The organism is Pseudomonas sp. PNPG3, from assembly GCF_023093815.1.
GTDB lineage: Bacteria > Pseudomonadota > Gammaproteobacteria > Pseudomonadales > Pseudomonadaceae > Aquipseudomonas > Aquipseudomonas asiatica.
In genome coordinates, this window is record NZ_JALLKV010000016.1 from 5,830 (window position 1) to 62,613 (window position 56,784).

General features: G+C 63.4%; 49 protein-coding genes and 1 tRNA gene. 28 read left to right on the forward strand and 22 right to left on the reverse strand.

The annotated features are described in order from the left end of the window. Positions 1-176 precede the first annotated feature (176 nt). A complete protein-coding gene (gene mqo / locus MJ643_RS12915) occupies positions 177-1,751 on the forward strand; it encodes a malate dehydrogenase (quinone) (protein WP_047595278.1) in 1,575 nt (524 codons plus the stop codon). Positions 1,752-1,891: 140 nt separating this feature from the next. Here mqo and MJ643_RS12920 read toward each other — a convergent pair. After that, positions 1,892-1,968, reverse strand: a tRNA-Pro gene (locus MJ643_RS12920). A gap of 80 nt (positions 1,969-2,048) precedes the next feature. Next, positions 2,049-2,270 carry a YgdI/YgdR family lipoprotein gene (locus MJ643_RS12925; RefSeq protein WP_013971697.1) on the reverse strand — a complete coding sequence of 74 codons (222 nt, stop codon included), beginning with the start codon at positions 2,268-2,270 and terminating at the stop codon, positions 2,049-2,051. 188 nt (positions 2,271-2,458) lie between these two features. On the opposite strand from MJ643_RS12925, the gene moaB reads away from it, so the two are divergent. Together moaB and glp are read left to right on the forward strand one after the other, a co-directional pair. Continuing rightward, positions 2,459-2,998, forward strand: a complete 540-nt coding sequence (moaB, locus tag MJ643_RS12930) for a molybdenum cofactor biosynthesis protein B (RefSeq protein WP_013971698.1) — start codon at positions 2,459-2,461, stop codon at positions 2,996-2,998. Between the two features lie 22 nt (positions 2,999-3,020). Beyond that, positions 3,021-4,208: a gephyrin-like molybdotransferase Glp gene (gene glp / locus MJ643_RS12935; protein WP_208209314.1), complete on the forward strand. Its 1,188-nt coding sequence runs from the start codon at positions 3,021-3,023 to the stop codon at positions 4,206-4,208. Here the strand turns inward: glp and MJ643_RS12940 are convergent. Beyond that, positions 4,197-5,444, reverse strand: a complete 1,248-nt coding sequence (locus MJ643_RS12940; RefSeq protein WP_013971700.1) for a glycosyltransferase family 4 protein — start codon at positions 5,442-5,444, stop codon at positions 4,197-4,199. The genes glp and MJ643_RS12940 overlap by 12 nt on opposite strands. 255 nt (positions 5,445-5,699) lie before the next feature. Between MJ643_RS12940 and yegS the strand changes: the two genes are divergently transcribed. After that, positions 5,700-6,587, forward strand: a complete 888-nt coding sequence (gene yegS, locus MJ643_RS12945) for a lipid kinase YegS (protein WP_208209291.1) — start codon at positions 5,700-5,702, stop codon at positions 6,585-6,587. On the opposite strand, the gene MJ643_RS12950 is transcribed toward yegS, so the two are convergent. From MJ643_RS12950 to MJ643_RS12960, 3 genes are all read right to left on the reverse strand, one after another. Next, entirely contained in the window at positions 6,571-7,230 is a 660-nt protein-coding gene (locus tag MJ643_RS12950; RefSeq protein ID WP_208209292.1) for a response regulator transcription factor, read from the reverse strand. The two genes, yegS and MJ643_RS12950, sit on opposite strands and share 17 nt — an antisense overlap. After that, positions 7,220-8,116 carry a sensor histidine kinase gene (locus tag MJ643_RS12955; protein WP_013971703.1) on the reverse strand — a complete coding sequence of 299 codons (897 nt, stop codon included), beginning with the start codon at positions 8,114-8,116 and terminating at the stop codon, positions 7,220-7,222. The genes MJ643_RS12950 and MJ643_RS12955 overlap by 11 nt, the downstream gene beginning before the upstream one ends. A gap of 371 nt (positions 8,117-8,487) precedes the next feature. After that, a complete protein-coding gene (locus MJ643_RS12960; protein WP_031324484.1) occupies positions 8,488-8,997 on the reverse strand; it encodes a histidine kinase in 510 nt (169 codons plus the stop codon). A gap of 350 nt (positions 8,998-9,347) precedes the next feature. On the opposite strand from MJ643_RS12960, the gene MJ643_RS12965 reads away from it, so the two are divergent. Together MJ643_RS12965 and MJ643_RS12970 are read left to right on the forward strand one after the other, a co-directional pair. Further along, positions 9,348-10,283: a chemotaxis protein CheV gene (locus MJ643_RS12965; protein ID WP_013971705.1), complete on the forward strand. Its 936-nt coding sequence runs from the start codon at positions 9,348-9,350 to the stop codon at positions 10,281-10,283. A 56-nt stretch (positions 10,284-10,339) separates the two neighbouring features. After that, positions 10,340-11,143, forward strand: coding sequence for an MOSC domain-containing protein (locus tag MJ643_RS12970; protein WP_013971706.1), 804 nt, complete (start codon positions 10,340-10,342; stop codon positions 11,141-11,143). A gap of 129 nt (positions 11,144-11,272) precedes the next feature. Here the strand turns inward: MJ643_RS12970 and MJ643_RS12975 are convergent, their stop codons facing one another. Then, positions 11,273-13,198 (reverse strand): transglycosylase SLT domain-containing protein, encoded by a 1,926-nt coding sequence (locus MJ643_RS12975; protein ID WP_013971707.1) that lies wholly within the window; start codon positions 13,196-13,198, stop codon positions 11,273-11,275. Between the two features lie 221 nt (positions 13,199-13,419). Here MJ643_RS12975 and MJ643_RS12980 point away from each other — a divergent pair, with 221 nt between their 5' ends. Beyond that, positions 13,420-15,348, forward strand: a complete 1,929-nt coding sequence (locus MJ643_RS12980; RefSeq protein ID WP_247726838.1) for an ATP-binding cassette domain-containing protein — start codon at positions 13,420-13,422, stop codon at positions 15,346-15,348. A 125-nt stretch (positions 15,349-15,473) separates the two neighbouring features. Here MJ643_RS12980 and MJ643_RS12985 read toward each other — a convergent pair whose 3' ends face one another. Beyond that, positions 15,474-15,914, reverse strand: coding sequence for a universal stress protein (locus MJ643_RS12985; RefSeq protein WP_208209294.1), 441 nt, complete (start codon positions 15,912-15,914; stop codon positions 15,474-15,476). A 110-nt stretch (positions 15,915-16,024) separates the two neighbouring features. Here MJ643_RS12985 and MJ643_RS12990 point away from each other — a divergent pair, with 110 nt between their 5' ends. From MJ643_RS12990 to MJ643_RS13020, 7 genes are all read left to right on the forward strand, one after another. After that, a complete protein-coding gene (locus tag MJ643_RS12990) occupies positions 16,025-16,462 on the forward strand; it encodes a hypothetical protein (protein ID WP_013971710.1) in 438 nt (145 codons plus the stop codon). A 635-nt stretch (positions 16,463-17,097) separates the two neighbouring features. Further along, positions 17,098-19,245 carry a fatty acid oxidation complex subunit alpha FadB gene (gene fadB, locus MJ643_RS12995; RefSeq protein ID WP_013971711.1) on the forward strand — a complete coding sequence of 716 codons (2,148 nt, stop codon included), beginning with the start codon at positions 17,098-17,100 and terminating at the stop codon, positions 19,243-19,245. A 31-nt stretch (positions 19,246-19,276) separates the two neighbouring features. Then, positions 19,277-20,452 (forward strand): acetyl-CoA C-acyltransferase FadA, encoded by a 1,176-nt coding sequence (fadA, locus tag MJ643_RS13000; RefSeq protein ID WP_013971712.1) that lies wholly within the window; start codon positions 19,277-19,279, stop codon positions 20,450-20,452. A gap of 77 nt (positions 20,453-20,529) precedes the next feature. Further along, entirely contained in the window at positions 20,530-20,781 is a 252-nt protein-coding gene (locus MJ643_RS13005) for a DUF1653 domain-containing protein (RefSeq protein WP_023661154.1), read from the forward strand. A 100-nt stretch (positions 20,782-20,881) separates the two neighbouring features. Further along, on the forward strand, positions 20,882-23,491 hold the full coding sequence (topA, locus tag MJ643_RS13010; protein ID WP_013971714.1) for a type I DNA topoisomerase: 2,610 nt from the start codon (positions 20,882-20,884) through the stop codon (positions 23,489-23,491). Positions 23,492-23,678: 187 nt separating this feature from the next. Beyond that, positions 23,679-24,194, forward strand: coding sequence for a DUF6586 family protein (locus tag MJ643_RS13015; protein ID WP_013971715.1), 516 nt, complete (start codon positions 23,679-23,681; stop codon positions 24,192-24,194). 50 nt (positions 24,195-24,244) lie between these two features. Beyond that, entirely contained in the window at positions 24,245-24,478 is a 234-nt protein-coding gene (locus tag MJ643_RS13020; protein WP_004376430.1) for a hypothetical protein, read from the forward strand. 49 nt (positions 24,479-24,527) lie between these two features. Here the strand turns inward: MJ643_RS13020 and sulA are convergent, their stop codons facing one another. Both sulA and lexA read right to left on the reverse strand, forming a co-directional pair. After that, complete coding sequence (sulA, locus tag MJ643_RS13025; RefSeq protein ID WP_208209295.1) at positions 24,528-25,004, reverse strand: SOS-induced cell division inhibitor SulA; 477 nt, start codon at positions 25,002-25,004, stop codon at positions 24,528-24,530. Between the two features lie 13 nt (positions 25,005-25,017). Next, entirely contained in the window at positions 25,018-25,626 is a 609-nt protein-coding gene (gene lexA, locus MJ643_RS13030) for a transcriptional repressor LexA (RefSeq protein ID WP_004376420.1), read from the reverse strand. Between the two features lie 215 nt (positions 25,627-25,841). Between lexA and MJ643_RS13035 the strand changes: the two genes are divergently transcribed. The 4 genes from MJ643_RS13035 to nagZ (MJ643_RS13050) all read left to right on the forward strand — a co-directional run bounded on the left by MJ643_RS13035 (position 25,842) and on the right by nagZ (MJ643_RS13050) (position 29,334). Further along, entirely contained in the window at positions 25,842-26,555 is a 714-nt protein-coding gene (locus tag MJ643_RS13035; protein WP_013971718.1) for a TetR/AcrR family transcriptional regulator, read from the forward strand. 40 nt (positions 26,556-26,595) lie between these two features. Beyond that, on the forward strand, positions 26,596-27,120 hold the full coding sequence (locus MJ643_RS13040; RefSeq protein ID WP_013971719.1) for a L,D-transpeptidase: 525 nt from the start codon (positions 26,596-26,598) through the stop codon (positions 27,118-27,120). A gap of 22 nt (positions 27,121-27,142) precedes the next feature. Continuing rightward, positions 27,143-28,141 carry a beta-N-acetylhexosaminidase gene (gene nagZ / locus MJ643_RS13045; RefSeq protein WP_169774649.1) on the forward strand — a complete coding sequence of 333 codons (999 nt, stop codon included), beginning with the start codon at positions 27,143-27,145 and terminating at the stop codon, positions 28,139-28,141. A gap of 194 nt (positions 28,142-28,335) precedes the next feature. After that, positions 28,336-29,334 (forward strand): beta-N-acetylhexosaminidase, encoded by a 999-nt coding sequence (nagZ, locus tag MJ643_RS13050; protein ID WP_013971721.1) that lies wholly within the window; start codon positions 28,336-28,338, stop codon positions 29,332-29,334. A 126-nt stretch (positions 29,335-29,460) separates the two neighbouring features. Here nagZ (MJ643_RS13050) and MJ643_RS13055 read toward each other — a convergent pair whose 3' ends face one another. Genes MJ643_RS13055 through mfd form a run of 3 tightly spaced genes read right to left on the reverse strand, consistent with a single transcriptional unit; the run spans position 29,461 to position 36,805 of the window. Then, entirely contained in the window at positions 29,461-32,769 is a 3,309-nt protein-coding gene (locus MJ643_RS13055; protein WP_013971722.1) for a DEAD/DEAH box helicase, read from the reverse strand. A gap of 4 nt (positions 32,770-32,773) precedes the next feature. Then, on the reverse strand, positions 32,774-33,346 hold the full coding sequence (locus tag MJ643_RS13060; RefSeq protein ID WP_013971723.1) for a CsiV family protein: 573 nt from the start codon (positions 33,344-33,346) through the stop codon (positions 32,774-32,776). Between the two features lie 9 nt (positions 33,347-33,355). Continuing rightward, positions 33,356-36,805, reverse strand: coding sequence for a transcription-repair coupling factor (gene mfd, locus MJ643_RS13065; RefSeq protein WP_208209296.1), 3,450 nt, complete (start codon positions 36,803-36,805; stop codon positions 33,356-33,358). A gap of 167 nt (positions 36,806-36,972) precedes the next feature. Between mfd and MJ643_RS13070 the strand changes: the two genes are divergently transcribed. The 3 genes from MJ643_RS13070 (at position 36,973) to sthA (ending at position 41,227) form a co-directional block, all read left to right on the forward strand. Further along, positions 36,973-38,436, forward strand: a complete 1,464-nt coding sequence (locus tag MJ643_RS13070) for a glyceraldehyde-3-phosphate dehydrogenase (RefSeq protein WP_031324543.1) — start codon at positions 36,973-36,975, stop codon at positions 38,434-38,436. Positions 38,437-38,631: 195 nt separating this feature from the next. Beyond that, a complete protein-coding gene (locus MJ643_RS13075) occupies positions 38,632-39,630 on the forward strand; it encodes an FAD:protein FMN transferase (protein WP_044046931.1) in 999 nt (332 codons plus the stop codon). A gap of 202 nt (positions 39,631-39,832) precedes the next feature. Beyond that, positions 39,833-41,227, forward strand: coding sequence for a Si-specific NAD(P)(+) transhydrogenase (gene sthA, locus MJ643_RS13080; protein ID WP_013971726.1), 1,395 nt, complete (start codon positions 39,833-39,835; stop codon positions 41,225-41,227). A 42-nt stretch (positions 41,228-41,269) separates the two neighbouring features. On the opposite strand, the gene MJ643_RS13085 is transcribed toward sthA, so the two are convergent. Together MJ643_RS13085 and MJ643_RS13090 are read right to left on the reverse strand one after the other, a co-directional pair. Then, positions 41,270-41,992, reverse strand: a complete 723-nt coding sequence (locus MJ643_RS13085; RefSeq protein ID WP_013971727.1) for a glycerophosphodiester phosphodiesterase — start codon at positions 41,990-41,992, stop codon at positions 41,270-41,272. Between the two features lie 31 nt (positions 41,993-42,023). After that, entirely contained in the window at positions 42,024-42,608 is a 585-nt protein-coding gene (locus MJ643_RS13090) for a PilZ domain-containing protein (protein WP_013971728.1), read from the reverse strand. 93 nt (positions 42,609-42,701) lie between these two features. On the opposite strand from MJ643_RS13090, the gene MJ643_RS13095 reads away from it, so the two are divergent. From MJ643_RS13095 to MJ643_RS13105, 3 genes are all read left to right on the forward strand, one after another. After that, positions 42,702-43,952 (forward strand): lipoprotein-releasing ABC transporter permease subunit, encoded by a 1,251-nt coding sequence (locus MJ643_RS13095; RefSeq protein ID WP_208209297.1) that lies wholly within the window; start codon positions 42,702-42,704, stop codon positions 43,950-43,952. A 7-nt stretch (positions 43,953-43,959) separates the two neighbouring features. Then, the gene (lolD, locus tag MJ643_RS13100) at positions 43,960-44,643 is read left to right on the forward strand and encodes a lipoprotein-releasing ABC transporter ATP-binding protein LolD (RefSeq protein ID WP_169774647.1); all 684 of its coding nucleotides are present in this window, start codon (positions 43,960-43,962) and stop codon (positions 44,641-44,643) included. A 61-nt stretch (positions 44,644-44,704) separates the two neighbouring features. Further along, positions 44,705-45,946 carry a lipoprotein-releasing ABC transporter permease subunit gene (locus MJ643_RS13105; RefSeq protein ID WP_208209298.1) on the forward strand — a complete coding sequence of 414 codons (1,242 nt, stop codon included), beginning with the start codon at positions 44,705-44,707 and terminating at the stop codon, positions 45,944-45,946. A gap of 134 nt (positions 45,947-46,080) precedes the next feature. Here the strand turns inward: MJ643_RS13105 and MJ643_RS13110 are convergent, their stop codons facing one another. Both MJ643_RS13110 and cinR read right to left on the reverse strand, forming a co-directional pair. Further along, complete coding sequence (locus MJ643_RS13110; RefSeq protein WP_044046933.1) at positions 46,081-47,433, reverse strand: heavy metal sensor histidine kinase; 1,353 nt, start codon at positions 47,431-47,433, stop codon at positions 46,081-46,083. Then, positions 47,430-48,110, reverse strand: a complete 681-nt coding sequence (cinR, locus tag MJ643_RS13115; RefSeq protein ID WP_013971734.1) for a two-component system response regulator CinR — start codon at positions 48,108-48,110, stop codon at positions 47,430-47,432. The genes MJ643_RS13110 and cinR overlap by 4 nt, the downstream gene beginning before the upstream one ends. Positions 48,111-48,317: 207 nt before the next feature. Here cinR and queF point away from each other — a divergent pair, with 207 nt between their 5' ends. Further along, positions 48,318-49,148: an NADPH-dependent 7-cyano-7-deazaguanine reductase QueF gene (gene queF, locus MJ643_RS13120; RefSeq protein WP_047933756.1), complete on the forward strand. Its 831-nt coding sequence runs from the start codon at positions 48,318-48,320 to the stop codon at positions 49,146-49,148. A 146-nt stretch (positions 49,149-49,294) separates the two neighbouring features. Here queF and MJ643_RS13125 read toward each other — a convergent pair whose 3' ends face one another. Together MJ643_RS13125 and MJ643_RS13130 are read right to left on the reverse strand one after the other, a co-directional pair. Continuing rightward, entirely contained in the window at positions 49,295-49,558 is a 264-nt protein-coding gene (locus MJ643_RS13125; protein ID WP_004376395.1) for a DUF4404 family protein, read from the reverse strand. A 122-nt stretch (positions 49,559-49,680) separates the two neighbouring features. Further along, entirely contained in the window at positions 49,681-50,244 is a 564-nt protein-coding gene (locus tag MJ643_RS13130; RefSeq protein WP_024086585.1) for a hypothetical protein, read from the reverse strand. A gap of 199 nt (positions 50,245-50,443) precedes the next feature. On the opposite strand from MJ643_RS13130, the gene MJ643_RS13135 reads away from it, so the two are divergent. Beyond that, positions 50,444-51,151 (forward strand): VacJ family lipoprotein, encoded by a 708-nt coding sequence (locus MJ643_RS13135; RefSeq protein WP_208209299.1) that lies wholly within the window; start codon positions 50,444-50,446, stop codon positions 51,149-51,151. Between the two features lie 139 nt (positions 51,152-51,290). On the opposite strand, the gene MJ643_RS13140 is transcribed toward MJ643_RS13135, so the two are convergent. Beyond that, positions 51,291-51,590, reverse strand: a complete 300-nt coding sequence (locus MJ643_RS13140) for a PilZ domain-containing protein (RefSeq protein ID WP_013971739.1) — start codon at positions 51,588-51,590, stop codon at positions 51,291-51,293. 281 nt (positions 51,591-51,871) lie between these two features. Here MJ643_RS13140 and rssB point away from each other — a divergent pair, with 281 nt between their 5' ends. Next, on the forward strand, positions 51,872-53,056 hold the full coding sequence (gene rssB, locus MJ643_RS13145; protein WP_015269551.1) for a two-component system response regulator RssB: 1,185 nt from the start codon (positions 51,872-51,874) through the stop codon (positions 53,054-53,056). Continuing rightward, on the forward strand, positions 53,053-53,535 hold the full coding sequence (rssC, locus tag MJ643_RS13150) for an anti-sigma factor antagonist RssC (protein ID WP_013971741.1): 483 nt from the start codon (positions 53,053-53,055) through the stop codon (positions 53,533-53,535). The genes rssB and rssC overlap by 4 nt, the downstream gene beginning before the upstream one ends. 140 nt (positions 53,536-53,675) lie before the next feature. Here rssC and MJ643_RS13155 read toward each other — a convergent pair whose 3' ends face one another. Beyond that, positions 53,676-55,526 (reverse strand): alkaline phosphatase D family protein, encoded by a 1,851-nt coding sequence (locus tag MJ643_RS13155; RefSeq protein WP_039614143.1) that lies wholly within the window; start codon positions 55,524-55,526, stop codon positions 53,676-53,678. Positions 55,527-55,732: 206 nt separating this feature from the next. Next, entirely contained in the window at positions 55,733-56,659 is a 927-nt protein-coding gene (gene tal, locus MJ643_RS13160; RefSeq protein WP_208209300.1) for a transaldolase, read from the reverse strand. Positions 56,660-56,784 lie beyond the last annotated feature (125 nt).

Consider the following 56,784-nt stretch of genomic DNA (forward strand, 5'->3'; position numbering starts at 1 on the left):
GCGGCGCCAGGTTGGCTACTGGGGAAACCCGCCACTTCCACTGCTTCATTCCATGCCCTCTGGCGGATTGCCGCCATCTACCCCGTCGCCTGCCCCCTGTATCCACTGCTCCAGACCCAGTTGGCACGTTCCCTGCTCAAGGCGGCGCGCGTGTACACAACAACTGGATAACATCAATGAAGAAATTCCTGCTGACGTTCCTCTGCCTGGGCGTCATCGGCTGCTCCAAACCCGCGGAACCGGAAAAGACCGTCGACGTGCTGCTGATCGGCGGTGGCATCATGAGTGCCAGCCTGGGTACCTACCTCACCGAGCTGGAGCCCTCCTGGAAGATCGACGTCTATGAGCGCCTGGACCAGGTGGCCGAAGAAAGCTCCAATGCCTGGAACAACGCCGGCACCGGTCACTCCGCGTTCTGCGAGTTGAACTACACCAGTGTGGGCAAGGACGGCAATATCGATATCAGCAAGGCCGTTGGGGTCAACGAGCAGTTCGAGGTGTCCAAGCAGTTCTGGGCCTACCAGGTCGAGCAGGGCGTGCTGAGCAACCCGAAGTCGTTCATCAACAACGTGCCGCACATGAGTTTTGTCTGGGGTGACGACAACGTCGCCTTCCTGCACAAGCGCGTCGACGCCCTGCAGCACAGCTCGCTGTTCCGCGGCATGGAAATCTCGGAAGACCACGAGCAGATCCGCAAGTGGGCGCCGCTGGTGATGGAGGGCCGTGACCCGGGGCAGAAGGTCGCCGCCACGCGCATGGCCATCGGTACCGACGTGAACTTTGGCGAAATCACCCGCCAGTTGTTCGCCGCGATGACCCGCAACCCCAATGTGTCGCTGAACCTGCGTCATGAGGTGCGTGACATCGTGCGCAACGACGACGGCACCTGGCATGTGCGGGGGCTCGATCTGGCCAACGGCGGCGAGGAAAAGGCCGTCAACGCCCGCTTCGTGTTCATCGGTGCCGGTGGTGGCGCGCTGAAGCTGCTGCAGAAGTCGGGCATTCCTGAAGCCGAAGGCTACGCCGGCTTCCCGGTCGGTGGTCAGTTCCTGATGACCGACAACCCCGACCTGGTCGCCCGCCACCAGGCCAAGCTGTACGGCAAGGCCTCGGTTGGCGCGCCGCCGATGTCGGTACCGCACCTGGACACGCGGATGATCGATGGCAAGCAGGTGCTGCTGTTCGGCCCGTTCGCCACCTTCTCCACCAAGTACCTCAAGCACGGCTCGCTGCTGGACATGTTCGCCTCGCTGAACAGCCACAACGTGCTGCCGATGGTCAATGCTGGTATCGACAACATCGACCTCAGCACCTACCTGATGGGGCAGCTGATGCTCAGTTTCGATGACCGCATGAACGCGCTGCGCGAGTACTTCCCCAACGCCAAGAACGAAGACTGGAAGTTGCTGCAGGCCGGCCAGCGGGTGCAGGTGATCAAGAAGGACCCGGTCCTGGGCGGTGTGCTGCAGTTCGGTACTGAAGTGGTGGCGGCGCAGGACGGCAGCATCGCTGCGTTGCTGGGAGCTTCGCCGGGTGCCTCGACAGCGGCGCCGATCATGCTGACCGTGCTGGAAAAGACCTTCAAGGACCGTATCCAGTCGCCAGCCTGGCAGGCCAGGCTCAAGGAAATCGTGCCGAGCTATGGGCAAAAGCTGAACAACAACCTGGCGCTGACCAACCAGACCCGGGCATGGAGCAGTGAACGCCTGCAGTTGCTGTATGTGCCGGTGGAGGCCGAGGTGTCGCACTGACCTGCACAAGTTGTTGGGGGCTGCCTTGCAGCCCTTTCGCGACACAAGGCCGCTCCCACAAGGGGGCGCGCGCGCTGGGGCAGGGCACTTTTCAACGCACAACAAAAAGCCCGCACAAGGCGGGCTTTTTGACGAGGATTTGGTCGGAGAGACAGGATTCGAACCTGCGGCCTTCTCGTCCCGAACGAGACGCGCTACCTGGCTGCGCTACACTCCGATGTAGGAAATCCTACTGCATACTTTTTTTGCACGCAAGCCCTTGTTGTTAAAAGGGCCTTTGCAAAAAACAGGCTGCGATCAGAGCTCTTTGACGGTGCGGATCTGGTCCTTGTTCAGGCGCGTGCGCTTGCCGTCCAACTGCTCGAATTCGTAGAAACCGGAGTCTTCATCATACTTCGGTGTGTCGGTGGCCTGGATTTCGCGACCGTCGTTCAGGGTAATGACGGTTGGCGATGCGCAGCCAGCGAGGGCGCCCAGGCCCAAGGCGAGCAGGAAGGCGGGTAGGGTCCGTTGAATCATCGTGTTTCTCCAGTGCGATGGTGCTAGATGACATTAAGACGCAGGGTGTCCACGCAAGTTCCGTCTACAGTGCAGCATAGCGGCAAACCTATGGCATTGATCGAGGGCAAGGGCCATGGGCGTCAAGCTGTGATGGGCGCGTGCTGTGTTATAACTGCGGCCATCCCCTCTTCTTGTGACGGACCCCCATGAAAGCCAAGGCAGATACCCCCTTCGTGCCGCTGAACATCGCCGTGCTCACAGTCAGCGACACCCGCACCTTCGACACCGATACCTCCGGCCAGATGTTCGTCGACCGCCTGAGCGCGGCTGGCCATCGCCTGGCCGAGCGCGTGCTGCTCAAAGACGACTTGTACAAGATTCGCGCCCAGGTCGCCACCTGGATTGCCGATGACAGCGTGCAGGTGGTGCTGATCACCGGCGGCACCGGCTTTACCGGCCGCGACAGCACGCCCGAGGCCGTGGCCTGCCTGCTGGACAAGCAGGTAGAAGGTTTTGGTGAGCTGTTCCGGCAGATTTCCGTGGCCGACATCGGCACCTCCACCGTGCAGTCCCGCGCCCTGGCCGGGCTGGCCAACGGCACCCTGGTGTGCTGCCTGCCGGGTTCGACCAACGCGGTGCGCACCGGTTGGGACGGTATCCTCGCCGAGCAGCTGGATGCCCGCCATCGCCCGTGCAACTTCGTGCCGCACCTGAAGCAGGCAGCGGCCTGCGACAGCCGTGGCTGAGGTTACCCAGGCCCGGCCGTTGATGCCGGTAGAGCAAGCCTTGGAGCAGCTGCTGGCATTGGCTGAAGTGGCACCGATCCGTGATACCGAGAACCTGCCACTGGCCGAGGCCGAAGGCCGTGTGCTGGCCACCCACCTGGTGGCCTCGCTCGACCTGCCGCCTTGGCCGAACAGCGCCATGGACGGTTACGCCCTGCGCCTGGCCGACTGGCAGGGCGAACCACTGCCGGTCAGCCAGCGGATTTTCGCCGGCCATGCGCCGCAGCCGCTGCAGCCGGGTACCTGCGCACGCATCTTCACCGGGGCACCGCTGCCCGAAGGTGCCGACTGCGTCGAAATGCAGGAAAACACCGAAGTGGCGGAGGATGGGCGGGTACGCTTTCTCGAAGCGCTGAAGACCGGGCAGAACATTCGTCCCCAGGGCCAGGAAACCCGCAAGGGCGAACAGGTGATGAGCGCCGGCACCCGGCTTGGGCCGATCGAGCTGGGCCTGGCCGCGACCTTGGGCCACGGCCGGCTGGATGTGGTGCGCAAGGTGCGGGTGGCGGTGTTGTCCACTGGTGACGAACTGGTCGAACCTGGCCTGCCGCTGGGGCCGGGGCAGATCTACAACAGTAACCGCCGACTGCTGGTCAGCTGGTTGCAGCGGCTGGGCTGTGAGGTGGTTGATGCGGGCATCCTGCCGGATGACCTGGCACGTACCCGCACCTGCCTGGCTGAACTGGGCGATGTCGACCTGATCCTGTCCACCGGCGGTGTCTCGGTGGGTGAGGCCGACTACCTCGGTGCCGCCCTGCGCGAAGCCGGCGAGCTGGCCTTGTGGAAGCTGGCGATCAAGCCGGGCAAGCCGCTGACCTTCGGCCACTTCCAGGGCGTGCCGGTAATCGGCCTGCCGGGTAACCCGGCCTCGACCCTGGTCACCTTCGGCCTGCTCACCCGGCCCTACTTGTTGCGGCGTCAGGGCGTGACCGATGTTACGCCGTTGCGCTTTGACATGCCGGCCGGCTTTGACTGGCCCAGGGCTGGCACGCGCCGCGAGTACCTGCGCGCCCGCATCGAGCAAGGCCAAGTGCGCATCTACAAGAACCAGAGTTCGGGCGTACTGCGCAGTGCGGCCTGGGCCGAGGGGCTTGTAGAAGTGCGTGAAGGCAGTACACCGAAGCAGGGTGACAGCGTGCCCTTCATTCCCTTCAGCGAACTACTTGGCTGAGCGGCCCAGCCAGGCACTGGCCAGCGGCGCGGCCTCGACCGGTGCCGCCAGGGCCAGGCGCATGTGCACGTTCTCCAGTTGCTGGGCGGCCACGCTCCAGTCGTGGCGCTGGCGGGCAAACTGGCGCCCGGCGTCGCTCAACTGGCTCATGCGCCAGGGCTGGTTGAGCAACTGGGTGATCAGCAGCGCCAACTGGTCGCCATCCTCACTGCCCAGGTAGTGCTCACCGTTGTTCGCGGCCAGGCCTGAAACGCCCTTGCCGGTGGTGATTACCGGCAAGCCGGCGGCCATCGCTTCGAGGATTTTTACCTTGGAGCCACCGGCATAGCGCAGTGGTGCGAAGAACAGTGCCGAGCGCCGCTGCAGTTCACGCAGGTCGGGGCGGTAGCCGAACCATTCGATGCGCGGGTCGTTCCAGTGCAGTTTCCAGCTGGCCGGCATGGCATGCCCGGCAATCGCCAGGCGCACCGCCGGGTTGCTCATCCAGACCTGCGGCATGATGTCTTCCAGCGCCCATTCGATGGCCTCCAGGTTGGCGCCATACTCGAAGTTGCCAACGAACAGCAGGCGCTGGCTGTGCAGCGCGGGTTGCACGTGCTGGTAGAAATCACAGTCCACGCCATTGACCACCACGTTCACCGGGCGCCCGCTGATCTGCGCGATCAATTCGGCATCGTGGGCGCTGACTGCCACCAGTTCGGTGGGTTGGCGCAATACCCGCTGTTCCCAGCGTCGATAGCGCCAGCGGTCGAAGGCGTTGAGCGGGCGCAGCCATAGCGGCAGGCGATCGTGGCTGGCGCCACCCATCACCGATTCCAGGGTGTGCTCGCTGAGCATGTACGGCAGTCCGCGTGCCTGCAGGGCCTTTTCGAAGGGCTGGAAACTGTAGCTGTGCTCGATCTGGATCACGTCCCAGGGCTCGTCCAGCAATTGCTCGAAGCGGTGCCGCAGGCAAGGGGCCAGACCATTGATAATTGCCCGCATGGGGTAAACGATAATCGGCGAGGCCAGCAGGTTGAGCGGGCTGTGCAGGGGCCGTCGGGGCAGCACGATCAGGCGCTCGAGCAGCGGCTCCAGGGCCTCGCGGGCAGCATCGTCGAGGGGGATCTTCGATTGCACCAGCAGGGTAATCCGGTGGCCCCGCTGTGCCAGTGCGCGTATCAGGTGGTATTGCCGGGTCTTGCTGCCGCTGGTGGTTGGCCAGGGCAGGTACGGCAGTGTCCAGAGAATGCGCATGACCCGGAATCCTCGCTAAAGGCTGCGGATAGCAAGACGCGCCCGTGGGCAGCAGTGGTAGAACCACTGCCGGGGGCGCGTCCGTGGCAATAAAGTGTATTTGCTGAGCATAGCCGTGCATTGCCAGGCGTGTGGGAAAAGACCGGCCTACGCAATTAAATACTGGGAGCGGCCTGCTATTTTTTCGGGCGCATGCAACGATCCGCGACTGCAAAGGGTCGAGATCTGGGTTGATCACTTCACGGAGGCGCGCACATGCAAGGGCGCAAGGCAATGCTGATCCTGCACGGCAAGCAGGCCATGAACGAAGACGTGCGCAGCGCCGTGCATGGCCTGCGCGACAGCGGCTGGGTGCTGGATGTGCGGGTCACCTGGGAGGCCGGTGACGCCCAGCGCCTGGTCACCGAGGCGCTGGCCGCCGGCTACGACCACATCGTCGCCGGAGGCGGGGATGGCACGCTGCGTGATGTCGCCGAGGCCATGGGGCTGGCAGGTACCCAGGCCAGCCTGGCGTTGTTGCCGCTGGGCACAGCCAACGATTTTGCCAAGGCCGCCGGCATACCCCTGGAGCCTGCCACGGCCCTGGCCTTGCTAAACATATCCGCACGGCCAATAGACCTGGGCCAGGCCGGCGACCAGTTGTTCCTCAACATGGCCACGGGCGGTTTTGGCAGCCAGGTCACGGCCAGTACCTCCGAAGACCTGAAGAAAGTACTGGGCGCGGCCGCCTACCTGTTCACCGGGTTGTCACGCTTCAGCGAACTGCAGGCCGCCTCGGTAGAGCTGCAAGGGCCAGGCTTCGACTGGCAGGGTGACCTGCTGGCGCTGGGGATCGGCAATGGCCGCCAGGCCGGGGGTGGGCAAATGCTATGCCCCGAGGCCCTGGTGAACGACGGCTTGCTCGATATCGCCATCCTGCCGGCACCTCAGGAGATGGTCGGGACGTTGCGTGAGCTGTTGGCCGGTAACGGTCTGTTCGTCAGGGCCAGGTTGCCCTGGGTGGAGATCAAGTGCTCGCAGGGGCTGGACATCAACCTCGATGGCGAGCCAGTGCAGGCCGAAAAGTTACGCTTCCAGGCCAAGCCCGCTGCATTGCGGCTACACCTGCCAGAGGGGTCTCCGTTGCTCAGTCGTCCAGGCTGATGATTTTCTCGCGCACGGCGAACAGCACCAGGCCGGCCACGTCATGGATTTGCAGGCGTTTCATTACTTGCGAGCGGTGGGTTTCCACTGTCTTGATCGACAGGCCCAGGCCGGTGGCGATTTCCCGGGTGGACTTGCCACGCACGATCAGGCGCAGGATCTCCAGCTGTCGCGCCGTGAGATTATGCCGCTCGCCAGCTGGTTGCTTGCCCTGCCTGGTGTGCAGCAGCGCCTGGTTGATGGCCGTATGAGCGACGGCTGGGCTGAGATAGCGCTCGCCGTTGCGCACCGCGGCCAGGGCCTGTTCCAGCTCGGTGGCGCTGGTGTCCTTGAGCAGGTAGCCGTGGGCGCCACTTTCCAGTGCCCGCATGATCAGGTCCGGGTCGGTGTGCATCGACAGGATCAACACTTTGCAGGTGCTGCCGCTGGCGCGTAGTTGGGTGAGGGCGTCCAGGCCGCTGGTCGAGCGCATGGAGATGTCCAGCAAGACTATGTCCGGCGCCAGCGTGCGCACCTGTTCGAGCAACTGGCTGCCGTCGTCGGCTTCACCGATCACGTCATAGCCGGGAATATCGCACACCAGTGCGCGCACACCGGCGCGAATCAGCGAGTGGTCGTCTACCAGCAGCAGTCTACAGGTCATGGGTTGCAGTGCTCCTGGCGCGTTGCTGAGTGCGCGGTGGCCATGGGAACATCGCCTCGATGTGCGTGCCCAGGCCGAGCTGGCTGGTGATGTCCAGGCTGCCCTGCAACGCGGTTACCCGCTCCTGCATACCGGCCAAGCCCCGCTGGCCTGCTTCGGCCGGTTGCCTGGCGGGCACGAAGCCGCGGCCATCGTCTTGGATTGACAGCGCCAACCCCTCGGGGGTGCGCTGCAGGCGGATGACCAGATTGCGTGCCTGGGCGTGGCGCAGCATGTTGGTCACGGCTTCCTGGGTAATGCGGAACACCGCCATGGCCACGGCCTCGTCGATGCCCCCCAGGCGCTGGTTGCATGCCAGGCTCCAGTGAACGCCGCTGTTGCCCAGGGTGCGCACCAGGTGTGCGCGCAGGCTGGCCTCCAGGCCCAGACTGGCCAACTGCCGCGGGTTGAGCAGGGCGGAGACATCGCGCACGTTGCCCAAGGTGTCATCCAGCGTGCTGCGCAGCGCGTCGCAGTGGCCTTGCAGCTCGTCGGGCATGCGCTTCTGCAGCCACTGCAGCTGCAGCTTGGCGGCGGTGAGCAACTGGCCGATGTCGTCGTGCAGTTCCCGGCTCAGGTGCTGGCGCTCGCCTTCCTGGACTTTGAGCATGCGCTCGGCCAGTTCCGCCGGGCGCAGGCTGATCGACCTGGCACCCAGGGCCAGGTGCACGGTAGCGCCCAGTGTGGCGACCAGTTGCAGCACCAGCAGGCTGGCCGGGATCACCTGATCGGCCAGGTACAGCAACAGGTTGGCGACCAGCGAGGCCATGCACAGCCCGACAGTTGCCCAGCGCAGCAGGGTAGTGCGGGAGCAGCACCGCGAAGAAGTGTTCAAGCGTGGAAACATAGGTAGGGAAGCCACTGAAGTATTGCTGATGGAGGCCTTGCACAATCCATGTCAGAGGCTTTGGAGCAGTACTTGCCTTTTTCTTTCAAACACATGATCTTGCGACCTTGCTGCTCGCAAGCGTTTTGGGGCTGCATATTACCACTTCGCAGTGCATTGGTCGCGATCGGGTAACGCCATGAAACGCCGGCGGGGCGGGCGCTGGAGGGTGGCAAAGTGCCGCTTTGCTTGATCGCGCAACAGGCACTTGCCATGGAACTTGTGTGCTGTTGATTCAACTTGGCCCCCCTCAACCTGAAAAGCCTCGAGAATTTTCCAGGTTCGGCCAGGGTGGGCCTGAATAAACGTGCCCGGCTGCATTTTGCGCCAGTTCAATAGGTGGCAGATGAGCGGCCGGAGTGCGTGCTGCCTGCCGTCTCGGAATGCGGGTGGATGCATACGCTGCCTTGCTCGTCGCAGGGTGTGCAAGGTTGTGCAAACGTTTGCTGCACGGCCTTGGCCAGTTCACCCAGCAGCACCAGCTGCTCGCCGATGTCCATGTTAAGCCGCCCGGTGCAAGGGTCGACCAGTTCCAGCTGCCAGGCTAGCAGGGTCAGGCAAGCCCCTACCGCGGGCAGGGCTTCGCGCTGCAGGCAACCGACCTGACAGGCCGGTGCCAGCAACTGCTGCAGGGCGGTGGTGTAATGGGCGATTTCGCGCAGGCCCAGATGTGCGGCCTGTCGAGCGAGGTTGTCGAGGGCATTTTCCAGGTAGTGGCAAGCATCCGGGTCGTTGTCGATCAGTTCCAGATGCTGCAGGCATTCCTGGGCCTGGGTCAGCAGTACCTGGGCATCCAGCAGGAAACCCTGCAGGGCGTTATCGAACGACAAGGCGCTGTCCATCATGATGCCCCCGCGCGTGGGGCTGGCACAGGGGACGGGCACGCCAAAACGATAGCTAGCAAAAGCCTGACTCCATTCATGCAATGAGAATGGCGTCACATTAATGGCTAAAGGATATCGCGAACATCAGGTTTCACCCGATTGTGGCTAAGGGTTTCCCTGATAAGGGCCTCAGGTGGGGAACTTTTGCTGTCCCGCTGAATCACCCGCGCTTCCCGCAGTAAAGCATGATGGTAAAGTGATATCAATTGCCTTCACGGCATTTTCCCGCAAGGGTCAAGGTGTGCGTGAAGCCGCCGATACAGGGTGGCTGATTTCACATTTTCCGACTTAAGCCTGGGGGCTTTCCAATGGCTGGCATTCTCGACACGGTAGACCAACGCACGCAACTGGTGGGTGAGAACCGACTGGAAATCCTGATGTTTCGCCTGGCCGGCCGCCAGTTGTTCGCGATCAACGTGTTCAAAGTGCAGGAAGTGCTGCAGCTGCCCAAATTGACCCTGATGCCCCAGCGCCACGCTTTCGTCTGCGGCGTAGTCAACCTGCGCGGCCAGACCCTGCCGGTGATCGACCTGTCCCAGGCGATCGGCATGCGCCCGCTGCAGCCGGGGCCGGACAGCACCATCATCGTCACCGAATACAACCGCTCGGTGCAGGCTTTCCTGGTGGGCGGTGTCGACCGCATCGTCAACATGAACTGGGAGGCGATCATGCCGCCGCCGTCCAGCGCCGGACGCCAGCATTACCTGACGGCCATCACCAAGGTCGATGACAAGCTGGTGGAAGTGATCGACGTGGAGAAGGTGCTGGCCGAGATCGTGCCCTACAACGCCCGGGTTTCCGGCGACAAACTCGCCGATCCGGTGCTGGCCCGGGCCCGCGGCCGCGAAGTGCTGCTGGTGGACGATTCCAGCGTGGCCCTGGCGCAATTGCGCGACACCCTGTCCCAGCTGGGCGTGAAGCTGCACGTGGCCAGTGATGGCCTGAAGGCGCTGCGCATGCTCAAGGGCTGGGCCGACGCTGGAGAGGATGTGTGCGAGAAGCTGCTGATGGTGTTCACCGACGCCGAGATGCCGGAAATGGACGGCTACCGGTTGACCACCGAGATCCGTGGCGATGCCCGTTTGCGCCGGCTGTACGTGGTGTTGCACACCTCGCTGTCGGGCAGTTTCAACGAATCCATGGTGAAGAAGGTTGGCTGCGACAACTTCCTGTCCAAGTTCCAGCCCGATCGCCTGGTCGACGTGGTCAAGCAACGCCTGTTGCTGGATGCCGCTACTGCGTGATCCCGGCCCCTGCCGGGTATAAGCTTGGCGTTTTGGCATGACGCGAGGCGGCAGGGATGTTTCTCAGTGAGCTGTATCGGTACCCGGTGAAGTCCGGGCAGGCGCAACGCCTGCAGGCTTCACCGGTGGGGTTGCTGGGGTTGCAGGGCGACCGGCGCTGGATGGTGGTGGAGGAAGAAAACGGACGCTTCCTTACCCAGCGCGCCTGGCCTCATCTAGGCCAGATCAAGGCAAGTGATGATGACAGCGGCCAGTTGCTGCTGGAATCACCTGGGCAAATTCCCTTGCGGGTACCTGTGCCACCTACCGATGACGCCCTGCGCGGCGTGACCATCTGGCGCGATACCTTGCGTGTGCCGGATGCGGGCGATGCGGCGGCGGCCTGGCTCAGCCAGTTGCTGGGCAAGGCCGTGCGCCTGGTGTATTGCCCGGAGCAGCGCGCGCGTTATCTGCCCAATGGCTATGGCTTCAACAGTGACCGGGCGGCGTTCCCCGACGGTTTCCCGTTGTTGCTGATCAACCAGGGATCGCTGGAAGAACTCGACCGCCGTATCGGCCGGCCCATGGAGGTGCTTCGCTTTCGGCCCAACCTGGTGGTGCAGGGGGCCGAACCGTTTGCCGAAGATGGGTGGAAGCGGATCCGTATCGGCAGCCTGGAATTTCGCGTGCTCAAGCCCAGTGTGCGCTGCATCTTTACCACCATCGACCCGGCTACCGGCGAGCGTACCGAGGACCGCGAGCCGATGGCCACGCTCAGGACCTTCCGTGAGAAGGAGGGGGATGTGCTGTTCGGGCAGAACCTAGCAGTGGATGGCAGTGGGCGGTTGGAGGTAGGGATGAAGGTCGAAATCCTGGAGTAGCTGTGTTGCCTGTGCCGGCCTCTTCGCGGGTAAACCCGCTCCCACAGATACTGCATCGCATTCAGGACCGGTGAAATATCTGTGGGAGCGGGTTTACCCGCGAAGAGGCCGGCGCAGGCTCAGTAGCAATCACATGTCATCGAAATACCGCTCATGCCAATCCACCAGTGGCTGCGGCGAGTTCAGCTTCTGCCCATAGATCACCGAATACGACAGTACGTTCTGCACATACTGGCGCGTTTCGTCGAACGGGATCGACTCCACCCACACATCGAAGCTCAGGTGCTTGGCGCCTTTGAGCCACTGTCGCACGCGTCCCGGCCCGGCATTGTAGGCTGCCGAAGCGAGCACCCGGTTACCGTTGAACTGGCTGTGCACCTGGCTCAGGTAGGCCGCGCCCAGCTGGATGTTCTTGTCCGGGTTGAGCACCTGCGCCGGTGATGCCAGAGGGATACTGAACTTGCGCGCGGTTTCCTTGGCCGTGGCCGGCATCAACTGCATCAGGCCGCTGGCACCCACCGGGGAACGGGCATCCTCCATGAACGCACTTTCCTGGCGGGTAATGGCGAAGACCCAGCTCGAATGCAGGCCGCGGACCTTGGCCTCGCGCACCAGGGTGTCGCGGTGGGCCATCGGGAAGCGGATGTCCAGGTCGTCCCAGTACTGCGCCTGGCTGATGGTTCGAATGGCCGGGAAGTACCAGCGCAGGTCGTAGCCCAGGCGCGCCTGGGCGACCATTTCGTCGCGGGTGAAGTGTCGGCTGACGTGGTACCACTCGCGGCGGCCTTCGACGATCTGGCCACGGGCGTGGAACTCCAGGGCACGGCGGATGCCCGGGGTGTTGCGGACTTTGTTGACTAGCTGCGGGCTGAGCACCAGCGGCTTGTTGTTCAGCTGGTAAGGGGTTTGTGCCCGGTCGGCGGCGAGGAAACCGTAGAAGTCACGTTCACGCGCCACGGTCTTGTACAGCAGCGGGATCTGTGGGTTGTTCGGTTGCGCCAGCTCCAGGCTGCGCGCCTGCCAGTACTTCCAGCGGCTGCTGTTGGCCAGGTCCTGGGGCAGGCGGCGGGTCAGCTCGTAGGCGTCTTCCCAGCGGCCCAGGCGCAGCAGCAGGCGCAAGCGCCATTCGCTGACGGTGTTGTCACGCAGCTCGGGGTCGTAACGGGTCATCAGGTCGAGCGCGCGCGGGTCGTAGCGGCGCGCCAGGGTCAGGCCGATTTCGCGGGCGATGGCCACCTTCTCGTCGCGTGAAAAGTGCATGCGCTGGGCGTAGTCGTCGAGCAGCGCCATGGCCCGCTCCGGGTCCTGTCGGGCCAGGCGGCGCAGGCCGAGGCTGACTACGTCGGACATGGCTTCGTTGGCCGGGGTGAAGCGCGACGGCTGGTTGAGCAGCTCGGGTTTCTGCGCCACCTCTACCAGCAGGCGCCCCTGCGGCGCGAGGGTGGTCAGGGTCTTGACCAGGTTGTTGGCCAGGCCGTAGTTGCGCGCCTGGGCCGCCAGCTTGGTGCGTTGCCAGCGCTTGGCCTCGGTCAGTTGGCCCTCGGCCGCCCACATGCCGAACAGTGTGTCGCAGGTAGCCGGCTGCGACTTGCCGACGTTCCACAGTTTGTCGGCCGTGGCAAAACCCTCGGCGCGCAGGCCGTGGCTGAGCTGGTACTGGCCGTTGAGGCAGTCCAGTTCGGTGAAGTTGAGCTTGGGGTCGTAGTACTTGACGAAAGTGTTCCATTCGCCGCGTTCGGCCAGCCAGCGCAACCAGCGCAGTTTCATCCAGTTGGCCTGGGGCAGGTCGCCATGCTTGGCAAGGAAGCCTTCGATTTCCTGGTTGCTCGCGGTTTTCAGGCGGGCGGTGAGTTCGTCGTAGGCCAGGTAGGGCGTCAGCGGGTAGTCGCTGAGGGCCTGGGCATAGCGCAGGTATGGGCCTTTGTCGCCTTTGGCCAGCGCGCGCTTGGCCTCGTCATAGTACTGGCGTTGCAGGGTAAGATCGGCGGCCTGCGCCGCGCAGGTGGCGGCGGTGAGCAGCAGGCAGGATGCAATATGTAACAGGCGGCTGCGCATGATACGTCCGGGCAGTTGAACCATGGGGAAGTGACGGCGGAGCCAGCACTGTTGGAAGCTATTGCCTTAGCTTAGCTGTTTGCCGGCGGCGGGTGAAAGCACTGTGCTTGTATCGGGATATTAAGTTCGACCAGATGTCGCAAAGCCCTTGCCGGATGACCAGGCGGATGCCGTCGGGGGCCAAGTCAGGTAGAATGCGCGCCCGATTTATGGAGACCAACATGACCCTGCTCAAATTCAGCGATGTGTCCCTCGCATTCGGCGCCATGCCGCTGCTGGACAAAGTGTCCTGGCAGATCGCTCGTGGCGAGCGGGTGTGCATCATCGGCCGCAACGGCACCGGCAAGTCGAGCATGCTGCGCCTGGTCAAGGGCGAGCAGAAGGGCGACGACGGCGAAATCTGGCGTGTCCCGGGCCTGAAGATCGGCGAGCTGCCGCAGGAGCTGCCGGTGGCCGACGAGCGCACGGTGTTCGATGTGGTGGCCGCAGGCCTGGATGGTGTGGGCGATCTGCTGGCGCAGTTCCATCACCTGAGCCTGAACATCCAGGGTGATGAAGACCTGGAAAAACTCATGCACGTCCAGCACGAGCTGGAAGCCCGTGACGGCTGGCGCCTGCAGCAGGTGGTGGAAAGCACCCTCAGCCGCCTGCAGCTGCCGGCCGACAAGACCCTGGCCGAACTGTCCGGTGGCTGGCGCCGCCGCGTGCTGCTGGCCCAGGCGCTGGTGTCGGAGCCCGACCTGCTGCTGCTCGACGAGCCGACCAACCACCTGGACATCGGTGCCATCGCCTGGCTCGAAGAGGCCCTGCGCGGCTTCAATGGCGCGGTATTGTTCATCACCCACGACCGTTCGTTCCTGCAGAACCTGGCCACCCGCATCCTGGAACTGGACCGCGGCGGCCTGATCGACTGGAACGGCGACTATGCCAGCTTCCTGGTGCACAAGGAGGCCGCACTGGCCGCCGAGGAAACCGCCAACGCGTTGTTCGACAAGCGTCTGGCCCAGGAAGAGGTATGGATTCGCCAGGGCATCAAGGCCCGCCGTACCCGCAACGAAGGCCGCGTACGCGCACTGAAGGCCCTGCGCGTGGAGCGCAGCGAACGCCGCGAGCGCCAGGGCAAGGCCAACATCCAGATCGAGGCGGCGGAAAAGTCCGGCAAGCAGGTAATGGTGCTGGAGAACGTCAGCTTCCATCACCCGGAAGGGCCTGTGCTGGTCAAGGACTTCTCCATGGTCCTGCAGCGTGAGGACCGCATCGGCCTGCTGGGCGCGAATGGTACCGGCAAGACCACGTTGCTAAAGCTGATGCTCGGTGACCTGGAGCCGACCGCAGGCAAGGTCGAGCGCGGCACCAAGCTGGAAGTGGCCTATTTCGACCAGATGCGCCACCAACTCGACCTGGAAAAGACCGTTATCGACAACCTGGCCGAAGGCCGGGACTTCATCGAGATCGACGGCCAGAACCGCCATGTGCTGAGCTACCTGGGCGATTTCCTGTTCAGCCCTCAGCGTGCCCGTACGCCGGTAAAGGCGCTGTCGGGTGGCGAGCGTGCACGGCTGTTGCTGGCCAAGCTGTTCAGCAAGCCGGCCAACCTGCTGGTGCTTGACGAGCCGACCAACGACCTGGACGTGGAAACCCTCGAGCTGCTCGAGGAGGTGCTGTCCAACTACAAGGGCACCGTGCTGATGGTCAGCCACGACCGGGCCTTCCTCGACAACGTCGTCACCAGCACCCTGGTGTTCGAAGGCGAGGGCAAGGTGCGTGAATACGTCGGTGGTTACGAGGACTGGATTCGCCAAGGGGGCTCGCCGAAGCTGTTGGGCGTGACCGAGAGCAAGGGCGGCAAGTCCGAGCTCAACAGCGCGGTGGTGGAGAAGGTAGAGGCCAAGCCGGCGCCTGCGCAGGTTGCAGTGGTGGCTGATGGTTCGAAGAAGAAGCTCAGCTACAAGCTGCAACGTGAGCTGGAAATGCTGCCGGGGCAGATCGACGAGCTGGAGCAGCGCATGGCCGAGGCCCAGGAAGAAGTGAATGCGGCGGGCTTCTATCAGCGGCCGATTGCGGAAACCTCGGCAGTGCTGGCCAAGATCGAGAAGCTGCAGGGTGAGCTGGATGTGCTGGTGGAGCGCTGGGCCGAGCTGGAAGGCTGATCGGCGTTAGCCTGGCCCGGCCTGTTCGCGGGTGAACCCGCTCCCACAAGGACCGCACCGCTGTTGAACGCGGTGCAGTACCTGTGGGAGCGGGTTCACCCGCGAAAGGGCCGGCACCGGTTGAATCATTCCTTCTTCTGCAAGCGCACCGCCAGTACATCGCAGGGCGCCCCATGCAGCACGTCATTGGCCGTGGACCCCAGCAGCAACGCCAGGCCATGACGGCCATGGCTGCCGACCACGATCAGGTCGCACTTCTGGTCCTTGGCCAGTTGGTGAATCTCCTGGCGCGGCTGGCCATAGGTCAGGTGCGAGTCGCCGCGGTGGATGTCCGGGTATTTGTTGAACAGGCGGTCCATGCGGTCCTTGGCCTGGTCGAACTGCTGCTGTTGCAGCTGCGACAGGTCCATCGGCACGTCGCCGCCGAACGCCATGGCCATCGGCTCGACGATGTGTACCAGCGAAACCTTGGCATTCGACGGCGCGGCCAGCGCCATGGCGCGTTTGATCACCGGGTCGCATTCTTCGGTCAGGTCGACGGCGACCAGAAGATGTTCGTAGGACATGAGCGGAACTCCTGACAATCGCGATAGAAGAAGTATGGTCGCTTTCGGGCGGGTCTTCCGTGAAAAATGGCTAACCAGCTCATTTGCAACGTTTTATGGGAACTACTGATATGACGGTATTGCTGGTGGTGTCAATCCTCGCGCTGATTCTCAGCCCGCTTTCCTGGCTGCGCACCTCGCGCAAGCAGAGCGAGCAGATGAAGCTGCGCCTGGAGGCTCGGCGCATGGGTTTGGCCATGCAGCTGGCGCCGCAGCAGTGGCCGCACTGGCTGGAAAAGGAACCGCCAAGCCCGTGCCCGCAATACCACCGGGCCCGTCGCCGCGGGCATGAGGACAGCTTCAGCTTCTGGCAGATCACCCCGGGGGTGTGGTGGAACCAGTGGCGTGAGCCCTGCGAGGACCCACGCTTCATGGAGGCCTTGGCGCGCTTGCCGGCGAGTGTCTACAAGGTCGAGGCCGATGCCCGGATGATCGCGCTGTACTGGACCGAGCGGGGTGATACCGCTGTGTTGCAGGATATTGCCCACGTCCTCGAAACCCTGGCCTGAAATTTGCCTTTGCGCGGCCCCTGTGGGAGCGGGTTTACCCGCGAAAAAGGCGACTCGGTGGATGGCACCGGCTTTGCCGGTGTTCGCGGGTAAACCCGCTCCCACAGGGCCCCGCTAAGCCCTCCCATTGGTCTTCTCATCCGAAGGCAAGCACATAACGACAAAGCGGCGGCTTGGCCGACCCCTGAAGGGGTGGGGTGCCAAGTCGCCGCTTTGCGTTCTGCTGCGCAGAAAAGGCCAGGCAGGCCGGGTATGCATTCAAGCAAGTGCCAGTGTAGCCGTTCAAGGCCGCCGCGCAAGGTAAAAGCTGCACCATTCTTCTGCGGTTCATGGTCAATCGCCGACATGAATGGTCAGCAATCACTGTCATCATGTTTTGTACCGGGACGCTACAAAATGACCGGAAAGTCGTGTTTTCACCTTGCTCGCGAGCATTTGACAACGCCGATCTTTTCGGAGAATGTGTGCACACCCAAATCAAACGGGCGTATGAATTGAGCGTTTGTATGTCATGACGCCAAGCCATACTTCCGACTAGCGCGCTGACGGGTGTGCCTGGGGCAGGGCAGCTAGGCCTGCTTTTGCTGCAGCGATCGGCGTGTACAGTTCAGCTTCCATATCGTGGAGATCAGTTGATGATTTACGAAGGTAAAGCCATCACGGTTAAGGCTCTTGAAAGTGGCATCGTCGAGCTCAAGTTCGACCTCAAGGGTGAGTCCGTCAACAAGTTCAACCGCCTGACCCTGAACGAACTGCGCCAGGCCGTCGATGCCATCAAGGCCGACGCCTCGGTCAAGGGCGTGATCGTCAGCAGTGGCAAGGACGTGTTCATCGTCGGCGCCGACATCACCGAGTTCGTCGACAACTTCAAGCTGCCCGAGGCCGAACTGGTCGCCGGCAACCTGGAAGCCAATCGCATTTTCAACGCCTTCGAAGACCTCGAAGTGCCGACCGTCGCCGCCATCAACGGCATCGCCCTGGGCGGCGGCCTGGAAATGTGCCTGGCCGCCGACTACCGGGTCATGTCCACCAGCGCCAAGATTGGCCTGCCGGAAGTCAAACTGGGTATCTACCCGGGCTTCGGCGGTACCGTGCGCCTGCCGCGCCTGATCGGTTCGGACAACGCCATCGAATGGATCGCCGCCGGCAAGGAAAACCGTGCCGAGGACGCCCTGAAAGTGGGTGCCGTCGACGCCGTGGTCGCGCCTCAACTGCTGATGGCCGGTGCCCTTGACCTGGTCAAGCGCGCCATCAGTGGCGAGCTGGACTACAAGGCCAAGCGCCAGCCCAAGCTGGAAAAGCTCAAGCTCAATGCCATCGAGCAGATGATGGCCTTCGAGACTGCCAAGGGCTTCGTCGCCGGCCAGGCCGGCCCTAACTACCCAGCCCCGGTCGAAGCCATCAAGACCATCCAGAAGGCTGCCAACTTCGGTCGTGACAAGGCCCTGGAAGTGGAAGCCGCAGGCTTCGCCAAGCTGGCCAAGACCTCGGTTGCCGAAAGCCTGATCGGCCTGTTCCTCAACGACCAGGAACTCAAGCGCAAGGCCAAGGCGCATGACGAAATCGCCCACGACGTGAAGCAGGCCGCCGTGCTCGGCGCCGGCATCATGGGTGGCGGCATCGCCTACCAGTCGGCGGTCAAGGGCACCCCGATCCTGATGAAGGATATCCGCGAGGAAGCCATCCAGCTGGGCCTGAACGAGGCCTCCAAGCTGCTCGGCAATCGCGTCGAGAAGGGCCGCCTGACCCCGGCCAAGATGGCCGAGGCACTCAACGCCATTCGCCCGACCCTGTCCTATGGCGATTTCGCCAATGTCGACATCGTCGTCGAGGCCGTGGTCGAAAACCCGAAAGTCAAGCAGGCCGTGCTGGCTGAAGTGGAAGCCCAGGTGAAGGACGATGCGATCCTCGCTTCCAACACCTCGACCATTTCCATCAACCTGCTGGCCAAGGCGCTCAAGCGCCCGGAAAACTTCGTCGGCATGCACTTCTTCAACCCGGTGCACATGATGCCGCTGGTGGAAGTCATCCGTGGCGAGAAGTCCAGTGAAGTGGCGGTTGCCACCACCGTGGCCTACGCCAAGAAAATGGGCAAGAACCCGATCGTGGTCAACGACTGCCCGGGCTTCCTGGTCAACCGCGTGCTGTTCCCGTACTTCGGCGGCTTCGCCAAGCTGGTAAGCGCCGGTGTCGACTTCGTGCGTATCGACAAGGTCATGGAAAAGTTCGGCTGGCCGATGGGCCCGGCGTACCTGATGGACGTGGTCGGCATCGACACCGGCCACCACGGCCGCGACGTGATGGCCGAAGGCTTCCCGGACCGCATGAAGGACGAGCGCCGCTCGGCCGTTGACGCACTTTACGAGGCCAACCGCCTGGGCCAGAAGAACGGCAAGGGCTTCTACGCCTACGAAACCGACAAGCGCGGCAAGCCGAAGAAGGTCGCCGACGCCACCGTGCTCGACGTGCTCAAGCCGATCGTCTTCGAGCAGCGTGAAGTCACCGACGAAGACATCATCAACTGGATGATGATCCCGCTGTGCCTGGAGACCGTGCGCTGCCTCGAAGACGGCATCGTCGAAACCGCTGCCGAAGCCGACATGGGCCTGGTCTACGGCATTGGCTTCCCTCCCTTCCGCGGTGGTGCGCTGCGCTACATCGACTCGATCGGTGTGGCCGAATTCGTTGCCCTGGCCGATCAATACGCCGACCTGGGGCCGCTGTACCACCCGACCGCCAAGCTGCGTGAAATGGCCAAGAACGGCCAGCGCTTCTTCAACTGAGCGGTCAACGAGCTAGAGCGAGAGATTTGATATGAGCCTGAATCCAAGAGACGTGGTGATTGTCGACTTCGGTCGCACGCCGATGGGCCGCTCCAAGGGTGGCATGCACCGCAATACCCGCGCCGAAGACATGTCGGCGCACCTGATCAGCAAGCTGTTGGAACGCAACGACAAGGTCGACCCGAAAGAAGTCGAGGACGTGATCTGGGGCTGCGTCAACCAGACCCTCGAGCAGGGCTGGAACATCGCCCGCATGGCCTCGCTGATGACCCAGATCCCGCACACCTCCGCGGCGCAGACCGTCAGCCGCCTGTGCGGCTCGTCGATGAGCGCGCTGCACACCGCCGCCCAGGCGATCATGACCGGCAACGGTGATGTATTCGTGGTCGGTGGCGTGGAACACATGGGCCACGTCAGCATGATGCATGGCGTCGACCCCAACCCGCACCTGTCCTTGCATGCCGCCAAGGCTTCCGGGATGATGGGCCTGACCGCGGAAATGCTCGGCAAGATGCACGGCATCACCCGTGAGCAGCAGGACCTGTTCGGCCTGCGTTCGCACCAGCTGGCCCACAAGGCCACGGTAGAAGGCAAGTTCAAGGATGAAATCATCCCGATGCAGGGCTACGACGAGAACGGCTTCCTGAAGGTGTTCGATTTCGACGAAACCATTCGCCCGGAAACCACCCTCGAAGGCCTGGCGTCGCTGAAGCCGGCGTTCAACCCGAAAGGCGGTACCGTCACTGCCGGTACCTCGTCGCAGATCACCGACGGTGCATCGTGCATGATCGTCATGTCCGGCCAGCGCGCCATGGACCTGGGTATCCAGCCATTGGCGGTCATCCGTTCCATGGCGGTAGCTGGTGTCGATCCGGCAATCATGGGCTACGGCCCGGTGCCGTCGACCCAGAAAGCCCTCAAGCGTGCTGGCCTGACCATGGCCGACATCGACTTCATCGAGCTCAACGAAGCCTTCGCTGCACAGGCCCTGCCAGTGCTGAAAGACTTGAAAGTACTCGACAAGATGGATGAGAAGGTTAACCTGCACGGCGGCGCCATTGCCTTGGGCCACCCGTTCGGTTGCTCCGGGGCACGGATTTCCGGCACCCTGCTCAACGTCATGAAGCAGAATGGCGGTACCCTGGGGGTGGCGACCATGTGTGTCGGCCTCGGCCAAGGTATCACCACTGTCTTCGAACGCGTCTGATCGCGTAGCGGGACAGCGACCGGGGCCTTGTGCCCCGGTTTTGTTTTTTACAGGTTTTATTCAAGAGGGTGGGCAACATGCAGATACAACCAGGCGTATACCGGCATTACAAAGGGCCTGAGTACCGTGTCTTCAGTGTTGCGCGGCACTCCGAGAGCGAAGAGTGGATGGTGTTCTACCAATGCCTGTATGGTGATTACAGCTTCTGGGTACGGCCACTTTCGATGTTCCAGGAGTCCGTCGAGGTTGACGGCGAGCAGGTGCCACGCTTTGCTTTGGTCAAGGCCGAAGAGGGGCTGCCCGGGTTGCTGGGCAAGTCGCACGAGTGATAGTCCGAACTTGACCTCACACTTTTGCCACTATATATAGCGGTGCCGCGTCTGGCACCTGACGCGTTTTTCATCTTCAGATTCAGGAATACTCCGATCCATGGGCAAATCGCTGGTCATTGTGGAATCCCCGGCCAAGGCCAAGACCATCAACAAGTACCTGGGCAACCAGTACGTGGTGAAGTCGAGTATCGGCCATATCCGAGACCTCCCCACCAGCGGTTCGGCCAGCGCCAGCAAAGAGCCAGCCGCCAAGCGTGGCAAGGCCGCGGGTGAGGCTCCGGCCCTGTCGCCGAAGGAAAAGGCCCGCCGCCAGCTGGTGGCACGCATGGGCGTCGACCCCGACCACGGCTGGAAGGCCAAGTACGAGATCCTGCCTGGCAAGGAAAAGGTGATCGAAGAGCTGCGCCGCCTGGCGAAGGATGCCGACACCATCTATCTCGCAACCGACTTGGACCGCGAAGGGGAAGCCATTGCCTGGCACCTGCGCGAGGCCATCGGCGGCGACGACACCCGCTACAAGCGCGTGGTGTTCAACGAAATCACCAAGAAGGCCATCCAGGAAGCCTTCTCGCAGCCGGGCGAGCTGGATATCGACCGGGTCAACGCGCAGCAGGCGCGGCGTTTCCTCGACCGCGTGGTCGGCTACATGGTTTCGCCGCTGCTGTGGGCCAAGATCGCACGTGGCCTGTCCGCCGGCCGTGTACAGTCGGTGGCGGTGAAGCTGGTGGTGGAGCGCGAGCGTGAAATCCGCGCGTTCATCCCGGAAGAGTACTGGGAAATCCACGCCGACCTCGGCACCGCCAAGAACGCCAAGGTGCGTTTCGAAGTGGCCCGCGAGAAGGGTGAGGCCTTCAAGCCGCTGAACGAAGCCCAGGCCATGGCCGCGCTGGAGAAGCTCAAGGCTTCCAGCTACAGCGTGGTCAAGCGCGAAGACCGCCCGACCAGCAGCAAGCCTTCGGCACCGTTCATTACCTCCACCTTGCAGCAGGCCGCCAGCAACCGCCTGGGCTTCGGTGTGAAGAAAACCATGATGATGGCCCAGCGCTTGTACGAAGCCGGCTACATCACCTACATGCGTACCGACTCGACCAACCTGTCGGCCGACGCCCTGGATATGGCGCGCAGCTACATCGAGCGCGAGTTCGGCAAGCAGTACCTGCCCGAGGCACCGCTGGTGTACGGCAGCAAGGAAGGCGCCCAGGAGGCGCACGAAGCGATTCGTCCTTCCGACGTAAACACCCACCCGAGCAAGCTCAGTGGCATGGAGCGTGACGCCGAGCGCCTGTATGAGCTGATCTGGCGCCAGTTCCTGGCCTGCCAGATGCCGCCGGCGCAATACCTGTCCACCAGCGTCACCGTGGCTGCAGGCGACTTCGAGTTGCGTGCCAAGGGCCGTATCCTCAAGTTCGACGGTTACACCCGTGTGCTGCCGCAACAGAGCAAGCCTGGCGAAGACGACGTGTTGCCGGAAATGGTCCAGGGCGAAGCGCTGAAGCTGATCCAGATCGACCCGAGCCAGCACTTCACCAAGCCACCGGCGCGCTTCACCGAAGCCAGCCTGGTCAAGGAAATGGAAAAGCGTGGCATCGGTCGCCCGTCGACCTATGCGGCGATCATTTCGACCATTCAGGACCGTGGCTATGTGACTCTGCACAACCGCCGCTTCTATTCCGAGAAGATGGGCGACATCGTCACCGAGCGCCTGTCCGAAAGCTTCTCCAACCTGATGGACTACGGCTTTACCGCCGACATGGAAGAGAACCTCGACGACGTGGCCCAGGGCGAGCGTGACTGGAAGAACGTGCTCGACGAGTTCTACGGCGATTTCAGCAAGAAGCTGCAGACTGCCGAGTCCAACGAAGACGGCATGCGTGCCAACCAGCCGACCATGACCAACATTCCGTGCAAGGAATGTGGCCGGCCGATGATGATCCGCACCGCTTCCACCGGCGTGTTCCTCGGTTGCTCGGGCTACAGCCTGCCGCCGAAAGAGCGCTGCAAGGCCACCGTCAACCTGGTGCCGGGCGACGAGATTGCCGCCGACGACGAGGGCGAATCGGAATCCCGCGTGTTGCTGGGCAAGCACCGCTGCCCGATCTGCGCCACGGCGATGGATGCCTACCTGCTGGACGAGAAGCACAAGCTGCACATCTGCGGTAACAACCCGGATTGCGCTGGCTACGAGATCGAGGAAGGCAACTACCGCATCAAGGGTTACGAAGGGCCGAGCCTGGAGTGCGACAAGTGTGGCAGCGAGATGCAGTTGAAGACTGGCCGCTTCGGCAAGTTCTTCGGTTGCACCAACCCGGCGTGCAAGAACACTCGCAAACTGCTCAAGAGCGGCGAGGCGGCGCCACCGAAGATGGACAAGGTGGACATGCCAGAGCTCAAGTGCGAGAAGGTCGACGATACCTACGTGCTGCGTGATGGCGCTTCGGGGCTGTTCCTGGCAGCCAGCCAGTTCCCCAAGAATCGCGAAACCCGTGCACCGCTGGTGCTGGAAATCGTTCCACACAAACACGAGATTGATCCGAAGTACCACTTCCTGTGCGATGCGCCGCAGAAAGACCCGGAAGGCCGCCCTGCAGTGATCCGCTACAGCCGCAAGACCAAGGAGCAGTACGTGCAGTCCGAGGTTGATGGCAAGCCGACCGGCTGGAAGGCGTTCTACGACGGCAATGCGTGGAAGGTTGAAGACAAGCGCTGATCTGTCAGTGCTGTAATTGGGGCCGCTTTGCGCCCCTTCGCGGGCTTGCCCGCTCCTACAGGTACAGCGCAGGCCTTGGGCTTGATGCAATTCCTGTGGGGGCAGGCAAGCCTGCGAAGGGGCGCAAAGCGGCCCCAATCATTTATGATGCAGCTATCCGCCTTGCAGCCTTAGGGAGGTCACTGAAATGGCCCAGGAACTCTACACCCGCACCAATCAGAAACTGTTCTTTGCCGGCCTCGCCCTGGAGTCCATGGCCAAGGCCGAACAAAGCCAGGCCATGAATGCACAAGGCCTGGTCCAGGCCGAACGCGAGTCGGCGCTGTTCCATCTCTACGGCGCATTGCTGGGCCTGTGTCATGAAATTGGTGGCTTCTACCGCCTGCCAGTTGTTGCAACGGTCGAGCAGGCACTGGCCGACGATGCCCTGAATGGCATCGCCATCCCGGAAGTGGCCGAGCTGTTGGAGCTGGCCCGCCAGCGCGAAACCTGGCTGGCACAAATGCTTGGTGCTTATGCCGATTTGTTCCGACCACCGGTCGCGAAAAAAACGCCGAAAACCGACGTTACCCAGCCATTGATCCAGGCGGTCAATCTCGATGAGCCCGAGCATCCGGCGCTGTCGCGTGCCGAACTGGAAAGCTGGCGCAGCGACCTCAAAGGCCTGGTGAGACGTTTCCGTGACGCGTTGAGTGAGTGCTGATAGCTGCTACGGCTGGTACAATGCTGGCCTTTCGCGGAGAACTGCCATTTATGTCTACGTCGTTTCTGGAAATTGTCGAGTTGCCTGATGGCCGCATCGAACTGCGTCGCGCCGAGGATGAGGGCTCTCTGGTAACCCTGGATTTCTCGGAAGACGCCAAGGCGTTCCTGCAGGGTCAGCATGTGGAAGTGGCCAAGGCCATGCTCAGCGTGGGCGTACAGATGGCCGGTCGCCTGATGGATGGCGAGCTTGAGCGTGATGAAGGGCCGCGTGTGCTGCACTGAGGTGCAGCAGGGCATCAGGTTTCATGCAGTGACAGGCAAAGCCTGAACATCAGCCGAGGCGGATGTTCAGGCTTTGTGCGTTTCCGGCACTGGCAGCGCGCAGCAATTGCTGGCGCGCAGTGGCGTTGACATTGCTCAGCCAGCTGACGACGGTGTGGCTGCGGCCCAGACGCAAGGCTTCGCAGGCCAGTTGAAGCGGGCTTTGATTGCCACGAGGTTGCAGCAGCAGGATGCGTTCACGGTTGAGCCCGGCATCGCGCAGCCAGGCCTGGGTCAGGCTCGACGGCGGGGCGATCAAGGTCAGCCAGCGGGTCTCGTCCTCTTCGCTCAGTTCGCGCAGTACGGGTGCCAGCAGGCTTTGGCAATGCCCGGGGGCTCCGCGCAGCGACAGTTCGCTGAACAGCTCGGGCTGGCTGCTCTTGCGCGCCACTTCGCTGGCTTTCAGGCCAGGCAGTACGGGCTGGGCGAGGAATGCTTCGAACAATGGCAACTGAGCTTGCTCGGGTACGTGAATGAACTGCTGCATGACGCCTCCTGGATCAGCGGCGAATGACGCCGACGCTCAAGCCCTCGATCACCAGCTCCTGTTCTTTCAGGTCGACTTCGATGGGGGCGAATTCGGGGTTTTCGGCAAGCAGCCACACCTTGCTGCCTTCGCGCTTGAAGCGCTTGACGGTGACTTCGTCGCCGATGCGGGCCACGACGATCTGGCCATTGCGGGCTTCGCGGCAGGTGTGTACCGCCAGCAGGTCGCCATCGAAGATGCCGACGTCCTTCATGCTCATGCCGTGTACGCGCAGCAGATAGTCGGCCTGGGGGTGGAAGAAGTCGGGGTTGATGTTGCAGGATTGCTCGATGTGCTGTTCGGCAAGGATCGGCGCACCGGCGGCAACCCGGCCGATGATCGGCAGGCCGCTTTCTTCGGCCTTGGCTTCCAGGCCGGGGATGCGAATACCACGGGAGGCGCCCGGGGTCATCTCGATCGCGCCCTTGCGGGCGAGGGCCTTGAGGTGTTCCTCGGCGGCGTTGGGCGACTTGAAGCCCAGCTCCTGAGCAATCTCGGCGCGCGTCGGCGGGAAGCCGTTGTCTTCCAGGCAACGCTTGATGAACGCGAGAATTTCGGCTTGGCGTGGCGTCAGTTTCAACATGGTGAGCGCTCTGTCTTTTTGTACAGTGACTGGAATTATATACAGTACTGGATGCGCTGCAAGCCAAAACCTGCAATAAACAGCAGCAATGGCGCTTGCAGCCGCCCTCCTGGCGCTTTTAAATGGCGACCGGCCGGTCACCGAGCCTTGACAGAAGCAGGGCTGAAACGTATGTTTCAAACACCTGTTTGTCTGGCGGAGTAGTCGGAGTAGTCATGGCCCAATCGGAAACCGTTGAACGCATTCTCGATGCTGCCGAGCAGCTGTTCGCGGAAAGGGGGTTCGCAGAAACCTCGTTGCGGCTGATTACCAGCAAGGCCGGGGTCAACCTGGCGGCGGTCAACTATCACTTCGGCTCCAAGAAGGCCCTGATCCAGGCAGTGTTTTCGCGCTTCCTCGGGCCGTTCTGCGCCAGCCTCGAACGTGAGCTGGAGCGGCGCCAGGCCAAGCCTGAGCACAAGCCGAGCCTCGAGGAGCTGCTGGAAATGCTGGTCGAGCAGGCTTTGGCCGTGCAGCCGCGCAGCAACAACGACCTGTCGATCTTCATGCGCCTGCTGGGCCTGGCCTTCAGCCAGAGCCAGGGCCACCTGCGGCGTTACCTGGAAGACATGTACGGCAAGGTGTTCCGCCGCTACATGCTACTGGTCAACGAGGCCGCGCCGCGCATTCCTCCGCTGGAGCTGTTCTGGCGCGTGCACTTCATGCTTGGTGCTGCCGCCTTCAGCATGTCTGGTATCAAGGCCCTGCGGGCGATTGCCGAAACCGATTTCGGCATCAATACCTCGATCGAGCAGGTAATGCGCCTGATGGTGCCGTTCCTGGCTGCGGGCATGCGTGCCGATAGCGGTGTAACCGACGACGCCATGGCCGCCGCGCAGCTGCGCCCGCGCACCAAGACCAGCGCAGGCGCCACCACCGCCAAGGCCTGAAGGCTGGGCGGGGCAGGGCGCTTCGGCTAAGCTAGCGCCCATGCCTGACCTCGACTTCCTGCACATTTCCCTCGCCGATCAGCGCCTTTATGGTTTTGCCGATGGCCAGCTGCGCGTACGCCTGCCGGTTTCAACGGCGCGCAACGGCGCCGGCGAGCGCAACGGCTCGGGTTGCACGCCGTGTGGCTTGCACCAGGTGCGAGCGAAGATCGGCGCGGGCTTGCCGCTGAATGCGGTATTGGCCGGGCGGCGCTGGACCGGCGAGGTGTGGTCGCCGGCCTTGCATGCGCAATACCCCGGCCGGGACTGGATCCTCACCCGCATCCTCTGGCTTAGTGGCTGCGAGCCGGGTGTCAACCGCCTGGGTGCGGTCGACACCTTCCGCCGTTATATCTACCTGCACGGCACCCCGGATACGGAACCCTTGGGCGTAGCGCTGTCCCATGGATGCATACGCCTGCGCAACATCGATTTGCTAAGCCTGTTCGAGCAGGTGCCGGCCCATTGCCCGGTGCGCATCGAGCAGGCCGCCTGCCCCCAGTGGGCTTCTCTCAGTCTTCAATGAAGGATTACCCATGACTGTCAGCCTGCAAGGCTCCCTGATGGTGGATATCGCCGGTAAATGGCTGACCGCCGAAGACCGTCACCTGCTACGCCAACCTGAAGTGGCTGGCCTGATCATTTTTGCCCGCAACATCGACAGCCCGCGCCAGGTGCGTGAACTGTGCGCGTCGATCCGTGCCATCCGGCCCGACCTGATCCTGGCGGTGGACCAGGAGGGCGGCCGGGTGCAGCGCCTGCGCCAGGGCTTTGTGCGCCTGCCGGCCATGCGGGCGATAGCGGACAATGACAACGCCGAGTACCTGGCCGAGCAGTGCGGTTGGTTGATGGCGACCGAGGTGCTGGCGGTTGGCCTGGACCTCAGCTTTGCCCCGGTACTCGACCTGGACCACCAGCGCAGCGCCGTGGTGGGCAGCCGCGCCTTCGAGGGTGACCCGCTGCGTGCCACGCAACTGGCCGGGGCGTTCATCCGTGGCATGAATGCGGCGGGTATGGCGGCTTGTGGCAAGCACTTCCCGGGGCATGGCTGGGCCGAAGCGGACTCGCATGTGGCCATCCCGACCGATGAGCGCAGCCTCGAACAGCTGCGCCAGGCCGACCTGGTGCCGTTCACCCGCCTGAGCGGGCAATTGGCGGCAGTGATGCCGGCGCATGTCATCTACCCGCAGGTTGACAACCAGCCGGCTGGCTTCTCGCGGCGCTGGTTGCAGGACATCCTGCGTGGCGAGCTGGGTTTCGACGGGGTGATCTTCAGTGACGATTTGTCGATGGCCGGCGCACATGTTGTCGGGGATGCGGCGAGCCGCATCGAAGCAGCACTGAGCGCCGGTTGTGATATGGGGCTGGTTTGCAATGATCGGGCGGCTGCGGAGCTGGCACTGAGTGCGGCACAACGCATGAAGGTAAAACCTTCGCCACGCATCGCAGGCATGCGCGGGCAAGGGTTTGCGCGGACTGACTATCGTCAGCAGCCTCGTTGGCAGCAGGCATTGTCCGCGTTGAAGGACGCTCAACTGGTCGACTGACGAGGCTCCACCCTGCTCGGTCCGAGACAGGATCCTGCGTTTTCGATGTGCGTATTGCGTGAGTACACCGGGAAATGTGCCCCGGTGTACCAGGCAGCACGCATTCCAGAGACTCGGGCAAAGCGGAGATTTCTCCGCTTCGCCCGTAATGGGTTTCTGATATTCGATTAGAGGATTTTGTAATGACAGTTTGTATGCAGGGGGCCTTGATGGTCGATATCGAAGGCACGGGGCTGACACCTGAGGATCGTCGGTTATTGCTCCAGCCTGAAGTAGCTGGTTTGATCATCTTTGCTCGTAATATTGCCCACCCGCGTCAGGTGCGGGAGCTGTGCGCTTCCGTACGTGCTTTGCGCCCTGACCTGATCATTGCGGTCGATCAGGAAGGTGGGCGGGTGCAACGCTTGCGTGAAGGGTTCGTCAGGTTGCCATCCATGCGGCAGATCGCCCAGAGCGATGATGCCGAGCGTTTGGCCGGGCATTGTGGCTGGTTGATGGCAACCGAGGTGCTGGCGATCGGGCTGGATTTGAGTTTTGCTCCAGTGCTCGATCTGGATCATGGGCGCAGTGCGGTCATTGGTGCGCGTGCCTTCGATGGTGATCCTCAGCGTGTTACTCAGCTGGGTGGGGCGTTCATCCGTGGCATGACTGCAGCGGGCATGGCAGCATGCGGCAAGCATTTTCCTGGGCATGGCTGGGCTGAGGCCGATTCGCATGTGGCCATTCCCGTAGATGATCGCAGCCTGGATGAACTGCGCAAGACGGACCTGGTGCCATTTACCCGATTGGCACGCCAGCTGTCGGCAGTGATGCCTGCACATGTGATCTATCCCCAGGTCGATAGTAAGCCCGCCGGTTTTTCGAGGCGCTGGCTTCAGGACATTCTCAGGGGGGAGCTTGGCTTCGATGGCGTGATTTTCAGTGATGATCTGTCCATGGCCGGTGCCCATGTGGTCGGAGATGTTGCTGGTCGCGTCGAGGCTGCTTTCGGTGCGGGATGTGACGTGGGCCTGGTATGTAATGACCGGGCTTCGGCAGAGCTCGCTCTGCTGGCTGCGCAGCGCTTGAAAGTCAAGCCATCGCCGCGCCTTGCTCGGATGCGAGGCTTCAGTTTTGCGCGCACTGACTATCGCCAGCAGCCGCGGTGGCTGGAGGCGTTGGGGGCGTTGCGAGAGGCGCAGTTGGTCGATTGACCGCGCCGGCCCCTTCGCGGGCATGCCCGCTCCCACAGGTACGGCACCGCCCTTGAGGGCACTGATCTCCCTGTGGGAGCGGGTTTACCCGCGAAGGGGCCGGTACAGGCAGCGAAGGATTCTGGGCTACCGCCCGCGCTTCCCGGGCAGCGGCGCAAACAGCGCTTCGATCTCTTCATCCCCCAGCCGCCATTGCCCGGCCTGCCCGCCATCCAGCAGGCTCGCCGCCAGCGCCGCCTTCTCCTGCTGCAACAGCTGGATCTTTTCTTCCACCGTTCCCCGGGTGATCAGCTTGAACACGAATACCGGCTTGTCCTGGCCAATGCGGTAGGCGCGGTCGGTAGCCTGGTTTTCGCTGGCCGGGTTCCACCAGGGGTCGAAGTGGATCACCGTGTCCGCGGCTGTCAGGTTCAAGCCCACGCCACCCGCCTTGAGGCTGATCAGGAACACTTCGCTGTCACCCTGCTGGAACTGCTGCACCGGCGTGCGCCGGTCGCGGGTGTCGCCGGTCAGCAGGCTGTAGCGAATCTTGCGCTTCTCCAGTTCCTGCTCGATCAACGCCAGCATCGAGGTGAACTGCGAGAACAGCAGCACCCGGCGCCCTTCGCTCAGCAACTCTTCGAGCATTTCCAGCAGCGCGCCCAGTTTGCCCTTGTCGGCCTGGTTGCCTTTGCTTTCCACCCCTTTGACCAGGCGCAGGTCGCAGCATACCTGGCGCAGCTTGAGCAGGGCGTCGAGGATGACGATCTGACTGCGCGCGGCGCCATTGCGGGCGATTTCATCGCGGACTTTCTTGTCCATGGCCACCCGCACGGCCTCGTAGGTGTCACGCTGGGCATCGCTAAGCTCGACCCAGTGCACCATCTCGGTCTTGGCCGGCAGCTCGGTCGCCACCTGCTCCTTGGTGCGGCGCAGCAGGAACGGGCGGATGCGGCTGGCCAGGTGGGCCATGCGCTCGCTGTCGCCGTGGCGCTCGATCGGTGTGCGGTAGTCCTGGTTGAAGCGCTTCAGGTCACCCAGCCAGCCAGGCATGAGGAAGTGGAAAATCGACCACAGCTCGCCCAGGTTGTTTTCCATTGGCGTGCCGGTCAGGCAGACGCGCTGATTGGCCCGCAGCTCGCAAACTGCGAGGGCGGCCTTGCTAGTGCTGCTCTTGATATTCTGCGCCTCGTCCAGCACCAGCACATGCCAGGCATGGGCGCGCAGGTGCTCGAGGTCGCGCGGCACCAGGGCATAGGTGGTCAGGACCAGGTCGTATTCGTGCAATTTGGCGAAATGCTTGCTGCGCCCCGGGCCTTGCAGGGCCAGCACGCGCAGCCCGGGGGCGAAGCGTTGGGCTTCGTCCAGCCAGTTGGGCACCAGGCTGGTCGGCATCACCGCCAGGGCTGGAGCGCTCAGGCGCCCGGACTGTTTTTCCAGCAGCAGGTGTGCCAGGGCCTGCAGTGTCTTGCCCAGCCCCATGTCGTCGCCGAGGATGCCGCCGGTGCCCATCTCGCGCAGCGCCTGTAGCCAGTTCAGGCCCTGTTGCTGGTAAGGGCGCAGGCTTGCCTGCAACCCGGTCGGCGGTTCTACCTGCAAGTCACGGGCATCGCGCAGGCGTCGGCCCAGGTCGCGTACATGCTCGCCACCTTCCCAGTGCAAAGGAAGGCTGTCGATTTCATTCAGGCGTGCGGCATCGGCACGGTCCAGGCGCAGGGAGGGGCCAGCGGCGTCTTCGTGCAGGTACAGTTCGCCCAGGGTGCCCATCACTGCCTTGATGCGGCCATAGGGCAAGGCAACGCGCAGGGCCGGGGCATCGAGGCGACCACGGTTGAGGTCGATCAGCAGGTGCTCGTCGTCACTGCGCCGGGCCAGTTCGCTAGGGCGCAGCAGTTCCGGGTTGCTGCGCAGCAGCTGCAGCACGATCGGCAGCAGGCTGTGGCGCTGGCCATCGACCACAATGCCCAGCTCCAGGTCGAACCATTCATGGCCGGGCGCTTCGTCGATGGTGGCGTACCAGTCATCCACCTCCTGCAGGTTGAAAGCGAAGTCACGGTGGATGTCGATGTCCCAACCTGCTTCGCGCAGGCGCGGCAGGCCTTCTCGGGCAAAGCGCAGCCAGGCTTCGTCATCGGGCAACTGGAGCATCTCGCCGGCACTGTCTGGCAGGGCCTTGCTCTGCCGGGTGGCGGCCTTGAAACCGAGGTCGCGCAGCACCTTGCGAAGCGCCTGTTCGGCCTGGGGCTGGCGGCGGATGCGCTGGCAGGTATCGCCGACCAGGCGGGTCAGCGGCTTGTCGTCGCTGCCGCTGGTTCGCAGGCCGTCGTAGTCGAATGCCAGCGCGGCACGGTGTTGCATCTGCCGTTGCATGCGGCCGGTCTTGGGCATGTAGGCGCTGAATTCGAGGCTGCCCAGGGTCAGGTACGGCCTGGGTTGCAGGTCGTCAATGAGTTGTTCGTCCAGCGTGGTCGGCGTAGGGAGTTGGTGGTTCAAGGCGTTGAGCTTGTGGCTGAGGGGCACGACAAGGTGTTCCGGAACGTCAGGAGCGATGGTCAGTTGCAGGGCAATGTGCGGATCGAGGCTGTGCTCGAGCTTGCCCACCACGCTGCCGGTGAAATCGAAATAGTAAAGTGGCAGCAGCGCAATCACGCAGTTCAGCGGCGTTTCACCGTGGTACCAGATGCCCCGATAGTGACCATTGTCCAGCCGCACCCAGCGAAACTCGGCCGCAAGCGTAGGGCCCTCGCGCAGCAGGGGCTTGTTTTCGTCAAAGAGCATGCGGCCGGTATCCAGCGCGCGCTGGAACAGTTCGCCGCCTTCCCGGCCTTTGAGCTGGTAGCCGCGGTCCTGGCTGCCGGCCTGATTGAGCGCCGAAAGCAGGCGCAAGATGCGGATATCGTCTTCCTTGACGAAGCGCGGGGGTTCGTAAAGGAAATCGTAGAGTGACTGCACACGGCTATAGCGAACGCCCTGGTCTTCGCGAGTGCCTTTGCGTACCCGCAGCGCGCAGCCGGGCTCATCGGTCAGCCTGAGTTGGTAGCAAACCATGCGCCCACGTTTGTCTTGGGTTTCGGCAGGCTCCTGCGCAGGCTGTTCGAGACCTTTCAGCCAGCGCTGCAGATCGGCCGGTAATGCGTCACCATGACTTTTTATCGTTGCCTGTTGTTCGCTAAGGACGAACAGCGCGGCGGCGCAATGCTTGCAGTTATGCCCCACGGGGCAGCTGCACTGGCCGCGTACATGGCAGCGGCCAGCCAGGGCGGTGAGGGTTATCTTCTGCCGATAAGGGCTGCCCTCGCTGCCACGACAGCTGGCTTCGACGAGCGCGCCGATGCAGCTTTCGATCTCTACCCGGTCTTCCCGGGCGTAACGCTCGCCGCGTTGCAGGACCGGGCCGGTGAACGACTGGGTCCAGTTCGGGTACTCGCGCAGCAACTGGAGAGCGTCACGGCTCATTGCATCACTGCTCCATCATCTCCGGGTCCATTACCGGCATTTTAGGCGTACCTGGTGGTGTCACCTTCAGCAGCACCGCCAGGTGCCCGCCATCGAGGAAGGTCAGCTGGCCGCCCTTGACGTTGCTGTTGCTCTGCTTGAACTGCTCGCTTTGCAGCACGCTGCCGTTACCGTCCAGCTGGTTGACCCAGAAATTGGCCTCGACCGCGATGAAACGGCCCTCGGCGATGCTCAGGTTGCCTTCGATGGGGAAGTGCCCAAACTGCTCGACGCCTTCACCCAAGGCGATGCGGCTGGGCTCGCTGCCCACTTGCTGCTGCCAGGCCTTGTGCAGCAGCACGGTGTAGTCGGCGGTGGCTTCCAGGCGGGTGGCTTCGTCTTCCAGCGCCAGACGGCGCTCGGCGTCCTTTTCCAGGCGCGGAGCGCCGGCGCTCCAGTCTTCCGGGGCGAACGGGCTGGTAAAGGCGGGCACGCTGTTCTGCCGCACCAGGATCATTTCCACCTGATACAGGCCTTCGGCGAAGGCGGCCGGGGCGAACAGCGCCAGCAGCAGGGTCAGGCAACGGATGGCACGCATGGGTCTTCCTTAGGCAGGCTGTGGGGTCAGGCGCTCGAACAGCGCCTCCAGGGTATTGAAACGTTCGTCGGGGCGTTCCATGGGCACCAGGAAACGGAACTGGGTGGCGCCTTCGAACTTGTAGCGTTTGGGCTGGCCCTGAATCAGCTTGATCAGGGTCAGCGGGTCGACCGGGGTCTCGGCCTCGAACTCGATCTTGCCGCCGTTGGGGCCGGCGTCGACTTTCTTGATGCCGAGCTTTTCCGCGTGCAGCTTGAGCGAGGTCAGGCGCATCAGGTTCTTGGTCGGCTCGGGCAGCAGGCCGAAGCGGTCGATCATTTCCACCTGCAGGTCCTTGAGGCCTTCTTCATCGGCAGCCGAGGCAATGCGCTTGTACAGGATCAGCCGTGCATGCACGTCGGGCAGGTAGTCCTCGGGGATCAGTGCCGGCAGGCGCAGGTTGATTTCCGGTCCGCCGCCCAGCGGCTGCTCAAGGTTGGGCTGGGTGCCCTTGCGGATCGCCTTGACCGCGCGTTCGAGCATTTCCATGTACAAGGTAAAGCCCACCGCCTGGATCTGCCCGCTCTGGCCTTCGCCCAGCAACTCACCGGCGCCGCGAATCTCCAGGTCGTTGGTGGCCAGCACGAAGCCGGCACCGAGGTCCTGGGTGTTGGCGATCGCCTCCAGGCGTTTTTCGGCGTCGGCGCTGACCTTCTGCCGGGTTGGCGTCAGCAAGTAGGCGTAGGCCTGGTGGTGGCTTCGGCCAACACGGCCGCGCAACTGGTGCAGCTGGGCCAGGCCGAACTTGTCGGCACGCTCGATGACGATCGTGTTGGCGCTGGGCACGTCGATGCCGGTTTCGATGATGGTCGAGGCCACCAGCACGTTGAAGCGCTTGTGGTAGAAATCGCTCATCACCTGTTCCAGCTCGCGCTCGCGCATCTGCCCGTGGCCGATGCCGATGCGCGCCTCTGGCACCAGTTCGGCAAGGTCGGCGGCGCATTTCTCGATGGTTTTCACATCGTTGTGCAGGTAGTACACCTGGCCACCGCGCAGCAGCTCGCGCAGCAGCGCCTCCTTGACCGTGCTCTTGTTCTGCTCCATGACGAAGGTGCGTACCGACAGGCGGCGCGCCGGTGGCGTGGCGATGATCGACAGGTCGCGCATGCCCGCCACCGCCATGTTCAGGGTACGCGGGATCGGCGTGGCGGTGAGGGTGAGGATGTCCACTTCGCTGCGCAGGGCCTTGAGCTGTTCCTTCTGGCGCACGCCAAAGCGGTGCTCTTCGTCGATGATGGCCAGGCCAAGGTCCTTGAAGCGTACATCGTCCTGCAGCAGCTTGTGGGTGCCGATAAGGATGTCGATCTTGCCTTCGGCCAGCTCGGCGGCGGCGTTGGCCACTTCCTTGGCCGACTTGAAGCGGCTCATCACCTCCACGGTCACCGGCCAGTCGGCAAAGCGGTCGCGGAAGCTGTTGTAGTGCTGCTGGGCGAGCAGGGTGGTGGGTACCAGCACGGCCACCTGGCGGCCGCTGTGTACGGCGATGAACGCTGCGCGCATGGCGACTTCGGTCTTGCCGAAGCCGACGTCGCCGCACACCAGGCGGTCCATCGGCTTGGGCGCCAGCATGTCGGCACGCACGGCTTCGATGGCAGCCTGTTGATCCGGGGTTTCCTCGAACGGGAAGCCGGCGCTGAAGGTGGCGTAGTCGGCGGACGGGTCGGCAAATGCATAGCCTTTGCGCGCGGCGCGGCGGGCATAGATATCGAGCAGTTCGGCGGCGACGTCGCGCACTTGTTCGGCGGCCTTGCGCTTGGCCTTCTGCCAGGCCTCCGAGCCCAGCCGGTGCAGCGGTGCCAGGGCATCGTCGCTGCCAGTGTAGCGGGCGATCAGGTGCAGGTTGGCCACCGGCACGTACAGCTTGGCACCCTCGGCATACTCCAGGGTGAGGAATTCGGCGGCCTGGCCGTCGATTTCCAGGGTGGCCAGGCCCAGGTAACGGCCCACACCATGGTCGATGTGCACCACCGGCGCGCCTTCGCGCAGCTCGGTCAGGTTCTTGATCACCGCGTCGTTGGCGGTTTCGCCGCGCTTGTCGCGGCGCCGGCGCTGCATGACCCGCTGGCCGAACAGCGGGCTTTCGGCGATCAGGGCCAGGCCTGGGTCGTCCAGCAGCAGGCCTTCGTCCAGTGGGGCGATGGTGATTGCCAGGCGTTCGCTGCCGGTGATGAAGTCGGCCCAGCCGTCGACGGTATGCGGGCGCAGTTTCAGCCGCTCGAGCAGCTCCAGCAGCACTTCGCGGCGGCCCGCCGATTCGGCGGTGAACAACACCCGGCCGGGGAACTGGTCGAGGAAGTTGGCCAGTTCGGCCAGGGGCTGGTTGGCCTTGGCTTCGATTGCCAGGTTGGGCAGGGCGCGTGCCGGGAAGCGCTCGCGACCCACGCCCGGGTCGAGGTCTTCGGTGCTGACCACTACCCGTGGCCATTGCTTGAGCCGGGCAAAGCAGTCTTCCACCGGCAGGAACAGCTCGGCCGGCGGCAGCAGCGGCCGGCTCAGGTCGCCACGGCGGTCTTCATAACGCCCGCGCACGTCGTTCCAGAAGTGTTCGGCGGCCTGTTCCACGCCGGGCAGCGAGAACACCTGGGTGTCGGCCGGCAGGTAGTCGAACAGGGTCGAGGTTTCTTCGAAGAACAGCGGCAGGTAGTACTCGATGCCGGCGGGGATGATGCCGCTGGCCAGGTCCTGGAAGATCGCGCTGCGGCGGAAGTCGACATCGAAGCGCTCGCGGAAGCGCGCCTTGAAGCGGGTCACTTCCTCTTTCTGCATCGGGAACTCGCGCGCCGGCAGCAGGCGCACCGAATCCACCTTGTCGATCGAGCGCTGGGTCTCGGGGTCGAAGGTGCGCAGCGTCTCGATCTCGTCATCGAACAGGTCGATACGGTAGGGCAGCTTGCTGCCCATCGGGAACAGGTCGATCAACGCGCCGCGCACGGCGAACTCGCCATGCTCGTAGACGGTGTCGACGCAGCGATAGCCACTGGCCTCCAAGCGCAGGCGCATTTGATCCACGTCGATGGTCTGGCCCACGTCCAGCACCAGGCTGCTGCCCAGCAGGAAGCGGGTCGGCGCCAGGCGGTGCAGGGCGGTGGTGACCGGCACCACGAGGATGCCGTGGCTCAGCTCGGGCAGGCGGTAGAGGCTGGCGATGCGCTGGGAAATGATGTCCTGGTGCGGCGAGAACAGGTCGTAGGGCAGGGTTTCCCAATCAGGGAACGGCAGCACCGGCAGGTCCGGGGCAAAGAAGCGAAGTTCCTGTTCCAGACGATCGGCAGCCTGGCTGTCGGCAGTCAGCAGCAAAGTGAAGCGGCCCGCGCTGCTGGCGGCCTCGGCGATGGCCAGGCTGAGGGCGGCACCGGGTAGATTGCCCCAGGTTTGTTTGCCGGCCGTGGCCGACATTTGCGGTAGGCGCAGAACTGACACGGGAGATTGCACTCCAAGCGTTGCGGCAAAGAGATCGATTGTACCGGTGACGGTGCCGGCTGTCAGGTTCGAAAGGGCATGAACGCTGGCTTGCGTGGCCGCGACAGGCACTCATTGCCCGCAACGCGTTGGGGCGTCATAATGTAGCCCCTTTTTTCTGTCCCTACATGTGGAAGGTTCCCGTGACTCAGAAGCCCGACCAGTGTCTTGGTGAGTGGATCGATCGTGAAGCCCTGGCTGAAGCGATGATCCCGCTTATCGGTCAGCTCTACCGCAACAACAACGTGGTGAGCTCGATTTATGGCCGTAGCCTGATCAACCGTTCGGTTATCTCGATCCTCAAGGCGCACCGCTTTGCGCGTCATCGTCAAGCCGACGAAACCGAACTGTCCGTCCACGAGACATTCCCCCTGCTCAAGGCCATGAGCGAGCTGAAACTGGGCGCCGCTTCGGTCGACCTGGGCAAGCTGGCCAACAAGTTCAAGCAGGAAGGCAATGGCCGCACTGCCGAGCAGTTCGTCCGTGAAGAACTGGCAGAAGTGGTTGGCCAGCAGAACGCTTCGGCGCGCAAAGGCACCGACGTTGTCCTGTACGGCTTCGGCCGCATCGGCCGCCTGCTGGCGCGCATCCTGATCGAGAAGACCGGTGGCGGCGACGGCCTGCGCCTGCGCGCCATCGTCGTGCGCAAGGGCGCCGAGAACGACCTGGTCAAGCGTGCCAGCCTGCTGCGCCGTGACTCGGTGCACGGCCCGTTCGATGGCACCATCACCATCGACGAAGCCAACAACACCATCACCGCCAACGGCAACCTGATCCAGGTTATCTACGCCAAGAGCCCGAGCGAAGTCGACTACACCCAGTACGGCATCGAAAACGCGCTGATCGTCGACAACACCGGCGTATGGCGTGATGCCGACGGCCTGGGCCAGCACCTGGCCTGCCCGGGCGCTGCCCGCGTGATCCTCACCGCACCTGGCAAGGGCGCGCTGAAGAACATCGTGCACGGCATCAACCACGGTGACATCGCTGCCGATGACAAGATCATCTCGGCCGCTTCCTGCACCACCAACGCCATCGTGCCGGTGCTCAAGGCCATCAACGACCAGTACGGCATCGTCAACGGCCACGTCGAAACCGTTCACTCGTTCACCAACGACCAGAACCTGATCGACAACTTCCACAAGGGCAGCCGCCGCGGCCGCGCCGCGCCGCTGAACATGGTCATCACCGAAACCGGCGCCGCCACTGCTGCCGCCAAGGCACTGCCAGTGCTGAAGGGCAAGCTGACCGGCAACGCCATTCGCGTACCGACGCCGAACGTTTCGATGGCCATCCTCAACCTGAACCTCGAGAAGGCCACCAGCCGCGACGAGATCAACGAGTACCTGCGCCAGACCGCCATGCACTCGGAACTGCACAAGCAGATCGATTACGTCAGCTCGCAGGAAGTGGTTTCGACCGACTTCGTCGGTTCGCGCCACGCCGGTGTGGTTGACGCCGAAGCGACCATCTGCAATGACAACCGCGTTGTTCTGTACGTCTGGTACGACAACGAATTCGGTTACAGCTGCCAGGTGGTTCGTGTGATGGAAGAGATGGCCGGTGTGAACCCGCCAGCGTTTCCGCACTGATACGCTTGTAAGGCAATGAAAAAACGGGAACCTTCGGGTTCCCTTTTTTTTATCCAGAATTTGTGTTGCCTGTGCCGGCTTCTTCGCGGGTAAACCCGCTCCCACAGGGCCGCGTCGTCCGTGAGGGCAGTGGTATACCTGTGGGAGCGGGTTTACCCGCGAAGAAGCCGGCACAGGCAACCGAGAGTCCGAACCTTGCGCACAGCCTTGCTGTTCATCCTCATGCTGCTCACCGCCTGCAACCAGGGCCCCACCCTGGAGCGCCTGGGCGGCCCGACCATGGGCAGCAGCTACAGCATCCAGTACGTGCGCGAACCCGGCGGCCCGGCGCCGGTTCAGGTGCAGGCGGCAGTTGAAACCATCCTGCACGACATCGATCAGCACTACTCGACCTACCGCGGCGACTCCACCATCAGCCGTTTCAACCAGTTGCCCGCCAACCAGTGCCTGGTGCTGCCGGCCGACATGCTCGAACTGGTCAGCCTTGGTCAGCACCTGGCCGAGCAGAGCGGCGGCGCCTTCGACCTTACCGTCGAACCCTTGCTCGACCTGTGGGGCTTCGGCCCCCAGGCCCGTCACGAACAGGTGCCCGACCCGCTGGCCCTGGCCCAGGTGCGCCAGCGCGTGGGCTACCGGCACTTGAACATCGACGGCCAGGCCCTGTGCAAGGACGCCCCGGTGCAGCTCGACTTCAACAGCATCGCCGCCGGCCATGCCGTCGACCTGATCGCCGCGCGCCTGCAGGCCATGGGCGTGGCCAACTTTGTCGCCGAAGCCACCGGCGAGCTCAAGGCCGCCGGCCGCAAACCGGATGGCAGCCCCTGGCGCATCGCCCTGGAGCTACCCCGCGAAGATCGCCAGATAGCCCGCCAGATCATCCCGGTCAATGGCCTTTCGGTATCGACCTCGGGTGACTATCGGCACTATTTCGAGGAGAATGGCCGGCGCTATTCGCACACCTTCGATGCCCGCCTCGGGCGCCCGGTGCAACACGACCTGGCCGCGGTCACCGTGCTCGATGCCTCGGCGCTGCAGGCCGACGGCTATTCGACGCTGCTGTTGATCCTGGGCCCGGAACGTGGCTGGGATTTTGCCGTGGCGCATGGCCTTGCCGCGGTATTGGTGACTCGGGCCGAGGGTGGCTTCGTCTCCCGAGCTACGCCCGCATTCGAACGGGCAGTGAAAGGCGAGTGAAAGCACAAGCAGGGATGATCGCCGCCAGGGAATGGTTCACATATGTAGTGCGGGCAAAATTGGCCTACGACGCGACCAAGGGTTAATGTGCGCGGCGTTCACGCTTGATTAGACTGCACCCGAATTTTCTCATGACGCCCCGGCGGCATGATCGCGCCCCGCGAGCGACCGTGGCTTGCGGGCCAGTTCTGAAGGAGTACGCATGGCTGTCTACAACTACGACGTAGTGGTGCTGGGTTCCGGCCCGGCCGGGGAAGGTGCGGCAATGAACGCCGCCAAAGCAGGGCGCAAGGTGGCGATGGTCGATAGCCGTCGCCAGGTCGGGGGCAACTGCACCCACCTGGGCACCATCCCGTCCAAGGCACTGCGTCACTCGGTGCGGCAGATCATGCAGTTCAACACCAACCCGATGTTCCGTGCCATCGGTGAGCCGCGCTGGTTCTCGTTCCCCGACGTGCTGAAAAGCGCCGAAAAGGTCATCGCCAAGCAGGTAGCGTCGCGCACCGGCTACTACGCACGTAACCGCGTGGATGTGTTCTTCGGCACCGGCAGCTTCGCCGACGAGCAGACCGTCGAAGTGGTCTGCCCGAACGGTGTGGTGGAAAAGCTCAACGCCAAGCACATCATCATCGCCACCGGCTCGCGCCCGTACCGCCCGGCCGATATCGACTTCCACCACCCGCGCGTCTACGACAGCGACACCATCCTCAGCCTCAGCCACACCCCACGCAAATTGATCGTGTACGGAGCCGGCGTGATCGGTTGCGAATACGCCTCGATCTTCAGCGGCCTGGGTGTATTGGTAGAGCTAGTAGACAACCGTGGCCAGTTGCTGAGCTTCCTCGACTCGGAAATTTCCCAGGCGCTGAGCTACCACTTCAGCAACAACAACATCACCGTGCGCCACAACGAAGAGTATGAGCGCGTCGAAGGCCTGGACAACGGGGTGATCCTGCACCTGAAGTCGGGCAAGAAGATCAAGGCCGACGCCTTGCTGTGGTGCAACGGCCGTACCGGCAACACTGACAAGCTGGGCCTGGAAAACATCGGCATCAAGGTCAACAGCCGCGGCCAGATCGAGGTCGACGAGGCCTACCGCACCAGCGTGCCGAACATCTACGGTGCCGGCGACGTGATCGGCTGGCCAAGCCTGGCCAGTGCTGCCCATGACCAGGGCCGTTCGGCAGCTGGCAGCATCGTGGACAATGGCAGCTGGCGCTTCGTCAATGATGTGCCGACCGGTATCTATACCATTCCGGAGATCAGCTCGATCGGCAAGAACGAGCAGGAACTGACCCAGGCCAAGGTGCCGTACGAAGTGGGCAAAGCCTTCTTCAAGAGCATGGCTCGTGCACAGATCGCCGGCGAGCCGCAAGGCATGCTGAAGATCCTGTTCCACCGCGAAACACTGGAGGTGCTGGGCGTACACTGCTTCGGCTACCAGGCTTCGGAAATCGTCCATATCGGCCAGGCCGTGATGAACCAGCCGGGCGAGCTGAACAACCTGAAGTATTTCGTCAACACCACGTTCAACTACCCGACCATGGCCGAAGCCTATCGGGTAGCTGCCTACGATGGCCTGAACCGGCTTTTTTGAGCGGCTCCGACCGGTGGCCTGAGCCGGTCGGAGAGACCGATTTCAACCCTGCCCGAGGGTGGTCCTGGCCAAACCGGGAAAGTCTGTAATCAGGCTGTCCACACCGAAGTCAGCGAGCCGGCGCATCAGTGCCGGTTCGTTGACCGTCCACACCGACACGTGCAAACCCTGGGCCTGGGCTTTCAGCAGGCGCTCGGGGGTGCACAGCGTCCAGTTCAATGCCAGCAGGTTGCAGCCGTAGTTCTGTGCCACCTTCAATGGGTCGAGCCAGGCGTATTCGGCTACCAGCCCGCGTTTGACGTCCGGCACCAGCTCCAGGGCGGCACCCAGCACTTCGCGTGAGCTGGAGGTAATGGTCACCTTGTCCAGCAGGCCGTACTGCTGGGCCAGTTCGCGGATCGCCAGCACGGTGGTCGCGGCGCGGGTACGCGAGGCGCTTTTCACTTCCAGCTGCCAATGCTCGAACGGGCACTTCTGGAACAGTTCTTCCAGCCTCGGAATCGGGCAGGGCTGGACATGGCCCGGGCCGCCTTTGCGGGCATCTATCTTGACCAGGTCTGCGGCCGGGTGCTCGACCACCTTGCCGCGTTTGCCGGTGGTGCGCTTGAGGGTCGGGTCGTGGATCACCATCAGCTCGTTGTCGGCCGACAGGTGCAAGTCCAGCTCGCAGCGGGTCACGCCATGGGCGAGGCATTGCTGGAAGCTCTTCAGGGTATTCTCGGGCGCTTCGCCCTTGGCGCCGCGGTGGCCGTAGATCAGGGTCACGTTCGTTCCTTCAAATCAGAGAAAAATGGGCTCAGGAGGCGGGGTCGTTCTGTTCCAGCTGCTGGCGCCGTTGCTGCTGCTGGCGTTGCAGGATGTAGCGGGCCAGCAATTGCCGTTGGGCGTCGGTCATGTCGGTGAATTCGGTGCCGACCTCGAAGCCGCCCTCCGGGCGCGGGTCGCAATGGGTGACCTTGCCGCGCAGCAGCAGGCCGTGGGCGCGCGGCATCAGCACCATCTTCACCTTCACCCGGGTGCCGGGGGCAACCGCTGTGGCTTGTGCGAACTCGATGCCGCCTTCGGAAATGACAACCGGCTGGGGCTGGCCAACTTCGCCGAGCAGGGTCTGGGCAACTACTGCGCTAAGCAGGTCGAGGCGTTTGTTCTGCGCGCGCAGGAAAGCGGCGAGGGTGCGGTCCTTCTCGCTCAGCTGGCGCAGCAGGTGCTGCGACTCGAAGTCGGACAGGTGCAGCTCGCTGAGCAGGTTGAACAGAGGCGAATCATCTTGCAACACATCTGGGTCAAGGGCTTCGGCCGCGCTGAGGGGGCTGATTTGAAGTGCGATCCGATCTTCGATGCGGTAGTATTCGCGGCGATCTTCTTCGTCTAATGTCGTCATGGCGAACCCAAGGTAGCGGCGGTGGTCCGAGTGTAAAGCCGCCGTAGGCGCCTCGCCACAAGGACGTTCCCTTTTATCCGAACAAGCCCCGACATGTTCAGACCTCTTTTCGCATTCATCGGCACGCGTTATACCCGTGCCAAACGTCGCAATCACTTCGTCTCGTTCATTTCCCTGACCTCGATGATCGGCCTCGCCCTGGGCGTGGTGGTGATGATCGTGGTGCTCTCGGTCATGAACGGTTTCGACCACGAGATGCGTACCCGCGTGTTGGGCATGATCCCCCATGCCACGCTGGAGAGCGGCCAGCCCATTGCCGACTGGCCGGCCCTTGCCCAACAAGTAAAGCAGAATCCGCAGGTGGTGGCGGTTGCGCCCTTCACCCAGATGCAGGGCCTGCTGACCCACGAAGGCAAGGTGCAGAAGGTGCTGCTCAACGGCATCGACCCGGCCCGCGAGCGCGAAGTGTCGATCATCGACAAGTTCGTCCTGCAAGGCCGCCTGGACCAGCTGGCGCCGGGCGAGTGGGGCATCATGATCGGCGACAAGGCCGCGGCCAAGCTGGGCGTGGGCATCGGCGACAAGCTCACCTTCGTCGCCCCCGAGGTCAGCGTGACCCCGGCCGGCATGTTCCCGCGCATGAAGCGCTTCACCGTGGTCGGTACCTTCCACGTGGGCGCGGGCGAAATCGACGGCTACCTGGGCCTGACCAACATCAGCGACCTGTCCCGGCTGCACCGCTGGAAGCATGACCAGGTCCAGGGCCTGCGCCTGAAGTTCGACGACCTGTTCCAGGCGCCGCGGGTGGCCTGGGACATCGCCCAGCGCCTGGGTGACCAGGAGTTCTACAGCCGTGACTGGACCCGTACCCACGGCAACCTGTACCAGGCAATCCGCATGGAAAAGGCCATGATCGGCCTGCTGTTGCTGCTGATCGTGGCGGTGGCGGCGTTCAACATCATTTCCACCCTGGTGATGGTGGTCAACGACAAGCGTGGCGACATCGCCATCCTGCGTACCCTGGGCGCCACGCCCGGGCAGATCATGCTCATCTTCATGGTCCAGGGCACGGTGATCGGGGTGATCGGTACCCTGATCGGCGCCGTGGTCGGGATCGTCGCCGCGCTGAACGTGAGCGCGGTGATCGCCGGCATCGAGAAACTGATCGGGCACAAGTTCCTCAACGCCGACGTGTATTTCATCGATTATCTGCCGTCGCAGATCCAGGCCCAGGACGTGTACATGGTCTGTGGCGCGGCACTGGTCCTGAGTTTCTTCGCCACCCTGTACCCGGCCTGGCGTGCGGCCCGCACCCAGCCTGCAGAGGCGCTACGTTATGAGTGAGTCGCGCATGAGTGATAAAGCCGTTCTGAGTTGCCGCAACCTGGGCAAGTCCTACGACGAGGGCCCGGAGTCGGTGCAGGTGCTGTCCGGGCTCAACCTCGAGCTGCACGCCGGTGAGCGGGTAGCCATCGTGGGTAGCTCCGGCTCGGGCAAGAGTACCTTGCTCAACCTGCTGGGCGGCCTCGACCGGCCGACCCAGGGCAGCGTCTGGCTGGCCGGCGAGGAGCTGTCGGCACTGGGCGAGCGTGCCCGTGGCCTGTTGCGCAACCGCGAGCTGGGCTTTGTCTACCAGTTCCACCACTTGCTGCCGGAATTCACGGCCATCGAAAACGTGTGCATGCCGTTGCTGATCGGCCGCACGCCCATCCCCGAGGCCCGTGAGCGTGCCGAGGCGCTGCTCAAGCGTGTTGGCCTGGCCCACCGCTTCAACCACAAGCCGGCCGAGTTGTCCGGTGGTGAGCGCCAGCGGGTGGCGATTGCCCGGGCACTGGTCAACCGCCCCGGCCTGGTAATGCTCGACGAGCCGACCGGCAACCTCGACCACCACACCGCCCAGGGCATCCAGGAGTTGATGCAGGAGCTGTCCAGTGCGTCGCGCACGGCGTTCCTGGTGGTCACCCACGACCTCAACCTGGCACGCCAGATGGACCGTGTATTGAAGCTCGACGACGGCCACCTGGTGGCGATCTGATCGACTGCACGGGGTGGCCGGTGCCGCCCCGTTTTCCTGTTTTCATTGGGTGTTTTCGTACATGTTCAGACCCTTGCCCATCTTCATCGGCGCGCGCTACACCCGAGCCAAGCGCCGCAACCACTTCATCTCGTTCATCTCGATGACCTCGATGATCGGCCTGTCGCTGGGCGTGCTGGCGATGATCGTGGTGCTGTCGGTGATGAACGGTTTCCAGCGCGAAATGAGTTCGCGCATCCTCGGCCTGGTGCCGCATGCCGCCATCCTCGGCGTGCAGCCACTGGACGACTGGCACAAGGTGGCCGACGCGGCCATGCGCGACCCGGCGGTGATGGCGGCAGCGCCGATTACCGAAATGGAAGGCATGCTGTCGTACAAGGGCGCGATGCAGCCGATCCAGGTCGGCGGTATCGACCCGGCCGAAGAGGGCAAGGTCTCGATCGTCGGCCAGCATATCGTCCAGGGCCGGCTGCAGGACCTGCAGCCGGGTGAGTTCGGCGTGGTCATCGGTGAGCTGACTGCGCGGCGCTTCCGCTTGAATACCGGCGACAAACTGACCCTGATCGTGCCGGAAATCAGCAAGGAGCCGGGCGGCATCACCCCGCGCATGCAGCGCCTGACCGTGGTCGGTATCTTCAAGGTCGGCGCCGAGCTGGACGGCTCGCAGGCTTACATCCATGTCGCCGATGCTGGCGCCATGCAGCGCTGGGAGCCGGGCCAGGTGCAGGGCGTGCGCCTGAAGCTGCACGACCTGTATGCCGCACCGCAGGTGTCCAAGGCCATCGCTGCCGGGCTGGGTGATGCCTACCGTGCCGATGACTGGTCGCATACCCAGGGCAGCCTGTTCAGCGCCATGAAGATGGAAAAGACCATGATCGGCCTGCTGTTGCTGATGATCATTGCGGTGGCAGCGTTCAACATCATCGCCACCCTGGTGATGGTGGTGAACGACAAGGGGCCGGACATCGCCATCCTGCGCACCCTGGGCGCCACGCCGGCGCAGATCATGGGCACGTTCATGGTCCAGGGCAGCCTGATCGGTATTGTCGGGACACTGATCGGTGGCGTGCTTGGGGTGGTTGCGGCGTTCAACGTCAGCCAGATCGTCGGTTGGCTGGAGCGGGTGAGCGGGCAGCACATCTTTACTTCGGATGTGTACTTCGTCAGCAGCTTGCCGTCGCAGTTGCAGTGGGGCGATGTGGCGATCATCTGCACTGCCGGGTTGGTGATGAGCTTCCTGGCGACCATTTACCCGGCTTATCGGGCATCGCAGGTGCAGCCGGCGATTGGCCTGGCGGTTTAATGTCTACTTCAGGTTATTGAGCGGCTCTGTGGGAGCGGGTTTACCCGCGAAGAATCCAGCACGTTGCATGGCACCGGCTTCGCCGGTGTTCGCGGGTAAACCCGCTCCCACAGGGTGGCGTGCCAGCCCCGATGTCACTGGTCTTCAGTGAAATCGATCACGAATCGCGTCCACCCGTCCGCACACTCCGCCCTGATGCGCCCACCATGGGCCTGCACGATCGACCGGGTAATCGCCAACCCCAACCCGGCATGCTCGCTACTGCCTTCCCGCCGCGCCGGGTCCACCCGGTAGAAGCGGTCGAACAATCGCGGTAGCGCCGCCGGCTCGATAGCCGCCCCGGTATTGGCCACGCCAATCCTCGGCCCTGGCCCCAATGTCACCTTTATCTGCCCACCCGACGGGGTGAAGCGCAAGGCATTGTCCAGCAAGTTGGACAGCGCCCGGCGCAGCATATGCCGGTCGCCCTGCAGCAGCGCCTCACCCTCGCGCAGCATCTGCACGCCGCTGTCCTCTGCCAGCGGCGCGTAGTACTCCAGCAGCGCATCCACCTCCTCATGCAGCACCAGCGGTGCTTGCCCCGGCACCAGCAGGCCATGGTCGGCCTTGGCCAGGAACAGCATGTCGTTGATCATCTGCGCCATCCATTGCAGCTCTTCGAGGTTGCCGTGCAGAGCTTCGCGGTACTCTTCGAGGCTGCGCGGGCGGGTGAGGGTGACCTGGGTGTGGGTCAGCAGGTTGGACAGCGGCGTGCGCAGTTCGTGGGCGATGTCGGCAGAGAATGCCGACAGGCGCTGGAAGGCATCGTCCAGGCGCTGCAGCATGGCGTTCATGGCCGTCGCCAGTTCGGCCAGCTCTTCGGGCATCTGTGCCACCGGCAGGCGGGTGGTGAGCGAGCGCGCCGATACGCTGGCAGCCACCTGGCCCATCTGCCGCAATGGGCGCAACCCGCGGCGTGCAGCCCAGGCACCGAGCAGCGCAGTGGCCAGCGCCGAAAGGCCCACCGTCAGCCAGATCAGCCGTTGCATGCCCTGCAGGAAATGCTGGTGATGAGTGATGTCGAGGTACAGGGTCAGTTGTGGCGACTGCGGGGCGCCTTGCGCCAGGTGCACGGCCAGGCTGCGGTAGTCGGTGCCTTGCGCATGCAGGGTTGCCAGCCCGTCGGGCAGCGGTGTCCGGGGCAGGCCTGTGCGGCTTTCGAACCAGGTGGCGCCGTCACTGCCATTGATGCGCAGGGCCAGGTCGGCCTGGTGGCCCAGTTCATCGCGCAAGGCGGGCAGGCGCGCCTGCAGCTCGGCCGGGGTGGAGATGCCGGCCAACTGGGTGCGGAACAGCGACAGGCGCGAGTCCAGCAGTTGCTGGTCCAGTTCGACGAAGTGCTGCTCGCTGGCCCGGCTGAATATCAGGCCGGCACCGAGCGAGACAGCGGCGGTGCATGCGGCGAACAGCAGGGCCAGGCGGCTGCCGAGGGAGACCCGACGCATCACTCCCCGCGCTCTTCGAGTACATAGCCCATGCCGCGTACGGTATGGATCAGTTTGTTGGGGTGTGGGTCGTCGATCTTCAGGCGCAGGCGGCGGATCGCCACTTCGATCACATTGGTGTCGCTGTCGAAATTCATGTCCCACACCTGCGAGGCGATCAGCGATTTGGGCAGCACCTCGCCCTGGCGGCGCAGCAGCAGTTCAAGCAGGGCGAACTCCTTGGCGGTCAGGTCGATGCGCTGGCCGGCGCGCTCGGCGCGGCGGCGGATCAGGTCCAGGCGCAGGTCGGCCAGGCCCAGGGTGGTGTCCTGGCTGGGGCTGGTGCCCCGGCGTAGCAGGCTGCGCACCCGCGCCAGCAGTTCGGAGAAGGCGAACGGCTTGACCAGGTAATCATCGGCGCCCAACTCCAGGCCGTGTACCCGGTCCTCCACGGCATCGCGGGCGGTGAGAAACAGCACCGGGGTGTCCAGGCCGGCCTGGCGCACGGCCTGGAGGATCTGCCAGCCGTCACGGCCGGGCAGCATCACGTCGAGAATCAGCAGGTCGTGGTCACCGGTCAGGGCGAGGAACTGGCCGGTCTCGCCGTCGGTGGCCAGTTCGGTGGCGAAGCCGGCCTCGTTCAGACCCTGGCTCAGGTACTGGCCGGTACGGGCCTGGTCTTCGACGATCAGCAGTTTCATTGGGTGAATTGACTCCAGCAAACGGCACAAAACCCTGTGGGAGCGGGTTTACCCGCGAACACCGGGATTGGGTGATGCTGAGATGATACGTGACGATGCACCGGCTTGCCCCAAACTGACGAAGATGTAATCCCGCTGACTTGCGCTCCAAGGCGGGGTGCAAAACCGGTAGACTAGGGGCAATTTCGAACCTTCAGGTCAGTTTCCATGCATCCCGCTGCCGAACATTCCCCGCTGGGCAAGTCCAGCGAATACATTGCCACCTATTCCCCGGAGCTGCTGTTCCCGATCCCGCGTACCGCCAAGTGGGCCGAGCTGGGCGTTACTGCCCAGACCTTGCCGTGGCAGGGTGTGGATTACTGGAACTGCTTCGAGCTGAGCTGGCTGCTGCCGTCGGGCAAGCCGGTGGTGGCGATCGGCGAGTTCGCCATCCCCGCCGACTCGCCGAACATCATCGAGTCCAAGTCGTTCAAGCTGTATCTGAACTCGTTGAACCAGACGGTGTTCGCCTCGCTTGGCGAGCTGCAGGCGTGCCTGGAGAAAGACCTGTCCGCCGCCGCCGGCAAGCCGGTGGGCGTGAAAGTGCGCACCCTGGCCGAGGTCGAGGCCCAAGGCGTGGTGGCCTTGCCGGGGCAGTGCATCGATGAGCTGGACGTTGCCATCAGCAACTACGAACAGCCACAGCCAGAGCTTCTGCACTGCAACCCGGAGCAACAGGTGGAAGAAACCCTGCACAGCCACCTGCTGAAGTCCAACTGCCCGGTCACCGGCCAGCCGGACTGGGGCAGCGTGGTGGTCGAATACAAGGGCAGGGCGCTGGACCATGCCAGCCTGCTGACCTACCTGATCAGCTTCCGCCAGCATGCCGACTTCCACGAGCAGTGTGTGGAGCGGATCTACCTGGACTTGAAGAACCTGCTGCAGCCGGAGCATTTGACGGTGTATGCGCGCTATGTGCGCCGGGGTGGGCTGGATATCAACCCTTACCGCAGTACGGGGGCGATCAGCCCGGACAACAAGCGCCTGGTTCGGCAGTAAGGTTCGCAAGTACGCCGGGGGCCGCTTCGCGCCCCTATCGCGACACAAGGCCGCTCCTACAGGTACAGCGCAAGATTTGGGGCTTGCGCTGTACCTGTAGGAGCGGCCTTGTGTCGCGATAGGGCCGCAAAGCGGCCCCAGTATTTCTAGATCCCCATGCTGTGCAGCGAGTTGGCAATGCTACGCAGCGTGGCGGTGAGGTCGGGGTGGTCGGCCTCGAAGCGTTCGATCGCCAGGTTCACGCCGTCCACCAGGTTGTTGTCTGGCGTGGCTTCCTCAAGCTTCAGTTGCGCCTCGATCTGGCGCGCTTCTTCGTGCAGCGCGGCCAGCTCCTCGTCCGAAAGCGGCACGTTGCGATCCAGTTGCTCGCGCAAGCTGTTCAGGCGCTCTTGCAATTCGCGGGCAGGCATTGGCAGTTCTCCATCAATGGCTTGGCAAGCCATGGACCTCAGCGAAGCGGCAAAGGTTCTGGCCTGTCTTCAGCGTAATCCACCTGCCGATGCTTTGCATGATCCGCGTCAACGGTGCTGTATCAGGGTTTTTCGCCCTTGCGCCGGCGTTGGGCGATGTCCTGCAGGCAGGTGTCCAGCGCTTCCAGGTGGTCGATGACCGAGTGCACGCCCAGGCTGAACAGTTCCAGCGTCGCCTTGCCACGGGCCAGGTCCTGCTCCTGCGGGGTCAAGGCTTGCCATTGCCGCGAGCTGCGGTCGCAGAACGGGCTGCAGGCAGCCAGCCCCACCGTCCACAGCCCCGCGTTCAGGCCAGATTGCAGCAGGCGTGGGTCGCCGCTGACCAGCACGCAGCCGTCCAGGCGTTCGCTGTCCAGCGTCATCAGGGCCTGCCAGCAGGCGTTCGGCGCCGGCCAGCGCACGCCGGTCACCGAATGCCCCGGTAGCCAGGCGGGCAGTACGTGCGCCAGGCGCTTGCTTTGGGGGGCGTCGAGGTCGTCCAGCCAGATGCACGGCACCCGGCGCTGGCGCAGGCTGGCGAGGGTGGCCAGCGCGCCGGGGGCGGGCGAGGGGGTACCGTTGGCGGCTTGCACCAGGCAGCCGCGCAAGCCGAACAGCACAGCGGTGAAGGCGGGTGCATTGTCCATGGCAACTTCCCTCAAATAGTCCGCAGGCTATTCGGCGATTGTTACCGCCCTGTGACAACCGGCACCGCGCAACAGTTGTTCACAAAATATTGAGCAGCGATGTGTAAAGCTGTTTATCAGCCCGCAAGCCTCTATACTGCCGCCGTACAGCAGCGCACCCGTTTGCGCTTGCGGCCGAGAAATTCGATGGAGAACACCTATGCGTAGGATCGGTGCCAGTGTGATCGAACGAGTCACCCAGGCCTGTGTCTGCGCCAGCATGCTGCTGGCGCCCGTGGCAGCCACCCAGGCAGCCACCGAGGAAGATCCCTGGGAAGCGGTCAACCGCCCGATCTTCCGTTTCAACGATACCCTCGACACCTATGCCCTCAAGCCATTGGCCAAGGGCTACCAGGCGGTCACCCCGCAGTTCCTCGAAGATGGCATCCACAACATCTTCCGCAACCTGGGCGACGTGGCCAACCTGGCCAACGACCTGCTGCAGTTCAAGCCCCATGCGGCGGGCGTGGACACTGCGCGGCTGATCGTCAACACCACCTTCGGCCTGGGCGGCTTCTTCGACGTGGGTACCAAGATGGGCCTGCAGCGCAACGACGAGGATTTTGGCCAGACCCTCGGCTACTGGGGCGTGCCGAGCGGCCCGTACGTGGTCATCCCGCTGCTGGGCCCGAGCACCGTGCGTGACGGCGTGGCCAAGTACCCGGATACCTACACCAAACCCTACCGCTACATCGACCATGTGCCGACGCGCAATTCGATCTTTGCCCTGGATATCATCGACACCCGCGCCGACCTGCTGTCGGCAGAGAAGCTGATCCAGGGTGACAAGTACATCTTCATTCGCAACGCCTACCTGCAGAACCGCGAGTTCAAAGTCAAGGATGGCGAGGTCGAAGACGACTTCTGATCCTGCGCGGGTTCTTTGTGGGAGCGGCCTTGCGTCGCGAAAGGGCTGCGTAGCAGCCCCAGATCTCAGCATCCACGCGTGTATTGCCGGGGCCGCTTCACGGCCCTTTCGCGACACAAGGCCGCTCCCACGGGGCCCATCAATGCATCGCCACAATCCGCAACCCGAACTTCTGCTGCCCGCCCGGCTGGTCGGCAATCCACACCACTTCCGTGCTGGCGTGCAGCCCTTTCAGCGCCGGATGCTCGGACTCGATCCGTACCTCGATATGGTCCCCCACCTGAAAGCGCTGCGGTGCCTGCACCTGCATGCCGCCGCTGGACAGGTCAAGGCACACTGCCGCGATCACCTGGCCTTCGTGCAGAAGGCTGACCTCGGTGTCGATGCGCATGCGGATGAAATCGCGTTTCTCGCCGTGGCTGGAGGGCGTGTGGGGCATGCTGCATCCTTCCCGTCGGGTTGCGCTGGTCGACTTTCTTATAACTCTCGGTGATTTGCCCTGTAAAGTGCGCCGGGGTCGACCCTTGCATGCTTGAAACGCCTGCCGGATGGGAGTACCGTCTGCGCCTTACAAGGTAGCTCTCGCAGTTGCCAGACAGTTGCCGGGCAGGTGTTCTTGTCCTACAACTCAAGTAGAGTGTGACCATAAAGAATTCCCGTAGCTGGCCGTCTGCCTTGCCGACACCGCTGCACCAACCTAAATCGGCGCCGTTCGCCCACATGCAGAAAACCAGTGCAACGCTGCTGATCATCGATGACGACGACGTGGTCCGTGCAAGCCTCGCCGCCTATCTTGAAGACAGTGGCTTCAGCGTCCTCCAGGCCGGCAATGGCCAGCAGGGGCTTCAGGTCTTCGAAGAACACCAGCCCGACCTCGTGATCTGCGATCTGCGCATGCCGCAGATGGGCGGCCTCGAACTGATCCGCCAGGTCAGCGAGCGCGCCCCGCAGTTGCCGGTGATCGTGGTGTCCGGTGCCGGCGTCATGAGTGATGCGGTGGAAGCGTTGCGCCTGGGCGCTGCCGACTACCTGATCAAGCCGCTGGAAGACCTGGCCGTGCTCGAGCATTCGGTGCGCCGCGCCCTCGACCGCTCGCGTCTGGTGCTGGAAAACCAGCGCTACCGTGACAAGCTCGAAGCCGCCAATCGCGAACTGGAGGCCAGCCTGCATCTGCTGCAGGAGGACCAGACCGCCGGTCGCCAGGTGCAGATGAACATGCTGCCGGAAAGCCCTTGGGTGGCCGGCGAGTTCGCCTTCGAGCATCAGATCATCCCTTCGCTGTACCTGTCGGGTGATTTTGCCGATTACTTCCGGGTGGACGAACGGCGCATCGCTTTCTATCTCGCCGACGTCTCCGGGCATGGCGCATCGTCAGCGTTCGTCACCGTGCTGCTGAAGTTCATGACCACACGGCTGTTGTTCGAATTCAAGCGCGGCAGCAAAATGCGCGAGTTCAAACCTTCGCAGGTGCTCAGCCACATCAACCGCGGGCTGATCAACTGCAAGCTGGGCAAGCACGTGACCATGGTTGGCGGGGTGATCGATGAAGACACCGGCCTGCTGACCTACGCCGTTGGCGGCCATCTGCCGCTGCCGGTGCTGCACACCCCCGAGCACACCCGCTACCTGGAAGGCCGCGGCCTGCCGGTGGGGCTGTTCGACGAGGCTACCTACCAGGACCTGGTAGTGGAGCTGCCGCCGCAGTTCAGCCTCAGCCTGATGTCCGATGGCATTCTGGACCTTTTGCCGGGTGACACGCTCAAAGATAAAGAAACCGCACTGCCGGAAATCGTCAGGGCAGCAGGTGGCAGCCTGGATGGGCTGCGTCAACGATTCGGATTGGCTACGCTTGGGGAGATGCCGGATGATATCGCCCTATTGGTGTTGAGCAGGAACCTTCAATGAGTACCGGTAGAATCCAGTTCGCCGAGCAGAGCGGTACCTTCGTCCTGAAATTCGTCGGTGAAGTGCGGCTGACCCTGTGTTCGGCGCTGGATGCGACGATCGAGAAGATTTTCACCGCGTTGAACTTCTCGGCGATTGTCATCGACCTGACCGAAACCGAGAGCATCGACAGCACTACCCTGGGCCTGCTGGCCAAGCTGTCGATCCTGTCGCGCCAGAAGGTGGGCCTGTTGCCGACCGTGGTCACCACCAACCCGGACATTTCCCGGTTGTTGCAGTCGATGGGCTTCGATCAGGTGTTCAACATCGTCGATCGGCCAATCCCGTGTCCGGAATGCCTGACCGACCTGCCATCCCAGGACCAGAACGAAGATGTGGTGCGCTCCAAGGTGCTGGAGGCGCACAAGATCCTCATGGGCCTGAACGACTCCAACCGCGAAGCCTTCCATGACCTGGTCAATGCGCTGGAGCGGACCTGATCTTCAGCCTGTATCGGCCTCTTCGCGGGTAAACCCGCTCCCACAGGTTATGCACCAGTCTTGAGTCATGCACTCTACCTGTAGGAGCGGGTTTACCCGCGAAGAGGCCGGCAAGGCCAACACAAGCATTACCTGCCTGATCACCCTCGCCGCGCAAACTCGGTAGCCTCACCCCCACCCGCATCCAGCTGATACACCCGCGCCGGCCGCCCCTGTTCATCGAAGAACACCTGCCCCAACCCCGCACCGTTCCACAACCGCTCGCCAGCCTTGCTATGGCTGGGCGTACGCGGCACCACCTCCATTTCCCGCCGCTTGGTAAACCAGTTGAGCGGCGAGCGCGGCGCATACAGCCAGCGGTTGAGCCGGTCGAGCACATCCAGCAGGCGCCGCGGGAATTCGTTCTTGATCCCGCTGCTGGTCACCTGCCACAAGTGCGGGCTGCGCTGGCGGTGGCGGATCAGCACTTCATAGACGAACGAGTAATGCACATCGCCGGACAGCACCACGTAGTGCCCCGGCGTGCGCGAGTGGCGGAAGATGTTGAGGATGACCTGCGCTGCGCCGCGGTGGGCCATCCAGTTCTCGGCATCCACCAGCAGCGGGTAGCCCAGCCAGCTGAACAGCTTCTGCACCGTCTCGATCAGCTTCACGCCAAAAATCGGTGCAGGCGACACGATGATCGCCGAGGGGTGGTCCAGCAGTGCTTGCTGCAACTCGCTCAGCGCCTCCCAGTCGAGCAGCCCGGACGGCTTGGCCAGGCTGCTTTCGCTACGCCAGCGGCGGGTGCGGGTGTCCAGCACCAGCAAGGGTGGGTTGGTGGGCAGGCTGAACTGCCAGCCCTGGAAGCGCAGCAGTGCGCCGATCAGCTCATCCTGGGTCTGGCTGTTCAACGCCTGGCATTGCCCGACCAGTGGCTTGCAACCCTGCGGGTCGTTACCCCAGGCCTGGCACAGCAGGTAGCCGAGCAGGGCATTGCCGATGATCCGCCGCGAGAAGGGGTGGCCGTAGGCGGTTTCTTCCCATAGCGCCGATAGGTTCCAGTCGTCGGTGATGTCGTGGTCGTCGAAGATCATCAGGCACGGCAGGTGGGCCATCACCCGCGCTACCTGGCCGAGGTTGTCGGCAAACGCCTGGATCAGCGGCAGCTCCTGCCGGTAACGTGCCTGGCGCGGTGCGGTGAGCCCGTCGGGCATGTCCAGGTTCACCAGCTGCCAGGGCACCGGTGACCACACCAGCAGGTACATGGCCATGACCTCGGCGAAGGTCACCAGGTGGTTGTCGGCGTTGCTGGACGAGAAGATCGGCTTGCGCTTGCCGCCGAAAAAGCGCTCGCGCAGGGTTTCGTTGCGTTCCTGCGCCGGCAGCAGGTCGGCGCGGTGGTAATAGCAGGCCGGGTGCTGGTACAGCGCCTGGCTGTCGGGCACCACCGCGCCCTCCAGTTGCTCGTCGAACAGGCCCAGCCGCGCAATCAGGCTGTGGATGGCGCGCAGCATCGGGCCGGCGACGTCGTCGGCATAGACCTGGTCGCCGGTCATCAGCAGCACGGCGGGGCGGTCCGCGGGTTTTTCGCAGGCCTGCAGCAGGCGGTCGGCGCATAGCAGGCCATCGGCGGCCGGAAAATGCGGCTTGCGGCAGGAACCGTGCAGCAGGTGGTCGAGCCGATCGCGCAGTACCAGGCTTGGGCGCCGGGCGCCGGGGTAGAGCAGGTGCGGCGCCCAGCCTGCGATGCCCTGGCCGTTGATCAGCAGGTCATAGTCGAGCAGCTGGTTGCAGGGCAGCGGCTGGGCGAAGTGGATGTCCAGCAGGTGGATGAAGGCGTGCTGGCCCACCGCCACCACCTGGCAATCGACCTGGGCCTCGCCTGCCGGGAAGATGAATTCGGGTTGCAGCGGTTGCGTGGCGACCAGCCAGATGGCCAGGCGCTGGGGTTCCAGGCGGCGCAGTACCGGGCCGGCGAGTACGAGGGGCAATGGGGTAGAGGAGGTCATCGACAGCTCAGGTGGCTTCTCGGGCCTCTTCGCGGGTAAACCCGCTCCCACAGGTACAGCGCCAACTTCTGGCCTGTGGGAATCCTTGTGGGAGCGAGTTTACCCGCGAAGAGGCCCTGGAATTCAATACAAATCTAAGGCCAGGTAAAACAAAACGGGCGGAAAATGCTGAACACTTCCCGCCCGTCAGGCAATCCCGAAATGTATCAGGCCTTTTCAGCCATCAACATCTCCAGCTTCTCCTGGTCCCGCGCGAACTGGCGAATGCCCTCGGCCAGCTTCTCGGTGCCCATGGCATCTTCGTTCATGGCCCAGCGGAACTGACTTTCGTTCAGCTGTTGCTTGGCCTCGCCGGCATTGCCCGGCTTCAGCACCTGTGGCAGGTCGCCCTGGTCATCGCTGAGCTGCTGCAGCAGTTCCGGGCTGATGGTCAGGCGGTCGCAGCCGGCCAGCTGTTCGATCTGGCCGATATTGCGGAAGCTGGCGCCCATTACCACGGTGCCGTAGCCGTTGGCCTTGTAGTAGTTGTAGATGCGAGTGACCGACTGAACGCCCGGGTCACCGGCGCCCACGTATTCCTTGCCGGTGCTCTTCTTGTACCAGTCGTAGATACGCCCCACGAACGGCGAAATCAGGAACACCCCGGCATCGGCGCAAGCCTGGGCCTGGGCGAAGGAGAACAGCAGGGTGAGGTTGGTCTGGATGCCTTCCTTCTCCAGCTTCTCGGCGGCGCGGATGCCTTCCCAGGTGGAGGCCAGCTTGATCAGCACGCGTTCGCGGCCAACACCGGCGGCTTCGTACAGCTCGATCAGCTTGCGCGCCTTGGCCAGCAGCGCGGGTTCATCGAACGACAGGCGGGCATCGACCTCGGTGGAGATACGCCCCGGGATGACCTTGAGGATGCCCGAGCCCACGGCCACCGCGAACTTGTCGCAGGCCAGGTCGACATTACCCTTGGCATCGGCCTTTACCTGCTTGAGCAGATCGGCGTAACCCGGGATGGCCGCAGCCTTGAGCAGCAGCGACGGGTTGGTGGTGGCATCGACCGGTTTCAGGCGGGTGATGGCGTCCAGGTCCCCGGTGTCGGCGACCACGGTGGTGAACTGCTTGAGTTGTTCCAGCTTGGAGGTCATGGGCGTGCTCTGTCCTGTGCAATGACTCGACATTACCCGAGCCCCGACGGCCACTCAAGGGCTCGCGAAGCGCGGTGCGAAAGGTGAGGATTCGAGTCGCAAGCGGCCCCTAGGTTCCGCATCTG

Bases quoted from the DNA above. Each gene is read 5' to 3' on its own strand.
- MJ643_RS13005 (WP_023661154.1), top strand. From the start codon at position 20,530: ATGCAGATACAACCAGGCGTATACCGGCATTACAAAGGGCCTGAGTAC.
- MJ643_RS13125 (WP_004376395.1), bottom strand. From the start codon at position 49,558: ATGCCTGCCCGCGAATTGCAAGAGCGCCTGAACAGCTTGCGCGAGCAA.
- lexA (WP_004376420.1), bottom strand. From the start codon at position 25,626: ATGTTGAAACTGACGCCACGCCAAGCCGAAATTCTCGCGTTCATCAAG.
- nagZ (WP_013971721.1), top strand. From the start codon at position 28,336: ATGCAGGGGGCCTTGATGGTCGATATCGAAGGCACGGGGCTGACACCT.
- glp (WP_208209314.1), top strand. From the start codon at position 3,021: ATGCCGGTAGAGCAAGCCTTGGAGCAGCTGCTGGCATTGGCTGAAGTG.
- moaB (WP_013971698.1), top strand. From the start codon at position 2,459: ATGAAAGCCAAGGCAGATACCCCCTTCGTGCCGCTGAACATCGCCGTG.
- MJ643_RS12975 (WP_013971707.1), bottom strand. From the start codon at position 13,198: ATGCGCAGCCGCCTGTTACATATTGCATCCTGCCTGCTGCTCACCGCC.
- topA (WP_013971714.1), top strand. From the start codon at position 20,882: ATGGGCAAATCGCTGGTCATTGTGGAATCCCCGGCCAAGGCCAAGACC.
- yegS (WP_208209291.1), top strand. From the start codon at position 5,700: ATGCAAGGGCGCAAGGCAATGCTGATCCTGCACGGCAAGCAGGCCATG.
- MJ643_RS13060 (WP_013971723.1), bottom strand. From the start codon at position 33,346: ATGCGTGCCATCCGTTGCCTGACCCTGCTGCTGGCGCTGTTCGCCCCG.
- MJ643_RS13135 (WP_208209299.1), top strand. From the start codon at position 50,444: ATGCGTAGGATCGGTGCCAGTGTGATCGAACGAGTCACCCAGGCCTGT.
- MJ643_RS12960 (WP_031324484.1), bottom strand. From the start codon at position 8,997: ATGGACAGCGCCTTGTCGTTCGATAACGCCCTGCAGGGTTTCCTGCTG.
- rssC (WP_013971741.1), top strand. From the start codon at position 53,053: ATGAGTACCGGTAGAATCCAGTTCGCCGAGCAGAGCGGTACCTTCGTC.
- fadA (WP_013971712.1), top strand. From the start codon at position 19,277: ATGAGCCTGAATCCAAGAGACGTGGTGATTGTCGACTTCGGTCGCACG.
- MJ643_RS12940 (WP_013971700.1), bottom strand. From the start codon at position 5,444: ATGCGCATTCTCTGGACACTGCCGTACCTGCCCTGGCCAACCACCAGC.
- MJ643_RS13040 (WP_013971719.1), top strand. From the start codon at position 26,596: ATGCCTGACCTCGACTTCCTGCACATTTCCCTCGCCGATCAGCGCCTT.
- tal (WP_208209300.1), bottom strand. From the start codon at position 56,659: ATGACCTCCAAGCTGGAACAACTCAAGCAGTTCACCACCGTGGTCGCC.
- MJ643_RS12990 (WP_013971710.1), top strand. From the start codon at position 16,025: ATGACGGTATTGCTGGTGGTGTCAATCCTCGCGCTGATTCTCAGCCCG.
- MJ643_RS12980 (WP_247726838.1), top strand. From the start codon at position 13,420: ATGACCCTGCTCAAATTCAGCGATGTGTCCCTCGCATTCGGCGCCATG.
- MJ643_RS13015 (WP_013971715.1), top strand. From the start codon at position 23,679: ATGGCCCAGGAACTCTACACCCGCACCAATCAGAAACTGTTCTTTGCC.
- MJ643_RS13035 (WP_013971718.1), top strand. From the start codon at position 25,842: ATGGCCCAATCGGAAACCGTTGAACGCATTCTCGATGCTGCCGAGCAG.
- MJ643_RS13130 (WP_024086585.1), bottom strand. From the start codon at position 50,244: ATGGACAATGCACCCGCCTTCACCGCTGTGCTGTTCGGCTTGCGCGGC.
- fadB (WP_013971711.1), top strand. From the start codon at position 17,098: ATGATTTACGAAGGTAAAGCCATCACGGTTAAGGCTCTTGAAAGTGGC.
- MJ643_RS13095 (WP_208209297.1), top strand. From the start codon at position 42,702: ATGTTCAGACCTCTTTTCGCATTCATCGGCACGCGTTATACCCGTGCC.
- MJ643_RS13090 (WP_013971728.1), bottom strand. From the start codon at position 42,608: ATGACGACATTAGACGAAGAAGATCGCCGCGAATACTACCGCATCGAA.
- MJ643_RS12925 (WP_013971697.1), bottom strand. From the start codon at position 2,270: ATGATTCAACGGACCCTACCCGCCTTCCTGCTCGCCTTGGGCCTGGGC.
- MJ643_RS13055 (WP_013971722.1), bottom strand. From the start codon at position 32,769: ATGAGCCGTGACGCTCTCCAGTTGCTGCGCGAGTACCCGAACTGGACC.
- MJ643_RS13155 (WP_039614143.1), bottom strand. From the start codon at position 55,526: ATGACCTCCTCTACCCCATTGCCCCTCGTACTCGCCGGCCCGGTACTG.
- MJ643_RS12985 (WP_208209294.1), bottom strand. From the start codon at position 15,914: ATGTCCTACGAACATCTTCTGGTCGCCGTCGACCTGACCGAAGAATGC.
- MJ643_RS13105 (WP_208209298.1), top strand. From the start codon at position 44,705: ATGTTCAGACCCTTGCCCATCTTCATCGGCGCGCGCTACACCCGAGCC.
- queF (WP_047933756.1), top strand. From the start codon at position 48,318: ATGCATCCCGCTGCCGAACATTCCCCGCTGGGCAAGTCCAGCGAATAC.
- MJ643_RS13140 (WP_013971739.1), bottom strand. From the start codon at position 51,590: ATGCCCCACACGCCCTCCAGCCACGGCGAGAAACGCGATTTCATCCGC.
- sulA (WP_208209295.1), bottom strand. From the start codon at position 25,004: ATGCAGCAGTTCATTCACGTACCCGAGCAAGCTCAGTTGCCATTGTTC.
- mqo (WP_047595278.1), top strand. From the start codon at position 177: ATGAAGAAATTCCTGCTGACGTTCCTCTGCCTGGGCGTCATCGGCTGC.
- lolD (WP_169774647.1), top strand. From the start codon at position 43,960: ATGAGTGATAAAGCCGTTCTGAGTTGCCGCAACCTGGGCAAGTCCTAC.
- MJ643_RS13020 (WP_004376430.1), top strand. From the start codon at position 24,245: ATGTCTACGTCGTTTCTGGAAATTGTCGAGTTGCCTGATGGCCGCATC.
- MJ643_RS12965 (WP_013971705.1), top strand. From the start codon at position 9,348: ATGGCTGGCATTCTCGACACGGTAGACCAACGCACGCAACTGGTGGGT.
- rssB (WP_015269551.1), top strand. From the start codon at position 51,872: ATGCAGAAAACCAGTGCAACGCTGCTGATCATCGATGACGACGACGTG.
- MJ643_RS12955 (WP_013971703.1), bottom strand. From the start codon at position 8,116: ATGTTTCCACGCTTGAACACTTCTTCGCGGTGCTGCTCCCGCACTACC.
- MJ643_RS12970 (WP_013971706.1), top strand. From the start codon at position 10,340: ATGTTTCTCAGTGAGCTGTATCGGTACCCGGTGAAGTCCGGGCAGGCG.
- MJ643_RS12950 (WP_208209292.1), bottom strand. From the start codon at position 7,230: ATGACCTGTAGACTGCTGCTGGTAGACGACCACTCGCTGATTCGCGCC.
- sthA (WP_013971726.1), top strand. From the start codon at position 39,833: ATGGCTGTCTACAACTACGACGTAGTGGTGCTGGGTTCCGGCCCGGCC.
- MJ643_RS13070 (WP_031324543.1), top strand. From the start codon at position 36,973: ATGTGGAAGGTTCCCGTGACTCAGAAGCCCGACCAGTGTCTTGGTGAG.
- cinR (WP_013971734.1), bottom strand. From the start codon at position 48,110: ATGAAACTGCTGATCGTCGAAGACCAGGCCCGTACCGGCCAGTACCTG.